Annotated in this window: 39 protein-coding genes; 9 read left to right on the forward strand and 30 right to left on the reverse strand. The window is 61.1% G+C overall.

Annotated elements, in window-relative coordinates; translation table 11 throughout:
• Positions 1-106 precede the first annotated feature (106 nt).
• The 6 genes from ABD833_RS13245 to tsf all read left to right on the forward strand — a co-directional run bounded on the left by ABD833_RS13245 (position 107) and on the right by tsf (position 4883).
• Positions 107-1195, forward strand: coding sequence for a sensor histidine kinase (locus ABD833_RS13245; protein ID WP_345073604.1), 1089 nt, complete (start codon positions 107-109; stop codon positions 1193-1195).
• 26 nt (positions 1196-1221) lie between these two features.
• Positions 1222-1935 carry an RluA family pseudouridine synthase gene (locus ABD833_RS13250; protein ID WP_345073605.1) on the forward strand — a complete coding sequence of 238 codons (714 nt, stop codon included), beginning with the start codon at positions 1222-1224 and terminating at the stop codon, positions 1933-1935.
• A 295-nt stretch (positions 1936-2230) separates the two neighbouring features.
• On the forward strand, positions 2231-2683 hold the full coding sequence (gene rplM, locus ABD833_RS13255) for a 50S ribosomal protein L13 (RefSeq protein ID WP_345073606.1): 453 nt from the start codon (positions 2231-2233) through the stop codon (positions 2681-2683).
• A 39-nt stretch (positions 2684-2722) separates the two neighbouring features.
• Entirely contained in the window at positions 2723-3109 is a 387-nt protein-coding gene (gene rpsI, locus ABD833_RS13260) for a 30S ribosomal protein S9 (protein ID WP_345073607.1), read from the forward strand.
• An 18-nt stretch (positions 3110-3127) separates the two neighbouring features.
• Complete coding sequence (gene rpsB, locus ABD833_RS13265; RefSeq protein ID WP_345073608.1) at positions 3128-3895, forward strand: 30S ribosomal protein S2; 768 nt, start codon at positions 3128-3130, stop codon at positions 3893-3895.
• Between the two features lie 151 nt (positions 3896-4046).
• Entirely contained in the window at positions 4047-4883 is an 837-nt protein-coding gene (gene tsf / locus ABD833_RS13270; RefSeq protein ID WP_345073609.1) for a translation elongation factor Ts, read from the forward strand.
• Positions 4884-5011: 128 nt separating this feature from the next.
• On the opposite strand, the gene ABD833_RS13275 is transcribed toward tsf, so the two are convergent.
• From ABD833_RS13275 to ABD833_RS13335, 13 genes are all read right to left on the reverse strand, one after another.
• Positions 5012-5146, reverse strand: a complete 135-nt coding sequence (locus ABD833_RS13275) for a hypothetical protein (RefSeq protein WP_345073610.1) — start codon at positions 5144-5146, stop codon at positions 5012-5014.
• A 9-nt stretch (positions 5147-5155) separates the two neighbouring features.
• The gene (locus tag ABD833_RS13280) at positions 5156-6220 is read right to left on the reverse strand and encodes a DUF3089 domain-containing protein (RefSeq protein WP_345073611.1); all 1065 of its coding nucleotides are present in this window, start codon (positions 6218-6220) and stop codon (positions 5156-5158) included.
• Positions 6221-6275: 55 nt separating this feature from the next.
• A complete protein-coding gene (locus tag ABD833_RS13285) occupies positions 6276-7388 on the reverse strand; it encodes an SHOCT domain-containing protein (protein ID WP_345073612.1) in 1113 nt (370 codons plus the stop codon).
• A 149-nt stretch (positions 7389-7537) separates the two neighbouring features.
• The gene (locus ABD833_RS13290; RefSeq protein WP_345073613.1) at positions 7538-8266 is read right to left on the reverse strand and encodes a hypothetical protein; all 729 of its coding nucleotides are present in this window, start codon (positions 8264-8266) and stop codon (positions 7538-7540) included.
• A gap of 57 nt (positions 8267-8323) precedes the next feature.
• Entirely contained in the window at positions 8324-8569 is a 246-nt protein-coding gene (locus tag ABD833_RS13295; protein ID WP_345073615.1) for a hypothetical protein, read from the reverse strand.
• A 288-nt stretch (positions 8570-8857) separates the two neighbouring features.
• Entirely contained in the window at positions 8858-9769 is a 912-nt protein-coding gene (locus ABD833_RS13300) for a YeiH family protein (RefSeq protein WP_345073616.1), read from the reverse strand.
• 246 nt (positions 9770-10015) lie between these two features.
• Complete coding sequence (locus ABD833_RS13305; protein ID WP_345073617.1) at positions 10016-10915, reverse strand: LysR substrate-binding domain-containing protein; 900 nt, start codon at positions 10913-10915, stop codon at positions 10016-10018.
• Between the two features lie 420 nt (positions 10916-11335).
• The gene (locus tag ABD833_RS13310) at positions 11336-13480 is read right to left on the reverse strand and encodes an FUSC family membrane protein (protein ID WP_345073620.1); all 2145 of its coding nucleotides are present in this window, start codon (positions 13478-13480) and stop codon (positions 11336-11338) included.
• A gap of 114 nt (positions 13481-13594) precedes the next feature.
• Entirely contained in the window at positions 13595-13951 is a 357-nt protein-coding gene (locus tag ABD833_RS13315; protein WP_345073621.1) for a hypothetical protein, read from the reverse strand.
• Between the two features lie 447 nt (positions 13952-14398).
• Positions 14399-15367 carry a bestrophin family protein gene (locus ABD833_RS13320; RefSeq protein ID WP_345073623.1) on the reverse strand — a complete coding sequence of 323 codons (969 nt, stop codon included), beginning with the start codon at positions 15365-15367 and terminating at the stop codon, positions 14399-14401.
• A 161-nt stretch (positions 15368-15528) separates the two neighbouring features.
• Positions 15529-17529, reverse strand: a complete 2001-nt coding sequence (locus ABD833_RS13325; protein ID WP_345073624.1) for a MutS-related protein — start codon at positions 17527-17529, stop codon at positions 15529-15531.
• Between the two features lie 166 nt (positions 17530-17695).
• Entirely contained in the window at positions 17696-19897 is a 2202-nt protein-coding gene (locus ABD833_RS13330; RefSeq protein WP_345073625.1) for a TonB-dependent receptor plug domain-containing protein, read from the reverse strand.
• A gap of 21 nt (positions 19898-19918) precedes the next feature.
• On the reverse strand, positions 19919-20353 hold the full coding sequence (locus ABD833_RS13335; protein ID WP_345073627.1) for a RidA family protein: 435 nt from the start codon (positions 20351-20353) through the stop codon (positions 19919-19921).
• Positions 20354-20465: 112 nt separating this feature from the next.
• On the opposite strand from ABD833_RS13335, the gene ABD833_RS13340 reads away from it, so the two are divergent.
• Both ABD833_RS13340 and ABD833_RS13345 read left to right on the forward strand, forming a co-directional pair.
• The gene (locus ABD833_RS13340; RefSeq protein ID WP_345073629.1) at positions 20466-21293 is read left to right on the forward strand and encodes an energy transducer TonB; all 828 of its coding nucleotides are present in this window, start codon (positions 20466-20468) and stop codon (positions 21291-21293) included.
• Between the two features lie 216 nt (positions 21294-21509).
• The gene (locus tag ABD833_RS13345; RefSeq protein ID WP_345073631.1) at positions 21510-23030 is read left to right on the forward strand and encodes a DNA integrity scanning protein DisA nucleotide-binding domain protein; all 1521 of its coding nucleotides are present in this window, start codon (positions 21510-21512) and stop codon (positions 23028-23030) included.
• 202 nt (positions 23031-23232) lie between these two features.
• On the opposite strand, the gene ABD833_RS13350 is transcribed toward ABD833_RS13345, so the two are convergent.
• The 6 genes from ABD833_RS13350 to amaB form a co-directional block, all read right to left on the reverse strand.
• Positions 23233-23751 carry a DUF4442 domain-containing protein gene (locus ABD833_RS13350; protein ID WP_345073632.1) on the reverse strand — a complete coding sequence of 173 codons (519 nt, stop codon included), beginning with the start codon at positions 23749-23751 and terminating at the stop codon, positions 23233-23235.
• Positions 23752-23790: 39 nt separating this feature from the next.
• The gene (locus ABD833_RS13355; RefSeq protein ID WP_345073634.1) at positions 23791-24339 is read right to left on the reverse strand and encodes a PPC domain-containing DNA-binding protein; all 549 of its coding nucleotides are present in this window, start codon (positions 24337-24339) and stop codon (positions 23791-23793) included.
• 136 nt (positions 24340-24475) lie between these two features.
• Positions 24476-25714 carry a hypothetical protein gene (locus ABD833_RS13360; RefSeq protein WP_345073636.1) on the reverse strand — a complete coding sequence of 413 codons (1239 nt, stop codon included), beginning with the start codon at positions 25712-25714 and terminating at the stop codon, positions 24476-24478.
• Positions 25711-26433 carry a hypothetical protein gene (locus ABD833_RS13365; RefSeq protein WP_345073637.1) on the reverse strand — a complete coding sequence of 241 codons (723 nt, stop codon included), beginning with the start codon at positions 26431-26433 and terminating at the stop codon, positions 25711-25713. Before ABD833_RS13365 ends, ABD833_RS13360 begins: the two co-directional genes overlap by 4 nt.
• An 82-nt stretch (positions 26434-26515) precedes the next feature.
• The gene (locus ABD833_RS13370; protein WP_345073638.1) at positions 26516-27076 is read right to left on the reverse strand and encodes an RNA polymerase sigma factor; all 561 of its coding nucleotides are present in this window, start codon (positions 27074-27076) and stop codon (positions 26516-26518) included.
• 343 nt (positions 27077-27419) lie between these two features.
• Positions 27420-29018, reverse strand: a complete 1599-nt coding sequence (amaB, locus tag ABD833_RS13375) for an L-piperidine-6-carboxylate dehydrogenase (RefSeq protein WP_345073640.1) — start codon at positions 29016-29018, stop codon at positions 27420-27422.
• 219 nt (positions 29019-29237) lie between these two features.
• Between amaB and ABD833_RS13380 the strand changes: the two genes are divergently transcribed.
• On the forward strand, positions 29238-29681 hold the full coding sequence (locus ABD833_RS13380) for a hypothetical protein (protein WP_345073642.1): 444 nt from the start codon (positions 29238-29240) through the stop codon (positions 29679-29681).
• A gap of 84 nt (positions 29682-29765) precedes the next feature.
• Here ABD833_RS13380 and ABD833_RS13385 read toward each other — a convergent pair whose 3' ends face one another.
• From ABD833_RS13385 to dapF, 11 genes are all read right to left on the reverse strand, one after another.
• The gene (locus tag ABD833_RS13385; protein ID WP_345073644.1) at positions 29766-31259 is read right to left on the reverse strand and encodes a Do family serine endopeptidase; all 1494 of its coding nucleotides are present in this window, start codon (positions 31257-31259) and stop codon (positions 29766-29768) included.
• 660 nt (positions 31260-31919) lie between these two features.
• The gene (locus ABD833_RS13390; RefSeq protein WP_345073645.1) at positions 31920-32747 is read right to left on the reverse strand and encodes a hypothetical protein; all 828 of its coding nucleotides are present in this window, start codon (positions 32745-32747) and stop codon (positions 31920-31922) included.
• Between the two features lie 38 nt (positions 32748-32785).
• Positions 32786-33979, reverse strand: a complete 1194-nt coding sequence (locus tag ABD833_RS13395; protein ID WP_345073646.1) for a M20 metallopeptidase family protein — start codon at positions 33977-33979, stop codon at positions 32786-32788.
• A gap of 77 nt (positions 33980-34056) precedes the next feature.
• Positions 34057-34599 carry a sporulation protein gene (locus ABD833_RS13400; RefSeq protein ID WP_345073647.1) on the reverse strand — a complete coding sequence of 181 codons (543 nt, stop codon included), beginning with the start codon at positions 34597-34599 and terminating at the stop codon, positions 34057-34059.
• On the reverse strand, positions 34580-35260 hold the full coding sequence (gene deoC / locus ABD833_RS13405; protein WP_345073648.1) for a deoxyribose-phosphate aldolase: 681 nt from the start codon (positions 35258-35260) through the stop codon (positions 34580-34582). The genes ABD833_RS13400 and deoC overlap by 20 nt, the downstream gene beginning before the upstream one ends.
• Before the next feature lie 94 nt (positions 35261-35354).
• Positions 35355-38756 (reverse strand): preprotein translocase subunit SecA, encoded by a 3402-nt coding sequence (gene secA, locus ABD833_RS13410; RefSeq protein WP_345073650.1) that lies wholly within the window; start codon positions 38754-38756, stop codon positions 35355-35357.
• A 164-nt stretch (positions 38757-38920) separates the two neighbouring features.
• Positions 38921-39562 (reverse strand): hypothetical protein, encoded by a 642-nt coding sequence (locus ABD833_RS13415; RefSeq protein ID WP_345073651.1) that lies wholly within the window; start codon positions 39560-39562, stop codon positions 38921-38923.
• A gap of 228 nt (positions 39563-39790) precedes the next feature.
• Positions 39791-40972: a UDP-galactopyranose mutase gene (gene glf / locus ABD833_RS13420; protein WP_345073652.1), complete on the reverse strand. Its 1182-nt coding sequence runs from the start codon at positions 40970-40972 to the stop codon at positions 39791-39793.
• Between the two features lie 74 nt (positions 40973-41046).
• Positions 41047-42291 (reverse strand): glycosyltransferase, encoded by a 1245-nt coding sequence (locus ABD833_RS13425; RefSeq protein WP_345073654.1) that lies wholly within the window; start codon positions 42289-42291, stop codon positions 41047-41049.
• Positions 42292-42455: 164 nt separating this feature from the next.
• Positions 42456-43010 carry a GNAT family N-acetyltransferase gene (locus ABD833_RS13430; protein WP_345073655.1) on the reverse strand — a complete coding sequence of 185 codons (555 nt, stop codon included), beginning with the start codon at positions 43008-43010 and terminating at the stop codon, positions 42456-42458.
• Between the two features lie 56 nt (positions 43011-43066).
• Positions 43067-43864 (reverse strand): diaminopimelate epimerase, encoded by a 798-nt coding sequence (gene dapF, locus ABD833_RS13435; protein ID WP_345073656.1) that lies wholly within the window; start codon positions 43862-43864, stop codon positions 43067-43069.
• Positions 43865-43976: the final 112 nt, after the last annotated feature.

Below are 43976 nucleotides of genomic sequence, written 5' to 3' on the forward strand. Positions count from 1 at the left end.
AACGCATGGATTAGCTTGGCAAACATCAAACGGGTGCTCAAATTCTGCTAACTCAAACAGCTTCTTAGAAAAACCGACTTTCTAAACAGCTTCAGTATCTTAAGAAATGACTTTCTCTTCCCGCACCATTGCCGTTTTGATTGCCTTGCTGGTCGCCGGGGTGCTGACCACCCTGGCCTGGATTGCGCCCACACTGTCGTTCCAGGATGGGGCGCTGGCGGCCGGAATTACGGTAGCCGCGTGCTTTCTGCTGGTGTATCTGTCGTTTGAAGCCCTGATTTTCCGGGAAATCAATAACATCTACGCCGAGCTGGAAAACGTGAAGCGCAAGGAGTTTCGTAAGCTGTCGAACAAGTTTCTGTTCCGGCCCGAGCCCCTCAAGCGCATGCGCGACGAGATTCTGCAGATGGCCGAGCGCAAGCAGCAGGAAATTGACGAGCTCAGGCGCCTGCAGGCCCTGCGCCGCGAATTTCTGGCCGACGTTTCGCACGAGCTGAAAACCCCGATTTTCGCCGCGCAGGGTTTTCTCCACACGGTGCTGGACGGTGATATGGACGACGAGTTTCTCCGGCATAAATTCCTGACCAAAGCCGCCACCAGCCTCGATGCCCTGGACGCCCTGGTACAGGACCTGGTAACTATTTCCCAGCTCGAAAAAGGCGTGGTCCGCATGCGGCGGCAGGCATTTGATCTGGCCGCGCTGGTGCAGGAGATATTCGAGCAGCTGGAACAGAAAGCCGGGCTGCGCCGCGTGACGCTGGAGCTCTTCCCACCGTCGCTGACTACCACCGGGCTGCGCGTACTGGCCGACCGCAACCGGATCCGGCAGGTGCTCGTCAACCTGATCGATAACGCCGTGAAATATGGCAAGGAAGGCGGCCACGTGACGGTAAGCCTGATCGAAAGCAGCAAAAGCATCCGGGTAGCGGTGCGCGACGACGGCGCGGGCATCCCCAAACAGCACCAGAACCGCATCTTCGAGCGGTTTTACCGCATCGACAAAAGCCGGTCCCGCGACTCGGGCGGCTCGGGGCTGGGGCTGGCCATCAGCAAGCACATTGTGGAAGCGCATAAATCGACCATCAAGGTGCACAGCGAGCCGGGGCTGGGCACCACCCTGGACTTCAAGCTGCCCAAGCCCCGCCTGCCCCGGGCAGCAGCCGATGCCGAACCGGCCGGGGTCCCGGCTTCTTAAGTCTTCGCCGTACCTTTGGGACCTCTATGAAGCTTCCCGATTTCCAAGACCTTATTCTGTTTGAAGACGACGATTTCATCGTTATCAACAAACCTCCCTTTCTGGCCACCCTCGATGAGCGGTTTGGCAACGCGCCCAACATCCTGCGCATGGCCCGCCAGTACGCCGACGATGCCCAGGCCTGCCACCGCCTCGACAAGGAAACCTCCGGGGCGCTGGCGCTGGCCAAAAACCCCGAAGCCTACCGTCACCTCTCGATGCAGTTTGAGAACCGGGAAGTAAAAAAGCTCTACCACGCCGTGGCCTGGGGCCTGCACCGGTTTGCGGATACGCTCGTCGACCGCAGCATCGAAACCACGACCAAAGGCAAAGCCCGCCTAGCCTACAAAGGCAAAGCCGCCGAAACCCACTTCACCACCCTCGAAGCCTTTGCCCGCCACACGCTGGTGCAGTGCGTCCCCATCACGGGCCGGATGCACCAGATCCGGCTGCACCTGATGTATCTGCAGGCGCCTATCGTAGGCGACGTGGTGTACGGCGGCGAGGACTTCTACCTGTCGTCGCTGAAGAAGAAGTTCAACCTGAAGGATGGCGAAGAAGAGCAGCCCTTCATCAAGCGGTTTGCCCTGCACGCGGCCAAGCTCATTTTCACCCGCCTGAATGGGGAGGAAGTGACCGTGGAAGCGCCGTATCCGAAGGACTTTCGGGTCCTGGTCGATACGCTGCGGCAGTACAGCTAGGCAAAACTGTCCCTGATAGCCCGTCATTCCGAGCGCAGCCGAGGAATCTCGCGTGGCATCGTTGGATACCTATTCAAACGGCAGCACGCGGGATTCCTCGGCTGCGCTCGGAATGACGGTCTAATGGGTTTCACCCCCGGTTTTGGTGGTCAGTCCTAAGCTGATAAAGCACTCTTTTAGAAACAATTATTGAAATCAGGGTTGCTTTTACACCTCAAAAGGGTAACTTTGTGTCCGTTTTTCCCGAACCCTTGCTGGGTTCTCTCTCATTTTCAAACGCTTACTCAACTCCCCAATGGATCATCTGAGCTTCAAGACGATATCCGTCAACAAAGCCAACGCCAACAAGGGCTGGGTCGTGATTGATGCTGGTGACAATACTCTGGGCCGCGTGTCCAGCCAGGTTGCCAACATCCTCCGCGGCAAGCACAAGCCCTCGTTCACGCCCAACTCGGATTGCGGCGACTCGGTTATCATTATCAACGCCGACAAACTGCGCGTAACGGGTAAAAAGATGACCGAGAAAATCTACGTATCGCACTCCGGCTACCCCGGTGGCCAGAAGCGTAAATCGATGCGCGAAGTGATGGAGAAATCCTCGACCCGCGTTATCGAGCACGCCGTACGTGGTATGCTGCCCCACAACCGCCTTGGTCGGGAGCAGTTCCGCAGCCTGTTTGTGTACGAAGGTGCCGAGCACCCGCACGCCGCCCAGCAGCCGAAAGCTGTTGATTTGACGAACCTGTAAGCCTAATCGGCTTCCTTTTTTTCCTCAATTTTTTCATTAATGGACATCCTCAACACCTCTGGTAGAAGAAAAACCTCGGTGGCCCGCATTTACATGCAGGCCGGGCAAGGGAATATCACTATCAACAACCGGGAAATGAAAGCCTATTTCGGCAATGAACTCCTGGAGAACATCGTGAACCAGCCTTTCGCTACCCTCGAGAAACTCGGGCAGTACGACATCAAAGTGAACGTGCACGGTGGTGGCATCTCGGCGCAGGCCGAAGCTATCCGTCTGGCTATTTCGAAAGCTTTGGTAGAGCAGGACGCCGAAACGCGCCCCGCCCTGAAGAAGGAAGGCTTTATGACGCGTGACCCCCGCATGGTTGAACGCAAGAAGTTCGGCAAGCGCAAGGCACGTCGCTCGTTCCAGTTCTCGAAACGCTAATCCCAGAGGAAATACATCATGGCTCAGTCCACCACCTATAAAGATCTGCTCGACGCAGGGTCCCATTTTGGTCACCTTACGCGCAAGTGGGATCCGAAAATGGCGCCGTACATCTTCATGGAGAAGAACGGCATCCACATCATTGACCTGAACAAAACCCTCGTTTCGCTCGAGCAGGCTTCGCAGGCTATCCGCAACATCGCCAAGAGCGGTCGGAAAGTACTGTTCGTGGCTACCAAGAAGCAGGCGCAGGAGATTGTGACGGAAGAAGCCAAGCGGTTGAAAATGCCCTTCGTCACCGACCGGTGGCTGGGTGGTATGCTTACCAACTTCGCTACGGTTCGCAAGTCGCTGAAGAAAATGAGCACCATCGACAAGATGGTGAAGGAAAACACGGCCTACGCAGCACTTGCCAAGCGTGAGCGTTTGATGTTGAGCCGCGAGCGGGAGAAGCTGGAGCGCGTACTGGGCGGCATTGCCGACCTGAGCCGTCTGCCCGCTGCCCTGTTCGTTGTTGACGTGAAGCGTGAGCACATTGCCGTGAAAGAAGCTCAGAAACTGGGCATTCCGGTATTCGCTATGTGCGACACCAACTCCAACCCCGAGCTGGTTGATTTCCCAATCCCGGCCAACGACGACGCCTCGAAGTCGATTCAGCTGATTGTTGGTGTCATCAGCAAGGCTATCGAAGACGGCTTGTCCGAGCGCAAAGTTGACAAGGATGAAGCCGACAAGAAGCAGTCGGAAGAAGAAGGCATCAAGGAAAAACAAGCTGCTGACGAATAGTCTTTAAGGAGCTAGAAGCTAGGAGTCAGGAGCCAGGAGTTGTGATGACGGCAAAATGCCCATTCGATTCCGGTTCCTGGCTCCTAACTTCTTTCTACCCTCCTCTCAATTGATTCTACCTCCTAGCTTCTAGCTACTAACTTCTCAGAAAATGGCCGCAATTACTGCCGCAGACGTGAACAAGCTCCGCACCATGACTGGCGCGGGCATGATGGATTGCAAAAAAGCACTGACCGAAGCCGAAGGCGACTTCGAAGTGGCCCGGGACCTGTTGCGTAAGCAGGGTCAGAAAATCGCCGACAAGCGCGCTGAAAACGAAACGTCGGAAGGCTTTGTAGCCGTGAACGTGAGCGAGGACGGCACCAACGGCAAGCTGATTGCCCTGGCCTGCGAAACCGAGTCGGTGGCCAAAGTGGCTAACTTCCGCGAGCTGGTGCAGCGTATTCTGGATGCCGCCGTGCGGACCAATGCTACCACCAAAGAAGATCTGCTGGCTGCCAAAGAAGACGACGGCCTGACCGTGCAGGAGCACATCACCGACCTGATGGGCAAAATCGGCGAGAAGCTGGACGTAACCTACGCCACGCTGACGGCGGAGAAAGTTGCTTCCTACATCCACTCCGACAACAAGAAGGGCGTACTCGTGGGCCTGAAGAACGTGGGTGGCGCTGATACGGCCGTTGTTGGCCGCGACGTAGCTATGCAGATCGTAGCCATGAAGCCCGTTGCCGTTGACAAAGACGGTGTGGATTCGGCCGTTGCTGAGCGCGAAATCGAAATCGGCAAAGAGCAGGCGCGGGCCGAAGGCAAGCCCGAGGCGATGCTGGAGAAGATTGCCCAGGGCAAGCTCAACAAGTTCTACAAGGAGAATACCCTGCTGAACCAGGAGTTTGTGAAGGACAACTCGATGACCATCGCCCAGCTGCTCGACAAGACGTCGAAAGGCATGACGGTAACCGACTTCAAGCGCGTGGCTATCGGTGCCTAAGCTTTAAGTTCAGAGAATTGAAAAGCCCCGCTGGCGTTCTGCCGGCGGGGCTTTTTTGCGTCTCAGGGCAATTGCCAAAGACCCTGTTTGCTACTTCTTCTGAATCCTCTTGGTCTCTCCACTCCGTTCTAGTTATGCTTGTGGGTAGGCACCGGCATATTCTTGCGCCTGTCTAAACCCTGCACCAGGTTCTTGGCCAGCGCAGCCAGCAATAGCAGAAACAACAAGCCGATAAGAATACGAGGCCAGGGAAGATTCTTCATAGATGCAGGTTACGGGCGTTTGCCCTGTTTGCTGACGTAAGCCCGCACCCGTGCTTCCGCATTCTGCCGCAGGTTCAGGTAGAATAACCCGTAGTCGACGATGTGGAACGAATGGCGGAGCTGGGGCTGGCCGGGCAGCAGGAAGCGTGGGTAGCCCAGCGGCTTGGGCGGGTGAATCCAGACCAGACCATTGTGCACTTTAGCGTCTACCACGGCAGTATCCACGCGGTTGAAATTGAAAGGCACGCCCCCCCGGTTCAGGGAACTGGGGGCGGCGACAGTGTCCAGCTTCCACGTCAGCGGGTTGGTGGCCACGCCGCCGGCGAAGGGCGGGTAATCCTGGCCCCATTCCACCGAGTTCCAGACTACGAAGCAGCCGGTCTGGGTGGAATCGGCGCAGGGACGCAGGGCCTGGTACTCGGCGGTTTTCACTTTGAAGCCGATCAGGTAGGCCACCACGAGCTGCCGACGCAGCTTGGGGTTTTTGTCGACAAACTCGTGGAGCAGACGCGTGGCGTGGTGGGTGCCCTGGCTGTGGCTGGCGATGATAATGGGCCGGCCCTGGTTGTAATGCTTGAGGTAATACTGAAAAGCGGCTTTCACGTCGCCATAGGCTAGTTCCAGCGCTTTGTTACCGTTGTCGCTCTGCTCATCGAAGAAGGAATACAGCGTGGCCTGCCGGTAGCGCGGGGCGAAGATGCGCCCCGCCGAGTTGAACACGCTGGCCTGCTTGCGAATGACGCTGGCATCGGTAAACCGATTCAGATCCTCATCCGCCACATCCGCGTTCCAGGCTTCGCGCTTGAAAAAGGTGGTAGGATGCACGTAGAACACGTCGGCCCGGGCGGTTTGCTGCTGGTCGCGCAATGGCGTATTGCGCGGCACCACATCGGCTGAGTCGCGGCGGCCGGGCAGCGCGGCCCAGCTGGCGGGCAGGGAGTAGTCCGGCGCCGATGGGGGCTGGTAAGCGGCGAACTGTTTGCCGGGCTTGATGATTTTGGTGCAGGACGCCACCCCAAGGACCAGCAGCAACAGAACCGGCCACGAGCGGCGGGCAACAACAGATAGGACCATGGGCAAGGACGACTTCAGCACGGCTCAGCCTACGCGGACGACTGAATGACTGCGGTTAATCGGTGAAGGTATTTTCCAGCAGGCGCTCCTGGCGCAGGTATTTGATTTTGTAGTTGCGGTCGAAGCGGATGCGCACCTGAGCCCGGATTTGCTGGCGCTTCTGCAACGACTGGCGCAGGGCACTGCTTTTCTCCAGGAAGGTCACCACCCGGGAGCCGTCGTTGACCGGTTCGCTGATCTGCAGGCTGCCGGACTCAATCTGGGTCTGCGCTTCCAGAAACTCCGGAAAATGCGTTCGGGCCAGCTCATCGCCGATAGCGGCCGGCGTGGTATTCTGCAGCGTGTAGAACCGCTCCACGGCCGGGGCGAAATATTGCGCGGCGCTGAAAGGTACGGCCTTAAGATCGTCGTAGTAAGCCGTGAGCACTCCTTCAATCCTTGCCCGGACGGCACTGTCATCGGCCGGGGGAGTGGCGGGAGCGGTTTCGACGGGGGCCGGAGCCGGGTTCCGGACCGAATCGGCAGGTGCCGGGGTCGTCATGGGCGGCATCGCCGGGGCCACGCGCACGGTTTCGGGGGCCGCTGCCGGCGGCAGGTCAATCTGCTCGGCCTGGGGGCCGGTTTCGGGCGCCACCTGCAGGCTGTCGGCGTCGGTCTGGCTCAGGCTGCTCAGGTGCTCCGATTCCTGGTTGCCCAGCATCAGGTAAGCCACCAGCGCCAGCAGGGCGATGATGCCGCCCACGATGAGCACCGTTGATAGCGGGCTGCGGGCCGGGGCCACGTACGGCATTTCCACCTCCGGCCCGGCCGGGTCAGGCACTTCGGTGTCGTACGTATCCTCGGCACTGGGCGAAGCGCCGGGCCGGCCCGATTCGAAGGGACGGCTAAACGATTCGGCGGGCGCCGCCGGCGCATTAGGCGGGGCTACGGGCGGCGCGAAACCCGGCGTGGACTGACGCACGATGGGCGGCAGATACGGGTCTTCGACAGGGCCGCTGGTCGCCGTAGGCTCGGGGGTTGCTGCTGGAGGAACGACGGGGGCCGCCGCCGGTTCGGAGAAGAGCAGCTTCCGCTTCAGCGTGTCGAACTCGGCGGGCGTGATGGTACCCGCATCCAGCCATTCCTTGAGCTGGCGCAGGGTATCGAGTGGGGAAGGGTCTTTTTCCATGGATAGAAGGCACGCGAAAATCCTTGAGCAGAAAAACTACCGGAGGCTGCCGGCAATTGGCGCAAGCGAATAAGCTACACCGGGTCAGATAGCCCGGCGATGGATACGCGCTTTCCTCGTTTCGCCGGGTGGGGCCCGGCGGCACGCGCCTACTTACGCTCCAGGGCCGTCATCCGGTCACGCTTGCGCTGGAGCTGCAACTTGCGCAGGTCCATCTGCTGGGCATTGGTAATAAGCTTCACGGAATCTTCGCGGGCTTTGAGCACGTTGCTGATGTTCTGCTGCTTGAGGGCTTCGATGCGGGCCAGATTGCTGGTCGTGTTCGTTTGCATGCTGATGCGGTCCTTTTCCAGCTTTTCCTTTTCCTTTTCCGCTTCCTTCAGCTGCTTTTCGGCATCCGCAATCTGCTCCCGGTAGGCCTTGAGCCGGGCGGCGGTGGCGAAGCTCTGGGTGATGCTGCGCAGCGCGGCAAACTCCGTGGTATTTCTCCCCGGGCTCAGGAAAGTATCGGCCCCGAAAGCGGCCCACACCGTCAGCTCCGACGTGGTATCGGAAGGCGCGGTGACGGTGGAGTACAGGTCGATGAGCTTACCAGAAACGCTGGAAGCCGGGGTTTGCTTGGCCACCAGCAGGTCGCTTTTACCCAGGCCCAGCACGCCGCCCCCTTTCAGGCGGATGTTGTAGGTGTCCTTCAGCCACGACTGCCAGAAGTCGCGGGTCCAGGCAGCGGTACCTTCCACCTGCACTTTCACCGCATCACGCTCCTTGCGCTCGAAGTTGGTACTGGTGGTGCGCACGTCGTAGAGCTGGGCCTGCGCGGTGGGCACTACCCCGGCCAGGGCGCTGAAAAGAACCAGAAGAGAAACGAGAGACTTCATGAAGGCAGAATAAGAAACAGCAGAGGCAAGAACAAATAAGGCCGCAAGATGCGGGAATTAAAGATCGTGACGGTCGAATGCCGCCTGCAGATCCTGACGCATCTGGGCAAAGCGCTGCACGGCGGCCGCCACGAACTCCGCATCAAGCAGGGTGCGCACGTCGGCTTCGCTGGTCACATCCATTTCGCTCACCTTGTAGGTTTGCTCCAGCGGCCCTTTTTCGAGCTTGATCAGGTATTTACCGTTCCAGGAAAACAGGGTGATTTTGGCATCCGGGTGCGGAATGTCGGCGAGTTGGCGCATAGCGGCGGGCGTTGACGGATTTAACTGGGCGAAGATAGGCAGGCCACCGCAACCACAATCCTGCCAGGTTCGGCGGAGCCCCCGGATTTCGGCTTCGTACAAACCTCAGCCCCGCCGTGTTCTACCACCCCGACAATTTCACCCTCGCCCCAGGCAGGAGATAAACTGACCTACCGCGACCAGCAGCAGCAGCAGCGGCAGGGGCTTCGTGCGGTGAATCAAACCGGAGGAAGTATGCGAGGAAAGTCCTTCGCCAACTCAGGATGACCGACGAAAGAGGAAGGCCGGTTACCCCACCGTCTGCAGGATTACCCAGAGCGAAACCGTGGAAATAACGACCCACAGCAGCATGCCCTGCACGAACGGCCGTACGCCTACCGAGCGCAGCACCTGGGCCGACAGCCCGGCCCCGATCAGAAATAAGGTTACCGTCAGTCCGAGCTTGGCCAGGTACACCGCTACCGGCGCGATAGGGTGCAGGGCGGCCACGTAGGTGTTGAGCAGCATGGCGGCAACGAAGCCCAGAATGAAGTAGGGCAGCGTCACTTTCGTACCGGGCGTTTTGAAGAGGAAAGCCGTGCCCAGGCTCACCGGGATAATCCAGAGGGCGCGGGCCAGCTTCACGGTGGTGGCAATCTGCAGGGCCTGGTCGCCGTAGTGGCTGGCGGCCCCCACGACCGAGCTGGTATCGTGGATGGCAATGGCGCACCAGAGGCCAAACTGGTGCTGGGTCATCTGCAGCCAGTGGCCCAGGGCCGGAAACAGGAACAAAGCCACCGAATTGAGGACGAACACCGTGCCCAGCGCCACCGACATCTGCGCCTCTTCGGCCTTCAGGACCGGTCCCACGGCCGCAATGGCGCTGCCGCCGCAGATGGCGGTGCCGCAGGAAATCAGGTGAGCCGTTTTGCGGTCGATGTTCAGCCAGCGGCCGACCAGGAAACCCAGAATCAGCGTTCCGAAAATCGACGCCACCGTGAACCCGATTCCTTCGCGGCCGGCCTGCATAGCCTGCCGGGCATTCATGCCGAAGCCCAGCCCCACCACGGAGTATTGCAGCAGCTGGCTGGTGTATTTGCGGCTCTGCGCCACCCACGGATTACCAAATACCAGGGCCACGACCAGGCCCAGGGCCAACGCCAGCGGCGGGGAGCCCCAGGGCGTAAGGCAGAACGCCAGCGCCAGGCCGAAAACCAGCATCGGCGGCGTTACGGAATATCCCCAAACCGAAAAAGAACGCCGCCGAAACGCGGCAAAGCCGCTTCGGGCAGCGCCAAGGGCGGGAGTATTCGAATGGGTGACGGGGGCAGCTTTCATAAGCGGAGCAACAGCAATAACTCCCCCAAAAGTACGGTTGCCCCTGCCCTATCGATAATCAAAAATACTTATGATCTATTACCTGAGGTAATGATAACGGATTCTGAGCAGATGCAACGACCAGGAGCTTTACTCCCCGAAGCTGCGGTGGGCGTGCGCCAGAAAGCGCTGGGCCTGCGCCGACAAGGGCTGGCCCTGCACCCAGACGGCCTCGAAACGGCGCGGCAGATGCAGCTCCGGTATCGGCAGCACCTCCAGCTCCCCGGCCGCCACCTCTTTCGCCAGAGCCCGCTTCGACACAAAGCCAATACAGTCGGGGGCGGCTTCGAGGTAGGCTTTGATGGCCTCCGTGTTGTCCAGGTAAAACGCCACCCGCAGCTCGGAAATCTTGATCTGGTGGGCCCGCAGAGCGAATTCCAGCACTTCCAGCGTACCGGAGCCCCGCTCCCGCAGCACCAGTGGCTGCCGCAGTACTTCGGCCAACGTCAGCGACCCGGCCGATGGACCAGCGGGAGTGGCTTTGCGCACGGCCAGCAGCTCATCGTGCAGCAGCAGCTCGTAGTGCAGGTCGCGGTTTTTCACCTGCCCTTCCACGAAACCCAGGTCGATGTGGCCGTGGAGCAGGGCTTCGGCAATCTGCTCGGAGTTGGCATTGAGCAGCGTCAGCTCGACGTGGGGGTAGCGCTGCTGGAAGGCGGGCAGAATAGCGGGAATCACGTACTGCGCCAGCGTGGTACTGGCCCCGAGGCGCAGGCGGCCCGCGGTTTCGTCGTGCAGGGTGTGCAGCTGGTCGGTAAGCTGCTGGTGCAGGGTTTCAACGGCATCGGCGTGGGTGAGCAGCAGGCGGCCGGCGGTGGTAAGGCTCACGCGGTTGCCCCGCCGCTCGAACAACCGCTGCCCGTACAGGCGCTCCAGCTCCCGGATATGCTTAGTGACGGCAGGCTGGGTGACGAAGAGCTCCTGAGCGGCCTTGGTGAAGCTCAGGTGCCGGGCCACCGACTGAAATACGCGCAAACGAAAATCGGGCATACGTGCAAGGTAAGCTGGTTTTTGGTGGGTGGTTTTTGGTTTTTGGGAGTTTGCTCAAACCTGGTTCCCACGCCACCTTCCAACCTCTACCCGGACAGCTACTGAACCAGCCAAAAACCAATAGACTTGTTCCCGAATAAGCAACAATGAAAAAAGAACGTCATGCTTCATCTGGCGTCCGCGCAGCCGAAGCATCTCTACCGCATTAGTAATCAATGCTACAGCAACAAAGCGGTAGAGATGCTTCGACTGCGCGGACGCCAGATGAAGCATGACCGCTGAATTTGCGCTTTTCTGTATTTAGGAACAAGTCTAATGGCTAAAAACGAAGCTGTTTAGAAAGTCAGGAAGTCTGTCATCCTGAGCGCAGCGCAGGACCTTATCCCGGCTGAACGGTACCCCAGAGCATTGGCGGGCAAACTAGGCCACCACGGCTTCCGTTACCTTGCCGATGTCGCTGCTTACTTTCTGAATAAACTCCAGCTGGTCCAGCAGCAGCCGGTCGTCGGCGGTCAGGTGGCCGGTTTTGAGCACGACGGGCTCCGGCGGCGCCTTTTCTGCGGGCGGCCCGGGCTGCGGGTTCTCCAGTTTTTTCTGACTGCGGTGCAGCGCCGCCAGGGCCTGCTTCACGGCCCGCAGGCCCTCCGCCGGGTAGGCGGGCCGGGTCTGGGCCAGAATGACGGAGGTGATGGTGGCAATGTTGGAAGAGAGAATGTGGTTCAGCACCACGAACTGATGGACCTGCTCGCTGTTGCGCTGCTTGCTTTTGGGCTCCGAGAGCATCCGCTGAAAGGCCGCCGCCAGGTTGGCCGAGCTCACGTACACCGTCTTGCGCGTGAGCCGGTAGTCCGTTTCCTGAATGGGAGTACCGGCTAAACTATCGGCCAGCTTTTGCAGGTAGCCCGCATTAGACCGTAGCACAGCCCGCATAAAGTCGTGCAGCTGGTCCCGTTCCCAGCGCGGAAACAGCAGGTAGCCCGCGCCAAAGGCAATCAGGCAGCCAATAACGGTATCGAGCACCCGTTCCTCAACCACATCCAGATACCCCAGCCCCATAAAGCTGAACAAGATCAGAATGAAGGGGGTGAGAGTGATGACGGTGACGATGTAGTTGATCCGCTGGAAGCTGTAGGCCACCACCATCAGGATGACCATCACCCCAAACTGGGCGGTTTGGTTGCGCACCAGCAGCAGGATGCCAACCCCCACGAAGCCCCCGATGACCGTACCCAGAATGCGCTGGTAGTTGCGCTGCTTGGTCAGGCTGAAGGCGGGCTTGAGCATGTAGGTGGTCGTCATCAGAATCCAGTAGCCGTGGGGACCCTGCAGGAAAAACTTCGACACGATGTAGCCCACCAGACAGGCCAGCATCATCCGCACCGAATGGCGGAACACCGCTGAGCTGAAGGTCAGATTATCCCGCAAAACCTTCAGCTCAAAGTCCTGGTGCGAGACGAACTGGTTGTACTCCGTCGCCCCGCCGCGGGCGGGGGCTACGGCCTGGTCGTCGAAGTAGTTGAGGATGTCGCGCACCCGCTGGGTCAGGTTACGCAGGTTCACCAGGATTTTGCGGAGCACAATATGGCTGGCCTCCGGGTGGCGGGCACTTACCGCATCGGTGCGCTGCCTGAGGCGTTCCAGCTGCCCCGGCAGGTCGGCGTGACTCCGGTAGGGCCGGTTAGCCTGAATAGCCAGGCCGATGTTGTCCAGCTCCAGGGCCAGCTGGCGGATCAGCTCGGCTACTTCATCCAGCACGCCCGTCGGACCATACCGTTCGCGCAGCGCGGCGTAGTCGTAGTACGTGGCCGTGATATGCTCGTACAAATCGACCATGTCGACGAAGGTGAGTAGCATACGCCGGCCCGTACTGGTCGATTCACTCACGATCTGACGCGTTTTGAACAGCACCTCCCGCACGGCGTCCTGCTTTTCACTCACCACTACCTGCTGGGTCACCAGGCGGCGATAATCGTCTGCGAGGCTGGTGCGGGAGGTGTAGAAATCCGCTTTAATTTCCAGGAACTGCGCAATGGTATGCACGCACTGGCCCAGAGCCTGCTGGGCCGGCCGGTAGGGCCGCACCCGGTAGAACAGCAGCGCCACGACCATATACCACACCCCACCCGCCAGCACCTGACTGCTGTAGGGCAGCACCTGAGCCGACGTCAGGGGCTGGTCCATCATCAGAATCATAATGAGCAGCGAGGCCGTGCCGAGCAGGGAAGCGCGGTTGCCGTATACCAGCAGCATAGTGTAGCCAAAGCTGAGCACTACCACTTCCAGCCCCATCAGCAGCACGCTGCCGCGCACGAAACCAGTGAGCAGCGCCACCAGAAACAGCGACAGGTTGGCGTAGAGCATGCCGTTGCGCCTGTGCTCCACCGGCCCCGGCGTGTCAACCACACTTACGCACAACGCCCCCAAGGACAGGGTGATGCCGGTTTCCAGGTTGCCGAGCCAGGCCAACAGCAGGGACGGCAGCAGGATGGAAAGCGTGATGCGCAACCCATCGGAGAAATCCTGGCTGGAAAAGAAATACTGAATCTGTCGTTGGCGGTCGTTCATTGCAGCGGGCAGCGGGCCTAAAGCAGCACTTGCCCGGGCAACATACGGATTGTCGACCTGAAGGGCAGCAGAATAAACCGCGGCTTCCCGGCGCTACGCCAGCTTGCGGGCGGCCTACCCCCGGTTGACGCGCTGCTGGCAGTACTGCTCCGCATCGAGCAGCGTGGGCATAATCAGGGAGTTCAGGTCCGGATCCTGCGTCAGCAACTCCCGGCGTACGGTATCACTCAGGTGGCACAAAAGCAGGCTGATGCCATTTTTGATCAGCTTCCGGCCGTAACGCACCAGGAGCTTGGCCGCATGGGCCGGTAGCTGGTGCACGTTGCTGCAATCGACCCAGATGCTGACCTTGCCACTGCGGGCGGCCCGGCCCAGGGCCAGATTCAGGGTCCTGTCTGAATCCGTAGTAGCCTGCTCATCAACCAAAATCAGCAGGTAACTCTCGGGTAAAATCTCGCGATAGACTTCCATTAGGTGAAGAACAGATGGCAGATGCGGGGAATTGCCGGCCGGCTTGTTAGCATACCGCCTGGCTGAAAGCCGAGGGACCCCAAAACCAGAGCAGGACCATCAGCCCGTTAGTAACAGCGGTTGCGACGCAACGCTAACGCTCACTAAGTCAAGGCTTATCCCGCCCGGCGGCCGGTATCAAGGCTGCCTTCCAGACCCGGATTTCAACTCCTTAGTTTCCCCCTCCAGAGTGTTCTTCGAATATTATAATTGACCGATATCCTGGGCATCCTCACCAGGATCTGGTAAGCCCAACCGCAGCAAGCTGCTTTTTCCGGCTTTACCCCCTTTTTACGTTGGCAGAGCTCCGCTACGCTTCCGCCTGACCCGGAATACCGCCAAAGTTAATTTCCTTCTTAAAAGCCAACCATTTGCAAACCCTCGCCGGCCGGGAGTCCGGGCTTCCCCTTAGTACAGGATATCATCAACTGGTCCCAGCTCACGAGGCAGATGGGTTTCGCCCAGCATTTCGCGCAGATCTATTTCAATGGTGCGGCACAGCGCCGTCATCGGCACGTCGTTCATCTGGTTCTCGAAGGGGTTTTCGCTGGTGTGGCCCACTACTTCGATGGTTTTGAACACCCAGGAAACCAGCACCGAAAAGGGCACCGTAAGCCAGATGTGGTCCGGGCCCATTTGCGAAAACTCCCCGATCAGGCCCAGCGGTAGCAGGACCACGAACAGCCACACGAAGACGTAGCTGAAAAACGCGTACTGCCGCGGGAAGGGGGTATTTTTGATGCGCTCGCACCCGCCCTGCAAGTCATAGAGCCGCTCCAGGGTCCGCATCATCAACACGTGCTGAAAGTCGTTGAGCAGGCCGCGCTCCTCGCGCAGGCGGCGCAGCTCGGCCCCCTGCGCGCGCACCAGGTGGGTGGGAGGATTTTGCTTACGCCGCATGGCCTCCGATTCGGCCGGGTCGAGAAAGGGAGCTACCTCGGCATCCCACAGCTCGGGCTGACGGCGCAGGTTCAGGCGCAGGGCGTTGCACCAGGCAATGTGCCGGTACAGCAGCCGGCGGTGGCGCTCCGACAGCTCGGCCGCCGTGGCCGCGGGTGCCTCTACCCCGGGCGCATCGACAACGGAAGTGATAAACTCCAACGACTGCACGGCCCAGCTGCGGCTGCTGTTCACAATACCCCCCCAGATCTGGCGGGCATCGAGAAACCGGTCGTAGGAGCCATTATTCTTAAAGCCGATGTAGAACGATACCGCGATGCCCAGCGTAGCCACCGGCTGCCACGGAATAGCCACCGAATGCAGCTCCAGCGGCCCATACACCACGCACACCGTAGCCGACCAGATGGCAAATGCCAGCAGGTTGCGCCAGGAGTTGTCGAAGACCAGGCGCCAGCGAAGATTGTTGCGAACGTACATGCAAAGGGTTTCATGCGGGAATCAGCCCGGGTGATGCTGGTAAAATAACGGCTGCGAAGCGGATAGGTTGGCTACGTATGGACCAGCGGCTCAGGAAACCAGCGCCCCGCCCTATGCCATTCCGGCCCGGCGCCACCCGGCCACCGCAAACACCCCGTTTGCTACCCCCGCACCTCTTCCTCCTCATCGCGCAGGTCGATGCCCATAAGCTGCATGAGCTTGCTGGCATTGAAGCTGCCACACACGCCGGGCGTGAGGTGATAGTCGAAGTGGATCTGGTTGCCGTCGATGGTACTGTTGAAGCTGTAGTTGGTCACCGCGCCCGGCAGCTCATCAGCCATGGCGGCCAGCTCCAGGTCGTGGGTGCTGATCAGGCCGCTGGCGGGGCGCTGGTGGAGCTGGCGGATGAGGGCCCGGGCCCCGCGGTGCCGGTCGCGGGAGTTGGTGCCCTTCAGGATTTCGTCGAGCAGGTAGAAAACGGGGAAGGGGGCTGGCGTTTGGTTTTTGGTGTTTGGGTTTTGGTTTTTGGTTTTTGGTTTCTGGCCCTCCGCACCCAGCTGTTCGCCAGGTATTGCCGATTGCTCATTGTTAATTGTTAATTGATAATTGTTAATTGATACTCGATCGTCCGTCATTTCGAGCAGCAGGCGCAGGCGCTTCAGCTCGGCGTAGAAGGATGAGGTGCTTTCGGCCAGATTGTCCTGGGTGCGCATGGCCGAGTAGACCTGCGCCGGACTCAGGCGCAGCCGCCGGGCGCACACCACGCCGCCGGCCAGCGCCAGCACCATGTTCAGCCCTACCGTGCGCAGAAACGTACTTTTGCCCGACATGTTGGAGCCCGTCACCACGGCCGTGCGGCCGAAGCCACTGGTCTGGAAGTCGTTGGTGGTGCGCGTGGTGCTGAAGATGAGCGGGTGGCCCAGGGCCTCGGCGTCTACCTCCAGCGGCGCGGGGCTGAGGGTTGGAATGGCGTACGCGGGGTTGGCAAACTGAAAGCCCGCCAGACTCACCAGGGCTTCCAGCTCGGCCTGCACTTCCAGCACCGTGGTCAGCTCGGGCCCCAGGCCGCGCTTCCAGTTTTCCAGCTGCCACATGGCGTGCAGGTCCCACAGCAGCAAACTATTCGTGAGCAGCAACGCCAGCGGATGCTCCCGCACCGCAAACAGGCCCGCCACGGTAGCCAGCCGTCCCAGCCGCACGGTGGCCAGCGTGCCGTGACTGGCCGTGCGCAACCGCTCCCGCAGCTCGCGCAAACGAGGGGCCTGCCATTCGTGCCCGGCCTCCTCTTCGAACAACGCCAGCTGGGCCTGGGTGGCGCGCAGCGCGTCGCGCATGGTCAGGGTGTGCTCCGCGTATTCGGCCCGCACCGCCCCAAAGCGGCTGTTAAACACCGTGATAACCAGGATTACACCGGCCACGGCCTTGTAGCCCAAGCCCAGCACGCCGGCAACAATGGCCGCCAGCAGCAGCAGTGGAAATAGAATCAGGAGCGGTTTCAGCCAGGGCTTCCCCGCGAAATAATCGGGGTGGGCCAGCCAGGCGCTGAAGGCGCGCGGGTCGGCCTGCTGCTGGGGAAAATGGCGGGCCCGGACCTGCCACTCCTGCCGCCAGGTATTCTCCGGGGCCAGCTCGGCGGCAGCCTGCTGCCGGGCCAGCACGTCGCCCGCCGCTGCCGGAGCCAGGAGCCAGCCGGCCAGCCAGTCGTGGCCGAGGCGGGTGGTGGCGCGGTTCAGCAGCTGAAACAGGGAGTGGGCGCCGAACACGTCGAGGTCGGCGGCGTAGGCGTGGTGGGCGTTGAGGTAGCGCAGGCCGGGGTCGAAGCCGGTGAGCTTGCCGGCGAGGCGGTCCAGCTCATCCTGGTTGAGGCGGGCCAGCAGGCGGTGGTGTTCGCGCTGGTAGTGCATGCGGCCGTGCCAGCGCACCAGCACCCAGAAGGCCAGCCAGATTGCCAGCAGAAACCCGATACCCGGCCCTACATACGCCCGCGAGAAAAGCCCCCACGCGCCCCCGGCCCCCAGCGCAAACAGCAGCACCCGCAGCCAGCCCCCGAGCTGGTGCCGACCGGCAAAGTACATTTCCCGCTCGGTATGAGTCGTCTGGTTTTCAGTAAACACGTCGGCGGGAGCAACGGTAAGCGAACGGGTAGCGGCAGAAAGGGGCATAAGAGGGGCAGAGTGATGAGGCGAAGGTACGGCGCTTAGCCGGCTCAGCTTATGCTTCTGCTTTGGTGGTTAGCCGGGAAGCCGGGTAGCTGTCGGGGTGCCCCAGCCTTCGGCCCGCTGCCGGTCCGAGCCGTCGCAGCACCAAAACTTCTCTGCTCCTTCTACCCTACCGCTCCAGCCGCACCGCCACGAACAGATTGCGGCCCGGGGCGCTGATGCCGGAGGCGAAAACGCGGTAGTTGGTGTCCAGAATGTTCTCCAGCCCGGCCTGCACGGCCCAGCCGCGGCTGAGCTGGTAGCTGGTGCGCAGGTTGAGCGTCGACCAGCCCAGGGTGCCGCCGGGAGTGGCCTGGAGCAGGTTGTCCTCGCCGCTGGGGCTGTACTCGCTGGCCCGCTTGCGGCCGTTGAAGAGCACGGAGCCTTCGGCCAGCAGCTTACGGTGCTGGTAGGTGAGAGCGGCCCGGCCGTACAGGGGGGAGATGTGGTCGAGGGGTACGTCGGCTGTCAGGTCGCGGCCCCTGGTGTAGGTCAGCGTGCCGTCGAGGCGCAGGTGGGCGGGCAACGCCAGCTGGGTTCGGGCCGACACGCCCTGAATCCGGGCCCGCCCGGTATTCACGGTGGCGACGGTGGCGTATTCGGTGCCGTTGAATACCACGGTGCCTTTTCCATCGGGCGTAGCGAAGGGCCGCACGACCAGCGCGTCGCGCAGGTTGGTATAAAAGCCCAGCACCGATATCAGCAGCCGGTCCTCCACGGTTTCCGACAGCTCCAGCTCGTAGTTCACCACCCGCTCCGGCTGCAGCCCCGGATTGGGAATGATCAGCGTGCCGTTGATCTGCTCGAAAGTTTTACTGATGTCGTCCACGTTGGGGTTCCGGAAGCCCGTGGCCACCAGCCCGCTCAGCCGCAACCCCGCCGGCAGCATGGCCACCAGCCCCAGGTTGCCATCCAGCGACGGCGAACTTTGTCGTACGGCGGTGTAAGCAGTTTCAAAAAACCGCGGGTCAAAGGCTGCTTCGGTCCGGACGCGGCTGTAGCGCAGGCCATCGGACAGAATCAGGCGGTCGGTTATTTCCCAGCGGTGGGCCAGGTAGGCGCCGGCCGTGGCGTAGGTCGAGCCGGTAGGATAGCGGGTGGCAATGGGCTGTACGGCGCCCGTCGTCACGCTCACGCCTTCGCCAATACTGCGCACCCGGTTATGGGTCAGCTCGGCGCCGTAGCGCAGCTCGTGCCGGCCCACGTCTTTGAACAGATCCAGGTTGGTACTCAGCACGCGTACTTTCTCGGTGTTCTCATTGCGGCGGTCCTTGCCGAAGTCGCGCACCAGACGGCTTTCTTCCACGGCCTGCACGGCGGGCGTCAGCCGCAAACGGTCGTAGAAGCCCCCGGTTTGCGTCAGCTCCAGCTGGTAGCTGGCCAGCAGGCGCCGTTGGGGGCCATAGCTCCACTCGGCGTAGCGCAGCGCCCCGTTGCGGTAGGTCTGGAGCCGGTCGAAGCGGGGCACCACCGAGGTGGTGGAAAGCTGGAGGTTGAGCAGGTGGCGCTGGCCGGCCCGGGGCTGAAACAGCACTTTCTGCACCACGTCGAGCTGGCGGTAGCCGGTGAATTTCTGGCGGTTGGGCTCGTCGTGGCTCACCACCACATCCTGGCCGTGCTGCCGCTCCACATACTGCCGCACTTCCCCAAACCCCGGAAATTCAGCCAGGCCCTTACGGCCTTTGCGCAGGTCGTCGAAGTCGGTAGCGGTGAGGCTGGTGAAGGACGCCCAGCGCTGCCCGCCCAGGGAGAAATCGGTGTGGGCCGTTTTTTCGCGGGCGGCGGTGGCGTAGCGCAGCAGGTTGGTGGTGTGCACGCGCGGGCCGGTGCCGGCGGTGTCGGCCAGTCGGGGGCTTTTGGTCAGCAGGCTGATAACGCCGCCCAGGGCGTCGGAGCCGTATATCACGGCTCCGGCCCCGTTCAGAATTTCGACCCGCTCCAAGGAGTTGGCATCCACGCTGAGAATGTTCTGCAAATGGCCGCCCCGGTAAATGGCGTTGTTGAGCCGCACGCCGTCCACGACCAGCAGCACCTTGTTGGCCTCGAAGCCGCGCAGCACCGGCGAGCCGCCGCCCAGCTGCGACTTCTGCACGAACACCCAGCCCGTATTCAGCAGCGCATCGGCCATAGTGCCGGGGTTCTGCAGCCGGATCTGCCGGGCCGTGAGCACGTCAATCTGCTGGGGAATATCGGCCTTGCGCTCCAGCACCCGGTTCGCCGACACCACCACTTCGTTCAGCCCGATAACCCGGCTCGAATCGGGGGAGTACTGCTGAGCCAGTGCCGGGAGGCTGGCAGCCAAAACCAATAGAGCGGATAGCGGGTGTTTCATGGGGGCGGCGCAGAAGTAATTTTATTGCGCCAGCACTGCCACGCACTTCAGCTCAATAGCAATGGGCGTGGGCAGGCAGTTCACCTCCACCGTGGTGCGGCAGGGCTGGCTGGTGGCGAAATACCCGGCGTACAGCCGATTGTAGACGTGAAAGTCGTCCTGCATATTGGTCAGAAACACGGTCACGTCCACCAGATCTTCCCAGCGGGCCCCGGCTTCTTCCAGAATGTAGCGCACGTTCCGGAATACGGCGTGACACTGGCTCTCGAAGTCGTAGCTCAGGATGTTGCCGTCTTCGTCCAGCTCGACGCCCGGCACGGCTTTCTGACCGCGCTGGCGGGGGCCCACGCCGGAGAGGAACAACAGGTTGCCGGCCCGGCGGGCGTGCGGATAAAGCCCGACCGGCTCGGGGGCGCGGCTGGAGTTGTGGGTGGTAGAAGTTTCGTCAGGTGCCATGGGGTTAAAACTACCGAATTCCGGCGCAATCCGTAAGGAGGAAATTTCGTTTTGTGGCTGGTGTGGTTGTTGTCGTTCGCGCTGCCCTCCGCTTACTCCTAATCCTGCTCCTATGCTCCCGTCCGTCCGTCAGCTGATGTTGCTCCTGGCACTCAGCGCTGTCTCGCTCCCCGCCGTTCAGGCGCAGAAAAAGACCAAGGCCAAACTCAAGGCGCCGAAAGTGCAGGCCGACGCAATCTACGATGCCGTGCAGAAACCCGCCGTGCCCATTGGGGGCGTACAAGGCTACGCCGACTACCTGGAAAAAAACCAGCAGTATCCGACCAAAGCCCTGCAAAGCGGCCACGAAGGCACCGTCAACGTGACTTTCGTGGTGGAGAAGACCGGGGTTATTTCCAACGTGGCCGTGCTCCAGGCAACGGAGCCGGAGCTGGATGCGGAAGCCCTTCGCCTGATCAGGGGCGGGCCGAAGTGGACGCCGGCCGAGCACCGCGGCGGTAAGGTCCGGCAGCGCGTCACCATCCCGATTTCCTACCACCTGCCCCTGGGGGCCGGCGGCCCGGCCCCGGCCGTGGTGGATGGACAACCCGTGAAGCCTGCGGTCGGTACCACCGGAGCCCCGGCACCCACGCTCGTCACGGCCGAGCAGCCCGCCCGGCCCGTGGGCGGTACCGAGGTCTTTTTCGAGTGGATTCAAAAAAACCAGAAGTACCCCAACCTGGCCCGGCAGCGCAAAGTGGAAGGCCGCGTGCCGGTGGAGTTCGTAATCCAGAAAGACGGCTCCCTGACCGACGTGAAGCTGGCGGGCAAGCGCCTGGGTTCGGGCCTCGATGAGGAAGCGCTACGGCTGATTAAGTCGGCGCCGAAATGGCTGCCGGCGCAGTTTCAGGGGCAGCCGGTGAAGCAAAAGATGGTCTTGCCGGTTATCTTTCAGCTGTAGAGTTCGGCTGAGGTATTCTCTCTGATCACCGCGTTCTTTGAGCGGGCTGAACGTACGGGCGGGGTAGCTAAGGGCTCCCTGCCGCAGTCTGTTTATCCTCCGGGGCTTCTCCCTCAAAGTACTGGCCGCAGCCTGCCGTCTTGCCTAAAGTTCTTCCTTTCTATTTCCGTTATGCTTACCTCCTTGCCTTTGCTTTCTGCCCCGCCCGTTGCCCCAATGCCCCCGTTGCCCGCCCCGGTTGGTGAGCTGACCATCTGGCCCTACCAGGCCCGCTTCCGGCAAGCGGCCCAGGCCATTGCGGAGGGCATTTTTGAGGTACTGGATGAGGAGCTGGACTCCAACGTCCTGCTGGTAGGCATTCCACTCCCTCAGCCTGGCGCCGAAGCAACCGCGGCCTGCCTGGAACCCGCCGACTGTGGCCTTGACTTCCGTCACTTCCGCGACGTGCTGGCCCGGGGGCAGCATTTCCAGCGCACGGAACCCTGGCCCCTGCCCGACCGGGACCATATGACGACTGAAATGGCCGCTCGCCGCCACCAGGCCCTGGGCCTGCGCCGGGCCATGCAGGAAGCCCTCGACACACTCGATACGCCCACGGGTCGGCACCAGTCCTTCGCCGGCTGGCCCATCCGGATCGGCGGCTACTATGTGATGACGGTGTTGCAGCTGAACCGGAAGGCCTTGCGCCTGCACCCGTCGCTGCGCCCCAACCGCTTTTACACCGACGGCCGCCCGTTGGCCGCTTCGCTGATTACGGCGGCCATTTTCCGCTTCCACGAGGAGTGCGTGAAATCCTTGACGGAACCCGAACCCGGCTCCGGCCTGTTGGTACGTCCCCGCGAAACCGAAGAGCTGGTGCGGGCCGCCGGTAAGCTGCTCATGGATACGCCGGCCCAGGCCCTGGGTATGAGTCCGGCTACGGCCAAGCTGTTTACCACCTGCAACACCATTTCCTCCCTGCGCTACGAGGGGGCCGAGGGCGTGGGCAAGCTGCTGCTGGCCAGGCGCCGGCATCCCAACCTGGAAGAGGTCTTTGCCCTTACCTGCCCTACGCCCCTCACCGATTACCGGGCCGTGCGCAAGCTGCTCGAGATGACCACGGCCGACGTGAGCCTGCTCGCCGACGGCGAAAACGTGTACGCCCTGGGTCGTCAGATTGGCCCTTACGACGCCACCCGGGAAGATCTGTTTCTGGTCAATTTCGTAACCCACTACGCCTGGGAGTTTCAGCACGACGGCAAGGTGCTGATGCGCAGTCATTATGGCCTGCCCAGTTTGCCCCGCACCCGCCTGAACCGCTCCAAATTCCGCAAGGACCTCAAGCGGATCTTCACCCTCACCGACCCCGTGAAGGTGGAGCGCCTCTGGGACGTGGTGCTGGAAGCCAGCCGCCAGAAGCACGGCACGCTGGTAGTGGTAACGACGGAAGCCCTGGCCGAAGCCGACCGCCTCAAGCTCCAATGCACCCTTATCGAGCCCGTGCCGCTCACCCCGCTCATCACCCGCCTCATCACCGCCATCGACGGCGCGGTGCTGGTCGATCCGGAATCGTACTGCTATTCCATCGGCGTCATCCTCGACGGCAAGGCCTCGGGCAACGGCACCAGCACCCGCGGGGCCCGCTACAACTCGGCTATCCGCTACGTGGAAAGCAGCCCCTACCCCTGCATGGCCATCGTGGTCAGTGAAGATGGGCTGGTCGACGTGATTACCAAGGATAGCAACCGGGAGGAGTAGTCCGGCTGGTATCCCGCTCTGCCATTGCGCGGCGTCAGCCATTCCGCGCCTGAAGCGGCATCAATCCGTGCTGAACAATAAGCTAAGCTTGGTTAACCGGCAAGCCCCGACGGATGCTAACGTTGGGGCTTTCTGATTTACCAGCGTTGGGCACATTTGAGAGGACGGGTTGCTTCGCTCTGCTCGCAACGACAGTCGGGGTTTACTGCTTCGCCCGGTACGACCACGTGATGCGGAATACGGCCACCGTGTCGCCGGCTTCATCCACGCCGGTGCTGGTGCATACCACGGTGCGGCCTTCGCCGGTGGCGCGGCTGTCGGCAATGGCCTGGGCAATGCGCAGCCCGTCGGTGCTGGTGAAGGAAATCAGGCCCACGGCTTTCTTGGTAAACTCCGCTTCCATGCCCACGACCAGCATCGACACGCGGCCACCCTGGGTGTTCATCATGGAAAGTACGCCGCTGGCCATTTCGGCCGCCATGCTGAGGCAGGCGAAGTAGATACTGCGGAACGGATTTTTGGTCAGGTACTTAAAGGGGACCGTGACGGTAGCCCGCTCCGGCGTGATTTCACGCAGGCGCAGTCCGGCCAGATACGCCATCGGCAGGCTGCGCAGCATGAACAGCCGCAGCTTCACGGGGTTGGCAATGGTACGCCGGAACGCGGCCGCCTGGGGCGTATCGGTAGGGGCAGTAAAGGCGGAGGTAGCGGTTGGGGTCATGAGCCAAAAGGTAGCGCCAGGTGGCAGCGATGATTCAAGTTAGCGCTTTTTGGAGGAAGCCGGGGGTGTTTTCCCAGCTGGTTTCGTGACGGCGGGGTACACGACCAGCTCCTTGTACGTCGACACCGGATCAGTTTCGCGCCGAAAGTCCAGCTCCTCCAGCACCCCGATAACCAGCTCAGTCGTGGTGTAAACGATGTTGCCATCCAGCAGATGCCCGCCGATAGTGCGGCCCGTGGAGTCGGCCACGGCCAGGTGCAGATGGCTGCCATTGGTAGAAAGCGTGCCGACCAGGGACACGATTTCAAAATGCCCCTTATATACCGTGGGGCCGGGCTGGTTGGCCAGCCGCAGCGTGGTCGTGGTCAGGCTGCCCACGCAGGTGACCATGGCCCCGGCCCGGATGCGGTGCTGCTCGGTGAAAGCCAGCAGCTGCCGGCGCAGGTCGTCGCCGGGGCGCAGCCGCAGGGCGTAGGTGCGCATAGGCGAAGCAAGGGCAGCTGGGGACGACATAGGAACAGACGTTTTCTGCTGGGCCAGGGCCACCGTGGCCCCCAGACAAAGCACTAACAAACACAGACGACGCATAAAGACGGGGTATCGAGCTTCAAAGGTAAGCGCCGAAGTCGAGGGTGGCCCTGATGCCCCGAAGTTTCTCCCGCCCCCGCCCCAGGAAAACAAAAAAACCGACTTTCGCCGGCCTTTTCCGCTTTCGTCTGGCGGTCTACCGGTTAAACCGGACGTCGCCGTAGCGGACTTTCACGTTCACGTTGCCCGCATTGCGCACGGGCACTACGCCAAAACGGCCCTGCGTATCACTCGACGACGAGGTGCTTTCCTCGGCATCCACCCGCACCAGCCGCTTGTCGACCAGCAGCTTGCCATGCTGGGTGTTCACGTCGAAATTGAAGCCCGCCCCGTCCGGGAAGTTCAGCAGAATGGTGCTGTAGCCCCCATCCACGTTGATGGCCCGGAAATTAGGCCCCGTAGTGCGCACTTCGAACGACGGACAATACTGCACCGCCATATCCAGCCGCTCGTCCAGCCTGTCGATGCTGAATTTGGAATAGCCCGAGGTGCCGCGCAGGCTACGCACGGTCCCCAAAGCGACGTCGCCGTATTTGCTGTGGACCGTCAGGTCCTGCACCGTTCCCATGTCGACGTCAGAGTAGTTGTTGCGCAGCATCACCGTCTGGCCCTCATCAAGGCGCAGCCGGGAGTAGGAAGCCTCGATGCTGGCGTTGCGGACGAAGCTGATTGCCGCCTGCCCATTGCCCACCCGGACCAGATTCCGGGCCCCTTCCAGCCGCCCCGCGCGCAGGGAGCCGTACTCTACGGCCAGCTCCGTGTTGCCGGTCAGGTCGTTGCTGATGCTGATTTCGCCGAAGGAGTTATACACCCGCAGGGGCGTATTCCGGGGCAGCCAGATGGTGTAGTTGACCTCGTAGAGCTTGGTTCGGCTCGAGCAGGCTTTGGGCATGGCTCCGAAGTACGACCGGAAGGCAATACCCCCGGTTTCAACGTCCTGCTCCCGGCTTTGCACCTGCATCATATCCAGCAGCAGCTGGGCTTTTTCCTCCGTGTCGGCGCGGCTGACCATTTCCACGTCGGTGCGAATCTCATGGCGGCTCCAGGTGTTGATCTGCACGCGGCCGTAGCGGGTTTCTACTGAGTAGGACCGACCGGCCACGGCAGGGTAAGTGCGGCTCAGCTTACGCGTTTTTTCGATACCCAGACCGGGCTGCCCTTCTACCGGTGACCCGGAAATAGCGGGCCGGGGCTCCTGATCATTCGGTCCCGCCGCCGGTAACGGATCAGCCTCGAACCGGGGCCCGGCGCAGGCAAACCCGGCGAGCAGAACCGGGGTGATGGCGGAACGGTCCTTCGCCCTGACGCCAGTGGCTAACAGCAGCAAAGCCAGTAGGGCAAATCCTCGTTGGCGCCCGAATTCAGTCATTTTCATGGCTTGGGAGGAGTTTCGGAATACTCCTGCACCTGAGCCCGGGTGCGCAGCTGCTGATTCAGAATATCAAGCCGGATCTGCAGGTTGCGGTTCATGGCATCGAGCACCACACTGGGCTCCGGATTGCGGGTCAGCTCCGTTTTCAGCTGCTGGTAGGTAGAGTCCAGCGTCGTCAGTTCCCGCTTCCAGTCGCCGGAGCCCGCTTTCAGCTGAGCATCCAACTCGTTGAGCTCCGTTTGCCGCTCCCGGATCTGAATGGCGTAGTAGTTTTCCATGCGGAGCACGGCTGCCGCCACACGCTGAGCGGGCGCCTCAGTGGCCGCCGTAGCGACTGGCTCAGCCCCCAAACCGAAGGGATTTTCCGTAGCCTGCTCATCTGTCGAAGGCAACAGCGCCGTGATGGTAGCCGCCCCTGTCCGCGTCCAGGCGGCCTGGCCGGAATTTTTGGTCCAGATGCCGATTCCGGCTAACAGCAGCAAGATCAGAGTAGCGGCAATACCGTAGGCGTAGGGCTTGCGGGCAGGTGATGCGTCGGAAGCAAACCACCGGGGCCGGAGTGGAAGGATGCGCAAAGGGGCCCCGGCCGGCGCAGCTTCCGGGGCCGGCGCGTCCAGATCCTGCTCAATGGCATCCCACAACTCCGGGCGGGGCTCGAACGCGTCGAAATCGGCGCGGTGACGCCCGACAAAGTCCTCAAGTCCGGTTTTATTCTCTTTCATACTAGTGGTTGTACGCACATTTCTTTCCCGGCTCAGGGTTCCCGGCCAGCTTTGATCCCGTCCGGGCAACGGGCCGGGTGAACTACAATCCGTGGTTACGGGCCAGCTCCAGCAGCTTCTTACGCGCCCGGCTGTACTGCGATTTGGAGGTCGACTCCGTGATGTTCAGGATGCCCGCTATTTCGGCGTGGTCATAGCCTTCGAGCAGGTACAACGACAGCACCACCCGGTAGCCATCGGGCAACTGCTGGACGCAGCGCCGCACTACATCAGCCCGCCACGACATCTCCTCCGGGTCCGACTCATTTTCCTCGTCTCCGCTGGGGGCATCGTGCTGCTCAGCCAGCGGCACCAGCGACAACCGGCGGTTACGCAGGCAGTTAATGCTCTTGTTGATGACAATCCGCTTCAGCCACGAGCCAAACGAGGAATCCCCCTTGTAGCTGTGCAGCTCGCGAAAGGCACTCAGAAACGACTCCTGCAGCACATCCTCCGCCTCCGCATAGTCGCCGGTGATGCGTACCGAGGCGTTGAACATGGCCTTGGCGTAGCGTTTGTAAATCTCGGCCTGGGCCCGTCGGTCGCCCAGCCGGCAGCGCTCCACGAGGGAGGCGTTGATATCGGTGTACGCAAATGCCTCCATAGGATCCTGGATTGGGGGTGAGCTGGAATCTGAGGGAGAGTAAATATCCAACTTTCCGGGCTAAGCGGCTAGGCCTGATGGCTAAGTGCGGAAAAGACAAGCGGCCGGGAATGAAGTTGCACGGCCCTGCCGAAATACGAACGGAACGCCGCCGCCGGGCCTTGCAGGGACTCCGTAAGGATTGGAACACAAAAATTCCCTTCTCCTATCCCCCGGCTGAGTATTTACTTCCCGGGTGGGGCCAAACGGCCGCGGAGCCACCCTGACACCAGCAGGTGGTTTCACCGACAAGGCCCGCCCGGTAGTACCGGACGGGCCTTGTTACCAGTGGGCAAAACCTGACTTACACGTCGAACTTGATGCCCTGAGCCAGGGGGAGCTGGTCGGAGTAGTTGATGGTGTTGGTCTGGCGGCGCATGTATACCTTCCAGGCGTCGGAGCCGGACTCGCGGCCCCCGCCGGTTTCCTTCTCGCCCCCGAAAGCGCCGCCGATTTCAGCACCCGAGGTGCCGATGTTCACGTTGGCAATGCCGCAGTCGGAACCGGTCTGCGACAGGAAAGCCTCGGCTTCGCGCATGTTCAGGGTGAAGATGCTCGACGACAGGCCCTGCTTCACGCCGTTTTGCAGCGCAATGGCTTCTTCCACGCCGCCGCTGTACCGGATCAGGTACAGAATGGGCGCGAAGGTTTCTTCCTGCACCGTGTGGTACTCGTTGCGGGCTTCCACCAGCGCGGGCGTCACGTACGTCCCCGTTGGGTAGTCGGCCCCGGCCAGCACTTCGCCGCCGATGAGCAGCGTACCACCTTCGGCCTGTACCGCCGTCAGGGCTTTGGTGAACATGTCCACGGCCTGCTTATCGATGAGCGGACCGACGAGGGTGCCTTCCTGCAAAGGGTTACCGATGGGCAGCTTGGGGTAGATGGCCAGCAGCCGCTGCTTCACATCCTCGAAGATGGACTCGTGAATGATGAGGCGGCGCGTGGTAGTGCAACGCTGGCCGGCGGTACCCACAGCCCCGAACACCACGGCGCGCATGGCCATGTCGAGGTCGGCGTGCGGGGTAAGGATAATGGCATTGTTCCCCCCCAGCTCCAGCAGGGCCCGGCCCAGACGGCCGCCGACTACTTCGCCTACTTTCTTGCCCATACGGGTGCTGCCGGTCGCCGATACCAGCGGCACCCGCGTGTCGGCAGCCATAGCGGCCCCGATTTCAGCCCCGCCGATGATGACGTTGAACACGCCTTCGGGCACGTCATTCTCCGCCAGCACGTCCCGGATGATGTGCTGCACGGCTACGGCTACCAGCGGGGTTTTCTCCGAAGGCTTCCAGATGCTCACGTCGCCGCACACGGCGGCCAGCATGGCGTTCCAGCTCCACACCGCTACCGGGAAGTTGAAAGCCGAGATGACGCCCACGATACCCAGCGGCTGGTACTGGTCGTACATGCGGTGAGCCGGCCGCTCGGAGTGCATGGTAAAGCCGTGCAGCTGGCGCGACAGGCCCACGGCGAAGTCGCAGATGTCAATCATTTCCTGCACTTCCCCCAGGCCCTCCTGCATGATCTTGCCCATCTCGTAGCTCACCAGCTTGCCCAGCGGCTCCTTGAACTCGCGCAGCTTATTGCCAATCTGGCGCACGATTTCGCCGCGCTTGGGAGCCGGCATCAGCCGCCAGGTTTTAAACGCTTCCTGGGCCGTGCGCACTACCTGCTCGTAGTCTTCGACGGAAGCCATGCTCACCGCGGCAATCGGGTGGCCGTCGGCGGGCGAGTGGATGGTTTTGGCCGTAGCAGCCGATACGCGGCCCCATTGCCGGCCGGTACTGTAGGCCGCATTCTGGGGCTGCACGCCTAGTTCGCGCAGAACGTGCTGAATGCCGTGCGGATCGGCAGGGGCCGGGGCGTCGCCGGTGGCAACGGCTTCTTCGAAGGCTTGCTTCATGGGAAAGTGGATGGAGTGGATGGGATGTTTTACCGGGTAAAGTACCGAAGCGCAAAGCTAGTAAAATAGGCGCGGGCCAAGCGGTGGCAGGTTATCGAAAGCCTCCCCGGCCTGGTGCCATCAGCCCTGTAGTGCGAAGGCCGGATTGCGGCCCGGTATTCTCCTTTCCTCAGAATCGTGGCCGATGCTCCCTGCCAGGGAAGTGTATCTTTGCGCATTATGCATACTATACCGCCTACCCCCCCGGCGTTCGATTTCCTGAACCTGGCCTACCGTCCCGACCTGAATATGCTCACCGTGCGCTGGCTACGGGCGGTTACGTTTGAGGAACTTCGGCAAGGGTTTCAGGCGGTCCTGTCGGAAGGCCTGCACTACGGGGCCACCCGCTGGCTGGTTGATGTGCGCCGGCGGACCGAAATGGATGTGGTTCCTTCCCAATGGGTAGCCCAGCAGCTCTTGCCCGAAGCCGCGGCTAAAATGGCCCCCACAGTGCTCTACGTGGCCTATCTGCTTTCTCCCAGTCGTGCTGACCAGCTTCAGTCCGACCCGCCGTTGCGGGCCGCCGCGCAGGGAGCCCAGTCGCCCAGCCAACCCTACCGCCTGCAGACTTTTCTCGACGAAGGCCTAGCCGTGCGCTGGCTGCAGGCCAATGTCGTTTCGTAAGCAGTCAGCATACGTCGGGCTGCTAACCTAAAAGAGCGGCTGCCAGATGGCAGCCGCTCTTTTAGGTTTCCTGAGTTCTACGCGTTAGTTCGACTGACCAATCGGATAGTACGCTTTGCGGCCGTCAGGATACACGCCTTCTACCAGCGTACCGTCGCCGTTTTTGGCGTCGTCCAGGTAGCGCTGCACGTCCTGCGGGTTGTTTACCCGGTTCTTGTCGATACGGGTGATGATAAAGCCATCGGCAATGCCGGTTTCCTTGAAGTTGGAACCCTTGATACCGCTGATTTTAGCGCCTCCCTCCAGGCCCAGCTTGCTAAGCTCCTGCCGGGTTACCGGCGAAAGGGTAGCGCCTTCATACTTCAGCCCGGTGTTCTCGCGCACTACATCAGTCGTGCCGGTGGCATTGCGCAGGATAGCACTGGTACTGCGGGCATCGGAGCCGCGCAGGTAGCCGACCTTGATGTTGTCGCCAGGGCGGAAACGGGCCACCTGCTCCTGCAGCTGCGACGACGTATTCACCTTCACGCCGTTGATCTCGGTGATGATGTCGCCCTCTTTCAAGCCCGCGGCGGCGGCAGCGCTGTTGGGCGTCAGCCCTACCACGTACACGCCGTTGAGGGTGCTGAGCTTTTTCTCCGAAGCCAGCGTGGCGTCTACTTCGCGCATGTTCACGCCCAGCAGAGCGCGCTGCACTACTTTATACTTCAGCAAGTCGTCGATTACCTTGCTGACAATGGAGCTGGGCACGGCGAAGGAATAGCCCTCGAAGGCGCCGGTGCGCGAAGCAATGGCGGAGTTGATGCCGATCAGGTCGCCGTTCAGGTTCACCAGCGCGCCCCCGGAGTTGCCGGGGTTTACTACGGCATCAGTCTGCAAAAACGACTCAATACCCATGCCCTGCCGGTCGCGCAGAATGTTGATGTTGCGGCCCTTGGCTGAAATAATGCCCGCCGTGACGGTGGAATTCAGGTTGAAGGGATTCCCCACGGCCAGCACCCACTCCCCTACTTTCACGTTGTCGGAATTGCCGTAGCGCACGAAGGGCAGGTTGTCGGCTTTCACTTTGAGCAAGGCCAGGTCGGTGTTCGGATCGGTACCGACCAGCTCCGCCTGAAACTTGCGCTTGTCGTCCATCACCACCTCAATCTTATCGGCCTTGTCGATTACGTGATTATTCGTCACGATGTAGCCATTGGCCGCGATAATAACCCCCGAGCCCGAACCAACCTGGGGGCCCTGCTGCCCGTGGAACTGTTCGGCATCATCGCCGAAGAACTGGCGCAGGAAGGGGTCCATCCGCATAGCGGCGTTGTTGTCGCTTTTCTTGGCCCCGTACTCGGTCATGACGTGAACCACCGCCGGCGTTACCGAGGAGGCCGCAGCCACGAAGTTAAGGCCTTCCGGCACCACGTAATTACTGTTCTTCAGCTCGCTGGTGTAGCGCACGTTGGGGTCGGCAGCTACTACGGGGGCGCTGGTACGCGCGGGCTCCAGTAGCTTGTACCCACCCACGGCTACTCCGCCACCAAGAATTGCGGAACCGAGCAGGCCGAGCATCATCTGTTTTGCTTGCATGGGTGTTAAAATGAGAGTTGGTTATAAAAAAGGAAAGAAAGACCGGGCAAAAACGCAGGCTGACCTAATCGGCCGGTCCACTAACGTCAGAGTCACGGAGCGTGGTATAGAGTTGCACTCCACGTTTTAGATCTACAACAGCCGCGCCAACAAAAAAGACACCGCCGGAGTGCCTTTTTTGTTGGCGCGGCCAAAGGCTTAACGCACTTTGATGTGGTGCCTGGTTGTTTTTTCGCTGTCAGAGGGCCGCATGAGCAACAGCTCAAAGCCCGCGGCCGGCTCCAGAATATCGGCCGGGGGCCCGCAGCAAGGGCCGGAAGTAGTTGAGGCCGTCTGCGAGTCGCGCAGCAATTCGCTCAATACTGAGTTGAACGCAGCGCGGGAAGGCCGGACGGAAGGGTGGTTGTGATACAGCAGAGCTGCCATGGCAGCAGGCTGTTCAGGTGAAGACCAGAAACCAAAGCGGTACCCCTGCCGCCATAAATTCTGTACCATTTGCCACCGGGCCACCTAGCAGGACCCAAAGCCCTGATTGTACCCATCCTGATTTGTCAGTATTTCAGCTTAAGCCCAATAAACCACCCCCTAAACTCTCCATTTGGCTATTCTTGCATCAGCCTCGAAAGCCATTTTGGCAGTCCTCCTTACCAAGTAAAGTGGCTAGTGCTGGGTGGGCAACGACTGCCGCTCGGGCGCCGCTGCAGCGGCGCCCACGGTGAAGCGTAGGTCCAGGCCGACAGCGGGCGTCACGTAGTTCACCTTGCCCCCGCTGACTTGGTTACCCAGGGCATCAAAGAAAGGCAAGGAGTTGCGGTAGGCCGTTTGGAAGGCAACCCACGGCGTCAGATCGAAGCTGGGGGAGAGGCGCACACCCACTTCCCCGCGCAGGTTGCCAAAGTCGATGAAGCGCTCCTTCAGCTCCTCGTCGTCGCGCTGCAGGCGCAGGTAAGCGGCAGCCTCATAGGCCAGGCGGGGCCGCAGGGATATTCTGTTCAGCGCAAACACGTGCTCGGCGTCGAGGCGCAGGCGGACCAGGGCGCGGTTATAAAACTGGCTTTCGCCGAGCAGGCTATTGCCCAGGGCATACTCCAGGCCCAGGCGCTGGCCCAGGCTTACCGGGCCGGCTTTACTGAGGTGACGCACCAGCAAACCGGGCGTGACGATACCGGGCAAGCCCAGCAGCTCGCCGTTGCCCTGATTGCCCTGCGGCACGTAGCGCACGGTGGCTCCCCCGCTCCACTGGGTGGTCCAGAAATGCTCGTAGCCTACCCGAAACTGGCCAAACTCCACTCCAGGGGTAGAGTAGCGGCGGGTGGCGCCCACCAGGTTGAAGGATGTCAGCAGATAGTCATTCCCCGACAGGGCTATTTCGAGCTGCGCCTCGGGCATCAGGGCGGCGCCCCCGGGGAAAGTCTGCCGCTGCTGGGCGGCGGCCCCCGTAGAAACGAGCAGGCCGGCGGCCAGTAGAAAACAAGACTTGGGATGCATAGCTACAGATATAGCGTAAAGGAAGGAACAATGGTACGCTAGTGCTGGGCCAGCTCCTGCAGCGTGAGCCAGGCCATCAGGCCGGGCCCCACCTCCAGGGCTTTATGGTCGATGTCGAAGGTGGGCGTGTGCACGGAGGCGCCAAAGCGGCCGTCGGCGGCGCGGGTGCCCAGGCGGTAGAAGCAGGCATCCGCAGACTGCGAGAAGTAAGCAAAGTCCTCGGCCGCCATCCACTGGTCCAGCTCCACCACATTTTCGGCGCCCAGATATTCTTCGGCCGCGGCACGGGTACGGGCCGTGAGTTGGGGCTCGTTTTCGAGGTAGGGGTAGCCCCGCCGGATTTCCAGCTCACAGGTAGCGCCCATCGACTCGGCCAGGCCTTCGACCAGCTTGCGCAGGTGCCCGTGGGCTTCCTCGCGCCACTCCTCATTCAGGGTGCGGAACGTGCCTTCCAGGTACACTTCGTTGGGAATGACGTTGGTAGCGCCGTTGGCAATGACTTTGCCGAACGACAGCACCGAGGGCAGCTTGGGGTTGGCCCGCCGGCTTACAATCTGCTGGGCCGCCACGATGATGTGCGCCGCCACCAGCACCGGATCGAGGTTTTGCTCGGGCATGGCCCCGTGCCCGCCTTTGCCGCGCACGGTCAGGTAAAGCTCGTCGGTGCTGGCCATGTAGCGGCCGGGCCGCAGCCCGATTTTACCGGCGGGCAGGTAGGGAAATACGTGCTGGCCCAGCACGCTGACGGGGGCGGGATTTTCCAGTACGCCTTCCTTAATCATCAGCGAAGCGCCCCCGGGCAGCTTTTCCTCACCAGGCTGAAAAATCAGCTTCACCGTACCCTCAAACTCGTCGCGCAGCTGACTCAGGATGCGGGCGGTGCCCAGCAGCGACGACGTGTGCACGTCGTGGCCGCAGGCGTGCATCACGCCGGAGTTTCGGGAGCGGTACGGCACGTCGTTCTGCTCCTCGATAGGCAGCGCATCCAGATCAGCCCGCAGCGCAACCACGCGCTTGTGCGGGTTACGGCCCTCAATCAGGGCTACCAGCCCCGTAGTGGCCATAGCCTGGGGCTGCAGGCCCAGCTTTTCCAGCTGTTCCTTCACGAAGGCCGCCGTCTGGAATTCCACAAACGAAAGCTCCGGGTGGGCGTGCAGGTGCTGGCGCAGGGCCACGATATCGGCGGCGGCGGCGGCGGCCAGGGTTTTGATACGAGGAAGCAGGTGGTGCATAGGCTGGAGCAGCAAAATCATCCGTCATTCTGAGCTTGCGCAGGATGACGGATTTATAGGAGGAGAGTTCTACTAACCTAAAAAGTCGTCTTGTTCAGGACCACCTGCGTGGATTCCAGCTCCGCTTTCGGGGCTAGGGGTCGAATACGGAGCATAGCCTGCTCGGCTTCCAGCCGCGTGAGGTAGTCGCCGACCCAGAGGCGGAAGATGGGCTGCTTAAAGGTCAGGTAGTCGGTTTCTTCGGGGTAACGGCTGATGATAGCCCGGCGCACGGCCATGGCCTGGTCGCGCTCCAGCCCGATATAGGCCAGAATCCGGAAGCCCTGGGCGTACTTCACGTTCTGGTTGGTGAAGGCCTGGTCGCGCAGACGCTGCTCAATCTGGGCATTCACCTGATTGGCCGGCGGGACGAACGTGCGGGCGGCCGCGGGGGACGAGGCGGCCGGCTTGGGCGCGGGGAAACCCGGCCGGTAGCGGCTCAGGTCTTCGGGGGCCACGGCGGCCCGGCGGGTGGTATCGGGGACCTGGGTGGCGCTGGTAGCGGCGGGCACGGCAGCGGCGCAGGCAGCCAGCGACAGCAGGACGGGAAATAGCAGCACGTTACGAAGCGGAGTTTTCATTTTCTGCCAGCAAAGCTACGCTATTGGAGGATCCAATCCGGTCGGCCCCGGCGGCCACCAGGACGAGGGCGGCGGCGCGGGTCCGGATTCCGCCCGCTGCTTTGATGCGCATACTACCCGGCAACGAGCGGCGCATCAGCTCAATATCGGCCACCGAAGCGCCCCGGCTGGCAAAGCCGGTAGAGGTTTTTACGAAGTCCGCCCCCGCATCGACGCAGAGCTGACAGGCCCGCACGATTTCCTCATCCGTGAGCAGGGCGGTTTCGATGATAACTTTCAGCAGCGCGCTTTTGAAGTGACACAGCTCCGCCAGCTGCCCGATTTCGTCCTCCACTTCCTCCAGCCGCCCCGATTTGAAGGCGGCCACGTTGATAACCATGTCCAGCTCGATGGCGCCGTCCGTCAGCGCCTGGTGGGCCTCGAAGAACTTGACCTTGGTAATCTGGTAGCCCAGCGGAAACCCGATAACGGTGCAGACCGGGATGCCGGTACCGTAGAGCTGCTCGGCGGCATAGCGTACGTAGCAGGGCGGCACGCACACCGAAGCAAACCGGGCCTGGGCGGCCTCGGCGCACAGCTGGGCAATCTGGTCCTGGGTAGCGTCGGGGCGCAGCAGCGTGTGGTCGATGCGGGCGGCCAGATCGGTAAAGGTTTTGCTCATCAGGATGCGGGGCTATAAACGAGTAGTGGCAGGCAGCGCCCCTCGGGAACCACCTGCCACTTAATAGTACTCATTTTCCGGCAAGTCGGGTTTACTAATCTACCAGCACGCAGCGGTTGTGGGTCAGGTCATCTTCCACGCTCTTGTACTTCACGTCGCGCACGATGCGGCCGTCCATGTACTGCACGCTGACTTTCTCGTTGCGGTTGGCCACTTTCTGACTGCGCATCGGCACCTGCTTTTCTAACACCGGAGCCGGCTCGGGACCCATGTCCTCGGGACCCGCGCCCAAGGATATCGACGATATTTCCTTCTCGGCCTTCAGCTTGGGAGCCGGGGCGGGCTTGGGCAATTCATCTTCGATGTAGTACTCTACCTCGTCGGCGTGGCCGGCCTGCTGATTCATGGGCACGTCGGCTTTGAACAGGAAGGCCACGGTTTCCTCATTCACCTTGCCGATCATCTGCTTGAAGAGCTCAAACGACTCAAACTTGTAGACCAGAAGCGGGTCTTTCTGCTCGTATACCGCGTTCTGCACCACCTGCTTGAGGTCGTCCATCTGACGCAGGTGCTGGGTCCAGGCCGTATCGATAACCGACAGCACAATGACTTTCTCCATGCCGCGGATGGCCTCGTGGCCGCCGTTCTGCTGGGCCTTGCGCAGGTTGGCCACGGCCGTTACCTGCTTGCGGCCATCGGTGAAGGGAATAGCAATGTTTTCGTAGGGCGCATTCTGGCTCAGCAGGTCGTTGACCAGCGGCAGGGTGTTGCCGGCAATGTGCTCGTTCTTGCTCTGGTAGTAGCCCAGGGCCTCGTCGTAGAGCTTCTGGCTAAGCGGGGCCGCGGGCAGGGTGCTGAACGTGTTCTGGGCAATATGGGTGTCGTACCCAAACACGCGGATGACGGCCAGCTTGAAGTCTTCGTAGTCGCCCGAGACTTTATGCCCTTCGGCAATGGCGTCGCACACGTCGTAAATCATGTTCCAGATGTCCAGCTCCAGCCGCTCGCCGAACAGGGCATTGCGGCGGCGCTTGTACACCACTTCGCGCTGGGCGTTCATCACGTCGTCGTACTCCAGCAGGCGCTTGCGGGTACCGAAGTTGTTCTCCTCCACTTTCTTCTGAGCGCGCTCAATGCTGCTCGTAATCATGGAGTGCTGAATTACCTCGCCTTCCTCCAGCCCCATGCGGTCCATGAGCTTGGCAATGCGATCGGAGCCGAACAGGCGCATCAGGTTGTCTTCCAGGCTCACGAAGAACTGGGACGAGCCCGGGTCGCCCTGGCGGCCGGCGCGGCCCCGCAGCTGCCGGTCGACGCGGCGGCTTTCATGGCGCTCGGTACCGATAATGGCCAGGCCACCCGATTCCTTAGAGGTTTCGCGCAGCTTAATGTCGGTGCCCCGACCCGCCATGTTGGTGGCAATGGTCACGGTGCCGGGGAAGCCCGCGCCGGCCACGATTTCGGCTTCGCGCTGGTTTTGCTTGGCGTTGAGCACCTGATGGGTGATGCCCTTGAACTTCAGCATCCGGCTTACCAGCTCCGAAATTTCCACCGAGGTGGTACCTACCAGCACCGGCCGGCCGGCTTTCACCAGTTCCTGAATCTCGTCGGCTACGGCGTTGTACTTCTCGCGTACCGTTTTGTACACCTTGTCGTGCTCATCCTTGCGCGAAATGCCGCGGTTGGTCGGAATCACGACCACGTCAAGCTTGTAGATTTCCCAGAACTCGCCGGCTTCGGTTTCGGCCGTACCGGTCATGCCGCCCAGCTTGTGGTACATGCGGAAGTAGTTCTGCAGCGTCACCGTGGCATACGTCTGGGTGGCGTCTTCCACGCGCACGTTTTCCTTGGCCTCGATAGCCTGGTGCAGGCCGTCGGAGTAGCGGCGGCCTTCCATGACGCGGCCGGTCTGCTCATCCACGATTTTCACCTTCCCGTCGTCGGTCAGAATGTACTGGTCATCCTTCTCAAACAGCGTATAGGCCTTCAGCAGCTGGTTCACGGTATGCACCCGCTCGCTCTTCTCGTTATAATCGGCCATGAGCTGCTCCTTCTGGTGGAGCTTGTCCTCGGTGCCAATCGCCACGTTCTTCTCGATGTCGGCAATAGCCATCCCGATATCGGGCATGATGAACAGCTGCGGATCTTCGCCCTGGGCCGTAATCAGGTCAATGCCTTTTTCGGTCAGCTCAATCTGGTTGTTCTTCTCATCAATGGTGAAGAACAGGGGCATGTCAGCCTCCGGCATCTGCCGGGAGTTGTCGGCCAGGTAGTGGTTTTCCACCTTCTGCAGCACGGCCCGGATGCCGGTTTCCGACAGGTACTTAATCAGGGGCTTGCTCTTGGGCAGACCGCGGTAGGCGCGGAACAGCATCAGGCCGCCGTCGCCTTCTTTCGGGCCATCCTTCCCTTCGGCAATAAGCTTGCGGGCCTGCACCAGGTAGTTCTGCACCACTTTTTTCTGCTCGTCCACCAGACGCTGAATGCGCGGCTTAAGCTGGTAGAACTCGTGCACGTCGCCGCGGGGTACGGGGCCGGAGATGATAAGCGGAGTCCGGGCATCGTCAATCAGCACCGAGTCCACTTCGTCGACCATGGCGTAGTGGTGCTTGCGCTGCACCAGCTCCTCGGTTTCCCGCGCCATGTTGTCGCGCAGGTAGTCGAAGCCGAATTCGTTGTTGGTGCCGTAAGTCACGTCGGCCGCGTAAGCCTGCCGACGGGCGTCGGTGTTGGGCTGGTGCTTGTCGATGCAGTCGACGGTGATGCCGTGGAATTCGAACAGGGGCGCGTTCCATTCCGAGTCCCGCTTGGCCAGGTAGTCGTTCACCGTGACCAGGTGCACGCCCCGGCGGGCCAGGGCATTGAGGAAGGCGGGCAGGGTCGAAACCAGGGTTTTCCCCTCGCCCGTAGCCATTTCCGAAATCTTACCCTGGTGCAGCACTACGCCGCCAATCAGCTGCACATCGTAGTGCACCATGTCCCAGGTGATTTCGGCGCCACCGGCCACCCACTTGTTGGACCAGGTAGCCTGGTCGCCGCTGATGGTTACGTTGCTTTTGCGGGTCGAAATTTCGCGGTCGAAGTCGGTAGCCGTTACCACCAGCTGGCCGTTTTCCTTGTAGCGGCGGGCCGTTTCCTTCACAATGGCGAAGGTGGGCGGCAGCACTTCCAGCAGCACTACTTCCAGCTGCTTGTTGCGCTGCTTCTCGAGCTCGTCGATCTGGTCGAAGACCTTTTCCTTCTGATTGATATCCAGGTTCGGGTCGTCGCTGATGCGCTGGTGCAGACCGGCAATCTGGTCGTCGATGGCCTTCAGGTGCTCGTCGATGCGGCTGCGCACTTCCTGGGTGCGCTGGCGGAGCTGGTCGTCAGAGAGCTGTGCCAGTTTGGCATATTCGGCGTTAATAAGCGCCACGTACGGGATAATCTCCTTCAAGTCGCGGTCCGATTTGGTACCGAAAAGCTTGGCGACGGTCTTCCCAAAGAAATCTAACATACTGGTCTTGTTAAGCTGAAACGCCGGGGCGTACCTCAAATTTAAGGCGTTTTTCGGGAATTACCCGGCCAAATCACCTGCTCTTCACCGCCCCGACCTCCGAAACGACAAACCCTGCACCTCAAAGAGTGTGCAGGGTTTGTCGCGGGTGCAGAGTTGTCAGGTTAGTAGCGCACCACGACTTCGGCCGTATCGAAGGGCAGCACCGTGAAAGCCTGCTGATACCGGGTGGCCGAACCATTAAAGTTTACCTCCCATTGCACGGTTTTGGTGGGCAGGGTGGAATCAATCACATGGTAACTGACCTTACCGTAGTCAGCAGGACGCAGGTCGAGGGTGGAAATATACCCCTCGTCATACCAGGGACCCCAGACATGAATACTACCGGGAACCGGGCCGGGCTGCTGGGCTATCCGGATTTTGACCCAGGCCGGCGCGGCTACCGGAAGGCGCAGGTCGCGGTTGTTTTTGCCGTTTTCCAGCGCGGGCTCCTCACCCCAGTGCGAGCCGTGGCCCTTTGCCGAAAACGCTTTGAGAATGTAGTGGGAGCCTTTCTGAGCCTCGAAGCGGATGCTGAACCGGCCTTGGTCATCGGTCAGTACTTTGGTGCCCGCGTCGCCGTAGCCCGAGTGCAGACCACTGCCGCTTTGGCTATACACTACTACTTCGGCATTGGACACTGGCTTATTGGTTACCATTTCCAATACCTGCCCCTCGGCCAGAGTCGGGCCATCTACTTTCTGGCAGGCCCCGGCTAGTCCCAATAGCAGTAGGCCCCACCCCATAATCGCAAGTTGCTTAGTCATCGTAGTCGGAAGTAAGTGCGTTAGATCTGGGGCTAAAGTAGCGGCCGTACCCTACCATACCCAACCACGATTGCCCGACCGCAGACACCCCAGCACCGGTACCCGCAGCTATATTTTACTTATAATCACCCTACTAACCCCGCTACTTCAGATACTGACAAGCCGTGACGGAAACAAAAAGGCACGACCAGGATTGGTCGTGCCTTTGTACTTGCTGCGGTTACCCGGCTATTCCTGCTTCGGCGCGCGGCTCACCAGCTTTTCAACCAGGGAAGCCGAACCGCTGATGGCGGGCTTCTTGGCCTGCAGGGCTTCTTCCGATTTTTCCGTGAGCTTCTTATACAGCGTCAGGGCCTGGGCTACTACCTGATCCATGTTGTAGTACTTGTAGGTCGCCAGCCGGCCCACGAAATGCACGTTCGGGGTTTCATCGGCCAGCTTCTTGTACTTGCTGTAGAGCTCGGCATTTTCGAGGCGCGGAATCGGGTAGTACGGGTCGCCGTCGGCCTGCGGATACTCGTACACCACGCTGGTTTTAGGGTGCTGCTGCCCGGTCAGGGCCTTAAACTCCGTGATGCGGGTGTAGAGGTGCTCGTTCGGGTAGTTCACCACCGGCGCGGCCAGGAACTTCTCCACGTTCAGGGTTTCGTGCTTGAACTCGAGGGAGCGGTAGGGCAGCTTGCCGAACTTGAAGTCGAAATATTCATCGACCGGCCCGGTAAAGATGATTTCCTTGAACGGAATGAAATCAATGATTTCGTGGTAGTCCGTGTTCAGCATCACCTTGATGTTGGGGTGGTCGAGCATCCGCTCAAACATCCGGGTGTAGCCGTGCAGCGGCATAGCCTGGTAGGTGTCGGTGAAGTACCGGTCGTCGCGGTTGGTGCGGGTGGGCACGCGGCTCGTCACCGACTTATCCAGCTCCGAGGGGTCCATGCCCCACTGCTTGCGGGTGTAGTTCTTGAAGAACTTCTCGTAGAGCTCCCGCCCTACTTTGCTTACCACCACATCTTCCGAGGTCCTGATTACCGGAATATCCTCGGCTACCGACTCCAGAAACTGCTCCACCTCAAAGCTGTTCAGGCTCAGCCCGTAGAGCTTGTTGATGGTGTCGAGGTTGATGGGCATAGGCACCAGCTGCCCGTCGACCGAAGCCAGCACGCGGTGCTCGTAGGGGCGCCAGTCGGTGAAGTTGGTCAGGTACTCAAATACGTCCTTGGAATTGGTGTGGAAGATGTGAGGGCCATACTTATGCACCAATATTCCTTCTTCATTATAGTGGTCGTAGGCGTTACCGGCAATATGGTTGCGCTTGTCGATGATCAGCACTTTCTTATTTGAACGGGTAGCCAGGCGCTCGGCCAGTACACTGCCGGCGAAGCCAGCCCCAACGATGAGGTAATCGAACATAGAGCAGCGGGGTATTGGTGGAAAGAAGGGCGGTTTGGCGATGGATAGTACGAGTGATACGGGAGACTGACGTCTCAGTTCGGTTGCGGCTGGGACTTTGGCCGCAGCCTTTGCTGCATGAGGGTTGCCATCTTCTGCCAGGTTAAATCCCAGGAAATCGTGCCCAGATAAGCATCGGTACGGGCTTGCCAGTCGGCGTCGTTCTTTTGGAGCAGAGCCGCGGCAATGGCCTGGCCGAACTCCTCGGCCGTGGAAGCAATCTGGACCAGATTCAATTCTGCGTAGGGCCGCACCACATCCCGGATGGGCGTACTCACCACCGGTTTACCGGCCGCAAGATATTCGGGCGTTTTGGTGGGCGAGATAAACTTCGTGCTGTCGTTATCGGCAAAAAGCAGCGTAGCTACATCCCAACCACATAAATATGCCGGGAGTTCCTGGTAATCTTTCCCCCCCAGGTAATGGATGTTAGCCGAGCGGGGCAAATCGGCCGGATCTATTTTCACCACCGGCCCGATAATAACGAATTGCCATTCGGCGTGGGCCGCGGCCAGGTCGCCCAGTAAGCCAAGGTCCAGCCGCTCGTCGATTACGCCGAAGAATCCCACCCGCGGGTGCGCAATCCGAGCCTGATCAGCCGGCTCGGGAAGGGTGGTGCGGGCCTGGCCGAAATGGTCTTTGTCGATGCTGCTCGGAAATGCGTGGGCGTCGTGGTGCTGCAGACTTTTGGCCTCGTACAGGCTCTGACCGCCGGTAAAGACCAGGTCCGCCTTCTGGAAAAGCTCCTGCTCCAGCTGACGCAGCTTCGGTGGGGCAAACTTGAAAGCGGCCAGCTCATCCATGCAGTCGTACACGGTGAGGACCGGCGTGAGATGGCGCGACTTGCCAAGCGCCATCGGGGTATAGTACCAGCAGACGTATTGGTTTATAGTATTCGCCGTGAAAAATGCGGTCAGCAACCCGGCCTGGATGGCATCGGCCTGTTCTTCCGAAAGGCCCGCTGGCAGGTGTGCCACCACTACCTGGAGGCCATTTTGCCGCGCTTTCACTTCGACATGGGCGAAATCAGCCCCGATCTGATCGTGGTGCACGAAGGGCTCTTCCACGTAAAAAACCCGGCCCTGCTGCGCAAAACGCGTCAATAAGTGCTGGGGGCGCTGCCAGACGAAGTCCCAGTGCAGATGGGCGAAGCACACCAGATCGGGCAGCCCATAAGGAAAATCGACACTGAAGGCGGCAGCTTTGGTGGCTAGAGCCAGAGGGTTGGTTGCGGGTAGAGAAGCGCGTGGCGGCGCCTCCGCTGAAGTAGAGGGCGGCATAGAGAAAGTAGCTAGGAAGGAAGAATAAGCCGGGAACAAAATATCAGAACTCCTGCTCTGCCGGCGCTAGCCTTGTACGCTCCTTCCCCCAAAAGGATACTTCTCCACCCCGGCTGATTGTAGCCTCTTCGGGCAAGCGCAACACTGGTAGACAGTCTATTGGCCTACTGCAATGGCATTGCCGGCTCCTGCTCTGGCTGCTCGGGCAGCAGGCACTGCAGTTCTATGGCATCGCGCCAGCCTTCCGCTTCCCGCAGCCACTGCCGGCGGATGCCAACCCGGCGAAACCCGGCCTGCCGGAACAGGCGCAGGCTGGCTGCATTATCGGCCGCTATGGTGCAGAACAGCTGATGCAGCCGCAGGGTGCGGCGGGCATAGGGCAGCAGCAGCGCCAGGGTCGTGCGCGCAAAGCCCTGCCGTCGTTCAGCGGCAATTATTGTAATGCCGACGCCGGCCCGCTGATGCAGCGGCTCAAACCCGAACAGCTCCAGCGTACCCACGGGCCGGCCGTCAGCAGCGGCGCATACGACCAGTCGCAGCTGCCGCACTTCGTGGAAATCGGCCCCGGCGTGGTCCAGATACTGCTTCAGGGAATAGCGCGAAACTGGGGCCAGGGTGTCGGAAACGCCCCAGAGGGTGGGGTCATTTTCCAGCGCGTACAAAAACTCCAGATCGGAATCTTCGAGCGCACGCAGAAAAACCGGGCCGGACTGGAGCAAGGAAGCAGGGACTAGCAGGGGTAACGTCTAAACAACAAACCGCATAACGGGTAAGCCTACACGGTAATTTCACCGCCAAACACCCGTACAGCGGGGCCGCTCAGATAGATCTGGGTGAAGGAGCCGTCGGCGCGGCGGGCAAACGCTACCTGCAGGTCGCCACCGGGCGTACGCAGGCGCACCGGGCTGGTCGCGCCCCGGCGCGAAGCCGCCAGGGCCACGGCCGTAACGCCGGTGCCGCAGCTCAGAGTTTCGTCTTCCACGCCGCGTTCGTAAGTCCGCACCTGCCAGGGCTGGCCGGCGGTAGCGGGCGCTTCCACGAAGTTGACATTGGTACCTTTTTCCCGGAATAGCCCGCTGTTACGAATAGCGCGGCCCTCCGCCACTACATTGAGCTCGGCCAGGGTGCTGGCCGGCAGGAACCGTACGATATGCGGGGAGCCGGTATCGACAAAAATACCCATCTCATCTATTTGCTGCTGCCCCAGCACGTCCTGCATCCGCAGGTGCACGGTGCCATCAGCATCGAGGTGGGCTTCATGGTTCCCGTCGGCCGCCAGAAAGCGGGTTTTCTCCTCTATCACGCCCAGGTATCTGGCAAAAGCGACGGTACACCGTCCCCCGTTGCCGCACATCGACCCTACGTGACCGTCGGCGTTGAAATACACCATCTCGAAATCGAAGTCGGGGTGGTTGCGGAGCAGAATCAGCCCGTCGGCCCCGATCCCCCGGCGCCGGTCGCAAAGGTGGCGCACCAGGCGATAGTCGGCCCCGTTGAACTGCTGCTGGCGGTCGTCCAGCAGGACGAAGTCGTTGCCGGTGCCCTGATATTTGTGGAAGGGGAGCTTCGTCATAAGATTACAAAGATGGCAGGAATCAGCCGGCTTATTTTGCGGGGCCTTAGAAGCTGTTTGAGTTAGCAGAATTTGAGCACCCGTTTGATGTTTGCCAAGCTAATCCATGCGT

This window comes from Hymenobacter fastidiosus, from assembly GCF_039539565.1.
GTDB classification, from domain to species: domain Bacteria; phylum Bacteroidota; class Bacteroidia; order Cytophagales; family Hymenobacteraceae; genus Hymenobacter; species Hymenobacter fastidiosus.

Coding starts and splice junctions, on each gene's coding strand:
- ABD833_RS13345 (WP_345073631.1), top strand. CDS start 21,510: ATGCCCCCGTTGCCCGCCCCGGTTGGTGAGCTGACCATCTGGCCCTAC.
- dapF (WP_345073656.1), bottom strand. CDS start 43,864: ATGACGAAGCTCCCCTTCCACAAATATCAGGGCACCGGCAACGACTTC.
- amaB (WP_345073640.1), bottom strand. CDS start 29,018: ATGAAGCAAGCCTTCGAAGAAGCCGTTGCCACCGGCGACGCCCCGGCC.
- ABD833_RS13335 (WP_345073627.1), bottom strand. CDS start 20,353: ATGGCACCTGACGAAACTTCTACCACCCACAACTCCAGCCGCGCCCCC.
- ABD833_RS13300 (WP_345073616.1), bottom strand. CDS start 9,769: ATGCTGGTTTTCGGCCTGGCGCTGGCGTTCTGCCTTACGCCCTGGGGC.
- ABD833_RS13340 (WP_345073629.1), top strand. CDS start 20,466: ATGCTCCCGTCCGTCCGTCAGCTGATGTTGCTCCTGGCACTCAGCGCT.
- ABD833_RS13415 (WP_345073651.1), bottom strand. CDS start 39,562: ATGACTAAGCAACTTGCGATTATGGGGTGGGGCCTACTGCTATTGGGA.
- ABD833_RS13315 (WP_345073621.1), bottom strand. CDS start 13,951: ATGGAAGTCTATCGCGAGATTTTACCCGAGAGTTACCTGCTGATTTTG.
- ABD833_RS13325 (WP_345073624.1), bottom strand. CDS start 17,529: ATGCCCCTTTCTGCCGCTACCCGTTCGCTTACCGTTGCTCCCGCCGAC.
- ABD833_RS13370 (WP_345073638.1), bottom strand. CDS start 27,076: ATGGAGGCATTTGCGTACACCGATATCAACGCCTCCCTCGTGGAGCGC.
- ABD833_RS13360 (WP_345073636.1), bottom strand. CDS start 25,714: ATGAAAATGACTGAATTCGGGCGCCAACGAGGATTTGCCCTACTGGCT.
- ABD833_RS13245 (WP_345073604.1), top strand. CDS start 107: ATGACTTTCTCTTCCCGCACCATTGCCGTTTTGATTGCCTTGCTGGTC.
- ABD833_RS13380 (WP_345073642.1), top strand. CDS start 29,238: ATGCATACTATACCGCCTACCCCCCCGGCGTTCGATTTCCTGAACCTG.
- ABD833_RS13425 (WP_345073654.1), bottom strand. CDS start 42,291: ATGCCGCCCTCTACTTCAGCGGAGGCGCCGCCACGCGCTTCTCTACCC.
- glf (WP_345073652.1), bottom strand. CDS start 40,972: ATGTTCGATTACCTCATCGTTGGGGCTGGCTTCGCCGGCAGTGTACTG.
- ABD833_RS13390 (WP_345073645.1), bottom strand. CDS start 32,747: ATGCATCCCAAGTCTTGTTTTCTACTGGCCGCCGGCCTGCTCGTTTCT.
- rpsB (WP_345073608.1), top strand. CDS start 3,128: ATGGCTCAGTCCACCACCTATAAAGATCTGCTCGACGCAGGGTCCCAT.
- ABD833_RS13395 (WP_345073646.1), bottom strand. CDS start 33,979: ATGCACCACCTGCTTCCTCGTATCAAAACCCTGGCCGCCGCCGCCGCC.
- ABD833_RS13385 (WP_345073644.1), bottom strand. CDS start 31,259: ATGCAAGCAAAACAGATGATGCTCGGCCTGCTCGGTTCCGCAATTCTT.
- ABD833_RS13310 (WP_345073620.1), bottom strand. CDS start 13,480: ATGAACGACCGCCAACGACAGATTCAGTATTTCTTTTCCAGCCAGGAT.
- rpsI (WP_345073607.1), top strand. CDS start 2,723: ATGGACATCCTCAACACCTCTGGTAGAAGAAAAACCTCGGTGGCCCGC.
- tsf (WP_345073609.1), top strand. CDS start 4,047: ATGGCCGCAATTACTGCCGCAGACGTGAACAAGCTCCGCACCATGACT.
- ABD833_RS13355 (WP_345073634.1), bottom strand. CDS start 24,339: ATGCGTCGTCTGTGTTTGTTAGTGCTTTGTCTGGGGGCCACGGTGGCC.
- ABD833_RS13400 (WP_345073647.1), bottom strand. CDS start 34,599: ATGAAAACTCCGCTTCGTAACGTGCTGCTATTTCCCGTCCTGCTGTCG.
- ABD833_RS13330 (WP_345073625.1), bottom strand. CDS start 19,897: ATGAAACACCCGCTATCCGCTCTATTGGTTTTGGCTGCCAGCCTCCCG.
- ABD833_RS13275 (WP_345073610.1), bottom strand. CDS start 5,146: ATGAAGAATCTTCCCTGGCCTCGTATTCTTATCGGCTTGTTGTTTCTG.
- secA (WP_345073650.1), bottom strand. CDS start 38,756: ATGTTAGATTTCTTTGGGAAGACCGTCGCCAAGCTTTTCGGTACCAAA.
- ABD833_RS13320 (WP_345073623.1), bottom strand. CDS start 15,367: ATGTACGTTCGCAACAATCTTCGCTGGCGCCTGGTCTTCGACAACTCC.
- ABD833_RS13295 (WP_345073615.1), bottom strand. CDS start 8,569: ATGCGCCAACTCGCCGACATTCCGCACCCGGATGCCAAAATCACCCTG.
- ABD833_RS13350 (WP_345073632.1), bottom strand. CDS start 23,751: ATGACCCCAACCGCTACCTCCGCCTTTACTGCCCCTACCGATACGCCC.
- ABD833_RS13365 (WP_345073637.1), bottom strand. CDS start 26,433: ATGAAAGAGAATAAAACCGGACTTGAGGACTTTGTCGGGCGTCACCGC.
- ABD833_RS13290 (WP_345073613.1), bottom strand. CDS start 8,266: ATGAAGTCTCTCGTTTCTCTTCTGGTTCTTTTCAGCGCCCTGGCCGGG.
- ABD833_RS13250 (WP_345073605.1), top strand. CDS start 1,222: ATGAAGCTTCCCGATTTCCAAGACCTTATTCTGTTTGAAGACGACGAT.
- deoC (WP_345073648.1), bottom strand. CDS start 35,260: ATGAGCAAAACCTTTACCGATCTGGCCGCCCGCATCGACCACACGCTG.
- ABD833_RS13305 (WP_345073617.1), bottom strand. CDS start 10,915: ATGCCCGATTTTCGTTTGCGCGTATTTCAGTCGGTGGCCCGGCACCTG.
- ABD833_RS13285 (WP_345073612.1), bottom strand. CDS start 7,388: ATGGAAAAAGACCCTTCCCCACTCGATACCCTGCGCCAGCTCAAGGAA.
- ABD833_RS13280 (WP_345073611.1), bottom strand. CDS start 6,220: ATGGTCCTATCTGTTGTTGCCCGCCGCTCGTGGCCGGTTCTGTTGCTG.
- rplM (WP_345073606.1), top strand. CDS start 2,231: ATGGATCATCTGAGCTTCAAGACGATATCCGTCAACAAAGCCAACGCC.